Annotated in this window: 45 protein-coding genes and 5 pseudogenes (1 of these 50 running past the window's edge); 27 read left to right on the top strand and 23 right to left on the bottom strand. The window is 59.8% G+C overall.

What is annotated here, in order from left to right; genetic code table 11:
• The 9 genes from ACAX43_RS13480 to ACAX43_RS13440 form a co-directional block, all read left to right on the top strand.
• On the top strand, nt 1-124 hold the final stretch of the coding sequence (locus ACAX43_RS13480; RefSeq protein WP_370708899.1) for a Rieske 2Fe-2S domain-containing protein. It extends 953 nt beyond the left edge of the window; the window shows 124 of its 1077 coding nt (coding positions 954-1077); the start codon falls outside the window, past its left edge; its stop codon occupies nt 122-124.
• Between the two features lie 4 nt (nt 125-128).
• Nucleotides 129-1082, top strand: coding sequence for a 2Fe-2S iron-sulfur cluster-binding protein (locus tag ACAX43_RS13475; protein ID WP_370708898.1), 954 nt, complete (start codon nt 129-131; stop codon nt 1080-1082).
• 87 nt (nt 1083-1169) lie between these two features.
• Nucleotides 1170-2486 (top strand): MFS transporter, encoded by a 1317-nt coding sequence (locus ACAX43_RS13470; protein WP_370708897.1) that lies wholly within the window; start codon nt 1170-1172, stop codon nt 2484-2486.
• Between the two features lie 84 nt (nt 2487-2570).
• On the top strand, nt 2571-3701 hold the full coding sequence (locus tag ACAX43_RS13465) for a porin (RefSeq protein ID WP_370708896.1): 1131 nt from the start codon (nt 2571-2573) through the stop codon (nt 3699-3701).
• Nucleotides 3702-3792: 91 nt separating this feature from the next.
• Nucleotides 3793-4458 (top strand): 3-isopropylmalate dehydratase small subunit, encoded by a 666-nt coding sequence (leuD, locus tag ACAX43_RS13460; protein WP_370709324.1) that lies wholly within the window; start codon nt 3793-3795, stop codon nt 4456-4458.
• Between the two features lie 124 nt (nt 4459-4582).
• Complete coding sequence (locus ACAX43_RS13455) at nt 4583-5407, top strand: methyl-accepting chemotaxis protein (RefSeq protein ID WP_370708895.1); 825 nt, start codon at nt 4583-4585, stop codon at nt 5405-5407.
• Between the two features lie 41 nt (nt 5408-5448).
• Nucleotides 5449-5724, top strand: coding sequence for a hypothetical protein (locus ACAX43_RS13450; protein ID WP_370708894.1), 276 nt, complete (start codon nt 5449-5451; stop codon nt 5722-5724).
• A gap of 211 nt (nt 5725-5935) precedes the next feature.
• Nucleotides 5936-7417 carry an aldehyde dehydrogenase gene (locus tag ACAX43_RS13445; protein ID WP_370708893.1) on the top strand — a complete coding sequence of 494 codons (1482 nt, stop codon included), beginning with the start codon at nt 5936-5938 and terminating at the stop codon, nt 7415-7417.
• A 152-nt stretch (nt 7418-7569) separates the two neighbouring features.
• Nucleotides 7570-9033 carry a carotenoid oxygenase family protein gene (locus tag ACAX43_RS13440; RefSeq protein WP_370708892.1) on the top strand — a complete coding sequence of 488 codons (1464 nt, stop codon included), beginning with the start codon at nt 7570-7572 and terminating at the stop codon, nt 9031-9033.
• 51 nt (nt 9034-9084) lie between these two features.
• Here the strand turns inward: ACAX43_RS13440 and ACAX43_RS13435 are convergent, their stop codons facing one another.
• Nucleotides 9085-9948, bottom strand: a complete 864-nt coding sequence (locus ACAX43_RS13435; protein WP_370709323.1) for a helix-turn-helix domain-containing protein — start codon at nt 9946-9948, stop codon at nt 9085-9087.
• Nucleotides 9949-10759: 811 nt separating this feature from the next.
• On the opposite strand from ACAX43_RS13435, the gene ACAX43_RS13430 reads away from it, so the two are divergent.
• Nucleotides 10760-11764: a hypothetical protein gene (locus ACAX43_RS13430; protein ID WP_042975236.1), complete on the top strand. Its 1005-nt coding sequence runs from the start codon at nt 10760-10762 to the stop codon at nt 11762-11764.
• An 866-nt stretch (nt 11765-12630) separates the two neighbouring features.
• On the opposite strand, the gene ACAX43_RS13425 is transcribed toward ACAX43_RS13430, so the two are convergent.
• A complete protein-coding gene (locus tag ACAX43_RS13425) occupies nt 12631-13638 on the bottom strand; it encodes a transporter (RefSeq protein WP_370708891.1) in 1008 nt (335 codons plus the stop codon).
• 614 nt (nt 13639-14252) lie between these two features.
• On the opposite strand from ACAX43_RS13425, the gene ACAX43_RS13420 reads away from it, so the two are divergent.
• On the top strand, nt 14253-15725 hold the full coding sequence (locus tag ACAX43_RS13420; protein ID WP_370708890.1) for a benzaldehyde dehydrogenase: 1473 nt from the start codon (nt 14253-14255) through the stop codon (nt 15723-15725).
• A 149-nt stretch (nt 15726-15874) separates the two neighbouring features.
• The gene (locus ACAX43_RS13415) at nt 15875-16099 is read left to right on the top strand and encodes a hypothetical protein (RefSeq protein WP_370708889.1); all 225 of its coding nucleotides are present in this window, start codon (nt 15875-15877) and stop codon (nt 16097-16099) included.
• A 726-nt stretch (nt 16100-16825) separates the two neighbouring features.
• Here the strand turns inward: ACAX43_RS13415 and ACAX43_RS13410 are convergent.
• Nucleotides 16826-17128, bottom strand: coding sequence for a TfoX/Sxy family protein (locus ACAX43_RS13410; protein WP_370709322.1), 303 nt, complete (start codon nt 17126-17128; stop codon nt 16826-16828).
• Between the two features lie 388 nt (nt 17129-17516).
• Nucleotides 17517-18473, bottom strand: coding sequence for a LysR family transcriptional regulator (locus tag ACAX43_RS13405; RefSeq protein ID WP_370708888.1), 957 nt, complete (start codon nt 18471-18473; stop codon nt 17517-17519).
• A gap of 139 nt (nt 18474-18612) precedes the next feature.
• On the opposite strand from ACAX43_RS13405, the gene ACAX43_RS13400 reads away from it, so the two are divergent.
• The 3 genes from ACAX43_RS13400 to mmsB all read left to right on the top strand — a co-directional run bounded on the left by ACAX43_RS13400 (nt 18613) and on the right by mmsB (nt 22518).
• Nucleotides 18613-19929 (top strand): MFS transporter, encoded by a 1317-nt coding sequence (locus ACAX43_RS13400; protein ID WP_370708887.1) that lies wholly within the window; start codon nt 18613-18615, stop codon nt 19927-19929.
• A gap of 129 nt (nt 19930-20058) precedes the next feature.
• Nucleotides 20059-21585 carry a CoA-acylating methylmalonate-semialdehyde dehydrogenase gene (locus ACAX43_RS13395; RefSeq protein WP_370708886.1) on the top strand — a complete coding sequence of 509 codons (1527 nt, stop codon included), beginning with the start codon at nt 20059-20061 and terminating at the stop codon, nt 21583-21585.
• 36 nt (nt 21586-21621) lie between these two features.
• Entirely contained in the window at nt 21622-22518 is an 897-nt protein-coding gene (gene mmsB / locus ACAX43_RS13390; RefSeq protein ID WP_370708885.1) for a 3-hydroxyisobutyrate dehydrogenase, read from the top strand.
• Between the two features lie 125 nt (nt 22519-22643).
• Here mmsB and ACAX43_RS13385 read toward each other — a convergent pair whose 3' ends face one another.
• The gene (locus ACAX43_RS13385) at nt 22644-23654 is read right to left on the bottom strand and encodes an AraC family transcriptional regulator (protein WP_370708884.1); all 1011 of its coding nucleotides are present in this window, start codon (nt 23652-23654) and stop codon (nt 22644-22646) included.
• 208 nt (nt 23655-23862) lie between these two features.
• Here ACAX43_RS13385 and ACAX43_RS13380 point away from each other — a divergent pair, with 208 nt between their 5' ends.
• The 5 genes from ACAX43_RS13380 (at nt 23863) to ACAX43_RS13360 (ending at nt 28922) form a co-directional block, all read left to right on the top strand.
• On the top strand, nt 23863-24999 hold the full coding sequence (locus ACAX43_RS13380) for an acyl-CoA dehydrogenase (RefSeq protein ID WP_370708883.1): 1137 nt from the start codon (nt 23863-23865) through the stop codon (nt 24997-24999).
• A 121-nt stretch (nt 25000-25120) separates the two neighbouring features.
• The gene (locus tag ACAX43_RS13375) at nt 25121-25897 is read left to right on the top strand and encodes an enoyl-CoA hydratase (protein ID WP_370709321.1); all 777 of its coding nucleotides are present in this window, start codon (nt 25121-25123) and stop codon (nt 25895-25897) included.
• Nucleotides 25898-25916: 19 nt separating this feature from the next.
• Nucleotides 25917-27029 (top strand): enoyl-CoA hydratase/isomerase family protein, encoded by a 1113-nt coding sequence (locus ACAX43_RS13370; protein WP_370708882.1) that lies wholly within the window; start codon nt 25917-25919, stop codon nt 27027-27029.
• A 185-nt stretch (nt 27030-27214) separates the two neighbouring features.
• Nucleotides 27215-27964: an electron transfer flavoprotein subunit beta/FixA family protein gene (locus tag ACAX43_RS13365; RefSeq protein WP_370708881.1), complete on the top strand. Its 750-nt coding sequence runs from the start codon at nt 27215-27217 to the stop codon at nt 27962-27964.
• Nucleotides 27965-27977: 13 nt separating this feature from the next.
• Nucleotides 27978-28922, top strand: a complete 945-nt coding sequence (locus ACAX43_RS13360; RefSeq protein ID WP_370708880.1) for an electron transfer flavoprotein subunit alpha/FixB family protein — start codon at nt 27978-27980, stop codon at nt 28920-28922.
• Nucleotides 28923-29524: 602 nt separating this feature from the next.
• On the opposite strand, the pseudogene ACAX43_RS13355 reads toward ACAX43_RS13360, so the two are convergent.
• Nucleotides 29525-29623, bottom strand: a pseudogene (locus ACAX43_RS13355) (IS6 family transposase); the annotation flags it as partial.
• A gap of 175 nt (nt 29624-29798) precedes the next feature.
• On the opposite strand from ACAX43_RS13355, the gene ACAX43_RS13350 reads away from it, so the two are divergent.
• Nucleotides 29799-30896 (top strand): MBL fold metallo-hydrolase, encoded by a 1098-nt coding sequence (locus ACAX43_RS13350; protein ID WP_370708879.1) that lies wholly within the window; start codon nt 29799-29801, stop codon nt 30894-30896.
• A 1180-nt stretch (nt 30897-32076) separates the two neighbouring features.
• Here ACAX43_RS13350 and ACAX43_RS13345 read toward each other — a convergent pair.
• The 13 genes from ACAX43_RS13345 to ACAX43_RS13285 form a co-directional block, all read right to left on the bottom strand.
• On the bottom strand, nt 32077-33129 hold the full coding sequence (locus ACAX43_RS13345) for a porin (RefSeq protein ID WP_171916295.1): 1053 nt from the start codon (nt 33127-33129) through the stop codon (nt 32077-32079).
• A gap of 299 nt (nt 33130-33428) precedes the next feature.
• Nucleotides 33429-35036, bottom strand: a complete 1608-nt coding sequence (locus tag ACAX43_RS13340) for a hypothetical protein (RefSeq protein ID WP_370708878.1) — start codon at nt 35034-35036, stop codon at nt 33429-33431.
• A 156-nt stretch (nt 35037-35192) separates the two neighbouring features.
• Nucleotides 35193-36848 carry a flavin-containing monooxygenase gene (locus ACAX43_RS13335; RefSeq protein WP_370708877.1) on the bottom strand — a complete coding sequence of 552 codons (1656 nt, stop codon included), beginning with the start codon at nt 36846-36848 and terminating at the stop codon, nt 35193-35195.
• Nucleotides 36849-37055: 207 nt separating this feature from the next.
• Complete coding sequence (locus ACAX43_RS13330) at nt 37056-37907, bottom strand: 3-hydroxybutyryl-CoA dehydrogenase (RefSeq protein WP_370708876.1); 852 nt, start codon at nt 37905-37907, stop codon at nt 37056-37058.
• An 80-nt stretch (nt 37908-37987) separates the two neighbouring features.
• A complete protein-coding gene (locus ACAX43_RS13325; protein ID WP_370708875.1) occupies nt 37988-38776 on the bottom strand; it encodes an enoyl-CoA hydratase/isomerase family protein in 789 nt (262 codons plus the stop codon).
• A 14-nt stretch (nt 38777-38790) separates the two neighbouring features.
• Nucleotides 38791-39933, bottom strand: a complete 1143-nt coding sequence (locus ACAX43_RS13320) for an acyl-CoA dehydrogenase family protein (RefSeq protein WP_370708874.1) — start codon at nt 39931-39933, stop codon at nt 38791-38793.
• Nucleotides 39934-39964: 31 nt separating this feature from the next.
• Nucleotides 39965-42109, bottom strand: coding sequence for a 3-hydroxyacyl-CoA dehydrogenase NAD-binding domain-containing protein (locus tag ACAX43_RS13315; RefSeq protein ID WP_370708873.1), 2145 nt, complete (start codon nt 42107-42109; stop codon nt 39965-39967).
• A gap of 32 nt (nt 42110-42141) precedes the next feature.
• A complete protein-coding gene (locus ACAX43_RS13310) occupies nt 42142-43350 on the bottom strand; it encodes an acetyl-CoA C-acetyltransferase (protein ID WP_370708872.1) in 1209 nt (402 codons plus the stop codon).
• A gap of 70 nt (nt 43351-43420) precedes the next feature.
• Nucleotides 43421-44575 carry a CaiB/BaiF CoA transferase family protein gene (locus ACAX43_RS13305; protein WP_370708871.1) on the bottom strand — a complete coding sequence of 385 codons (1155 nt, stop codon included), beginning with the start codon at nt 44573-44575 and terminating at the stop codon, nt 43421-43423.
• Nucleotides 44576-44592: 17 nt separating this feature from the next.
• On the bottom strand, nt 44593-45108 hold the full coding sequence (locus tag ACAX43_RS13300; protein WP_370708870.1) for a hypothetical protein: 516 nt from the start codon (nt 45106-45108) through the stop codon (nt 44593-44595).
• Entirely contained in the window at nt 45101-46156 is a 1056-nt protein-coding gene (locus ACAX43_RS13295) for a phosphotransferase family protein (protein WP_370708869.1), read from the bottom strand. The genes ACAX43_RS13300 and ACAX43_RS13295 overlap by 8 nt, the downstream gene beginning before the upstream one ends.
• A gap of 30 nt (nt 46157-46186) precedes the next feature.
• Nucleotides 46187-47410: a hypothetical protein gene (locus tag ACAX43_RS13290; protein WP_370708868.1), complete on the bottom strand. Its 1224-nt coding sequence runs from the start codon at nt 47408-47410 to the stop codon at nt 46187-46189.
• An 82-nt stretch (nt 47411-47492) separates the two neighbouring features.
• Nucleotides 47493-49085, bottom strand: coding sequence for a class I adenylate-forming enzyme family protein (locus tag ACAX43_RS13285; protein WP_370708867.1), 1593 nt, complete (start codon nt 49083-49085; stop codon nt 47493-47495).
• Between the two features lie 370 nt (nt 49086-49455).
• Here ACAX43_RS13285 and ACAX43_RS13280 point away from each other — a divergent pair, with 370 nt between their 5' ends.
• From ACAX43_RS13280 to ACAX43_RS13255, 6 genes and pseudogenes are all read left to right on the top strand, one after another.
• Nucleotides 49456-50268 carry an enoyl-CoA hydratase/isomerase family protein gene (locus tag ACAX43_RS13280; protein WP_370709320.1) on the top strand — a complete coding sequence of 271 codons (813 nt, stop codon included), beginning with the start codon at nt 49456-49458 and terminating at the stop codon, nt 50266-50268.
• Between the two features lie 35 nt (nt 50269-50303).
• Complete coding sequence (locus ACAX43_RS13275) at nt 50304-51071, top strand: SDR family NAD(P)-dependent oxidoreductase (RefSeq protein WP_370708866.1); 768 nt, start codon at nt 50304-50306, stop codon at nt 51069-51071.
• Nucleotides 51072-51126: 55 nt separating this feature from the next.
• Entirely contained in the window at nt 51127-52077 is a 951-nt protein-coding gene (locus tag ACAX43_RS13270; RefSeq protein ID WP_370708865.1) for a 2Fe-2S iron-sulfur cluster-binding protein, read from the top strand.
• A gap of 61 nt (nt 52078-52138) precedes the next feature.
• Entirely contained in the window at nt 52139-53356 is a 1218-nt protein-coding gene (locus ACAX43_RS13265; protein WP_370708864.1) for a cytochrome P450, read from the top strand.
• A gap of 776 nt (nt 53357-54132) precedes the next feature.
• Nucleotides 54133-54663 carry a TetR/AcrR family transcriptional regulator gene (locus ACAX43_RS13260; protein WP_171916304.1) on the top strand — a complete coding sequence of 177 codons (531 nt, stop codon included), beginning with the start codon at nt 54133-54135 and terminating at the stop codon, nt 54661-54663.
• Nucleotides 54664-55487: 824 nt separating this feature from the next.
• Nucleotides 55488-55766 (top strand): annotated as a pseudogene (locus ACAX43_RS13255) (nitroreductase family protein); the annotation flags it as partial.
• A 437-nt stretch (nt 55767-56203) separates the two neighbouring features.
• On the opposite strand, the pseudogene ACAX43_RS13250 reads toward ACAX43_RS13255, so the two are convergent.
• The 4 genes and pseudogenes from ACAX43_RS13250 to ACAX43_RS13235 all read right to left on the bottom strand — a co-directional run.
• A pseudogene (locus ACAX43_RS13250) lies at nt 56204-56431 on the bottom strand (branched-chain amino acid ABC transporter permease); the annotation flags it as partial.
• A gap of 4 nt (nt 56432-56435) precedes the next feature.
• Nucleotides 56436-56774 (bottom strand): annotated as a pseudogene (locus ACAX43_RS13245) (alpha/beta fold hydrolase); the annotation flags it as partial.
• An 8-nt stretch (nt 56775-56782) separates the two neighbouring features.
• Nucleotides 56783-57196 (bottom strand): annotated as a pseudogene (locus ACAX43_RS13240) (benzoate-CoA ligase family protein); the annotation flags it as partial.
• Nucleotides 57197-57247: 51 nt separating this feature from the next.
• The coding region (locus ACAX43_RS13235) for a transposase (RefSeq protein WP_370708863.1) at nt 57248-57671 on the bottom strand (424 nt) is incomplete at its 5' end.

Below are 57671 nucleotides of genomic sequence, written 5' to 3'. Positions count from 1 at the left end.
CGATGGGGGAGCCTTACTGGCGCGCCGTTACATCGACCGGCTTGTGGAACGTGAGCGGCAGGGAAGTACCGGCAAAAATCCGGTCGTTCCCATTGTCTCCCTCGGTTCGCAAGCAGCGGAGTAGCGACATGAAATACGTACAGGCTGTGTATGTCACTCGCGTCGAGCAGGTATGCGACGACGTCCGTCTTATCGAGCTCGACTTCAGGGCGCCTCTTGCATTCCAGCCGGGAAGCCACGTTGATGTTCTTTGTCAACTGGAATCGGGTACCCAGTCGAGGTCCTATTCGCTGATCGGCACGCAGAATGGTGAATCGAAGGGGCTCATCGCAGTGCGACGCGTGGAAACGTCGCGGGGAGGTTCGGCTTTCATGTGGTGCCTGCGCGAAGGCGATGCGCTCCGGATTGACGGTCCGCACAACGCGTTTCCGCTGTCGACGCACGCGGTACCCCGGATTCTCGTGGCGGGTGGTATCGGCATTACGCCTATCGTAGGGATGGTCGAGCAGTTGCTGGCTGCCGGCGCGGAGTTTCGTCTCGTTTATGCTGGACGCAATCGCAAATCCATGCCGTTCCTCAACCAGTTAGAGGCGCGTCTGGGTCGTGCAATGGAGATTTATGACGCCAGCCTGGACGAGGTCGTCTCCTTCGAAAATCTGCTGGAGGGATTGGATCGCGACGCAGAGATGTACGTCTGCGGCCCTGTCGGCATGTTGACCGCGGCGAGGAACGCATGGGTTGCTGATGGTCGACGAAGCGCCGATCTGCGATTCGAGTCATTTGCCAATGGCGGCGCATATCCAAATCGCCCGTTCACGCTAAAGGTGCCCCGGCTCGGAATAGAGGTCGGCGTCGGCGCAGACGAGACCGTGCTTGATGCGCTGGAAGCTGCCGGCGCCGACCCGCTTTTCAATTGCAGAAAGGGCGAGTGCGGACTGTGTGCTGTACAGGTTGTCCAATCCACGGGTGAAATCGATCACCGTGACGTGTTCCTGTCCGATGAGCAAAAGCGGGAAGGAATAAAGATGTGCGCCTGTGTGTCGCGGGTCAATGGGGGAAGCCTCACCGTAGACCTTCCTTAGGCCGTTTGACGTGTCTCTCGACTGACGCGTCAGCCGGTTCGAAGCTGATTAACAAAAAGAGCGGCTCGCAGCCGCACGGAGACAAATATGAGTACATCATCGGCCTCAATACAGGTGCACGAGGTTATAGACGCCCGACCGCTGAGTCGCCTGCAGTTTTACGCTATATCGCTTTGTATATTAACGGCGGTTCTGGACGGCTTCGATACACAGATCATTGGTATGTTGGCCCCGGTCATTTCGCGGGGGATCGGAGTGCCCGTTACCCATTTTGGACCAGTATTCAGTGCCGGGTTACTTGGCATGCTTCTCGGGGCAGTCTCGCTGGGTCCCCTTGCCGATCGATTCGGCCGCAAGACGATGATCGTTCTTTCGACCGTGCTTTTTGGAGCACTTTCGATCGCAACCGCGTATGTCGAAACGTATGATCAGCTCCTGATATTGCGCTTCCTCACTGGAGTCGGATTGGGTGGGGCACTTCCTAATGCGATTTCGCTGGCGTCGGAATATGCCCCGCGGCGGCATAGCCGCACCATTGTCGCCACCCTGATGTGCGGTATGCCGTTAGGTGCGGTGCTGGGTGGCATGATCAGCGCGACACTGATCCCCATTCACGGCTGGCAGTCTGTATTCATCGTCGGTGGTTCATTACCTCTTGCGGTCGCTTTACTATCCCTCACCCTAATGCCAGAGTCGCCTCGCTTTCTCGTGTTACGCGGGGGCAAACAGCGACAACTGGGCGCAATTGTTCAGCGGATTGCACCGGACCTGGACCCGTCTCTGGTGCGCTACGCCCCGGAGGATGCCGCGGCCCGCGTGCCGCTGCGCGACCTGTTCGCACGCGAGCACGCTGTCCAGACGTTGCTGCTCTGGATACCCTATTTTATGAACCTTGTCGTACTGTATTTCATCGTAAGCTGGATGCCGGCCGTACTGTCCTCGGCCCAGCACTCCGTTTCTGCAGGAATCCGGTCCGTGGCGCTGTTCAGTCTGGGCGGTGTCGTGGGTTGTCTGCTGCAGGGTCCGTTGATGAACCGGTTCGGTACGCGAAGGGTACTCATCTCGGAGCTCGTTGCATATATGCTGCTTGCCGTGACGCTGGCAAGCTCGGCAGGCAATGCTCACACGGTCGTCGTCGTGAGCGTCCTGATGGGCGTGGCTGTACAGGGTGTCCAGGCGGGACTGAACGCGCTAGCCGCCGAAATATATCCGATCCACATGAGGGCTACGGGCGTCGGATGCGCCGTCGGCATTGGGCGCATCGGTTCTATCTGTGGTCCGCTGATCGGCGGAATTCTTCTTGAACTGCATTGGAGCGTCAGCGAAGTGTTCCTTGCAGGCATCGTCCCGGCGGTCATAGCGGCAGTTGCTGTTGCGCTGCGTAGAAACGCCCGGCGCGAATAGAGTCTGAGTTCAGCAAGCGAACTGAACGGCACTCGAGTAGCCCAAATATAGGGCTTTTAAGTTATTAAAAAATTCGGAGATCTAATGAAAAAATACATCATCGCAGGTTTGGCAGTCTGCGCGGCGACGCCGGCATTGGCGCAAAGTAGCGTCACCCTGTATGGGATTATTGATACGGGGGTCGAATATGTTACGCACGCAAATTCCAACGGAGATTCAATTGTTCGAATGCCTGGTGTTACGGGTTCACTCCCATCGCGCTGGGGTTTGCGTGGAGCGGAAGATCTTGGGGGAGGTCTTCAGGCCCTTTTCGTGCTGGAAAACGGATTCAACCCGCGTGGAGGGGATCTGGGACAAGGTGGGCGCCTGTTCGGAAGACAGGCCTGGGTTGGAATCAAATCATCTACGTGGGGGACGCTCTCCTTCGGCCGGCAATATTCGATGGCGTACTGGGGAATCCAGGAATCTGACATTCTCGGCCCAAACATTTATGCGATCGCATCGTTTGATGCATACCTGCCCAATGCGCGTAGCGACAACGCAGTTGTCTATCAGAGTGCTACCTATTACGGGCTGAGCTTTGGCGCGACCTATTCTTTTGGCAGGGACTCCGCCGGAACCGGGAACGCTCCAGGGCAGGGTACTTGCGCGGGTAGTGTTGCGGGCCAGTTTACTGCGTGCAGGCAGTGGAGCGCCCGTTTGAAATACGACGGAGGTAATTTCGGCGCATCGGCCGTGTACGATGAACAGAGAGGTGGCGCGAAGGCGACTGCGAGCTTTTTCGATGGTGTGGCGGCGGTACCGATCACGGCAAGCGGTGATAAGGACGCGCGCATCGAAGCCAACGGCTGGGCGAAGATCGGACCAGCGAGACTGGGTGCGGGATGGATCGCCCGGACGGTAACGGGACCCGGCGTTGAGGGCGTCCGTGCGAACCTCTTTTATGCCGGGGCAAGTATTCAAGCCACACCGGCGGTTATCGTTGATGGCGAGATGTACCGCATGATTGTGTCCCAGCACGATACCCGCGGCACCCTGGGGACGCTGCGCCTTACCTATCTGCTATCAAAAAGCACTGCCGTATACGCGCAAGGCTCTTACCTCGATAACAGCGCCAGGGCGCAGTTTACCGTTAGCTCGGGCGGCGGAGGCACGACGCCGGCGGCGGGCGACGGTCAGTTCGGGGCCATGGTAGGGATCAGACACAGCTTCTAAGGCAGGCAACGCTCCGTGACCGGGACGCGCGGGAATACTGCGCCCCGGTTCGCTTACGTCCTATCGACTGAAATCTGGGAAGCACCGCATGATGAACAAATTCACCGTACATACGGGTCTGGTTGTACCTCTCGACCGGGAGAACGTGGACACCGACGCGATCATTCCGAAGCAATTTATGAAGTCGATCAGGCGGACGGGATATGGCCCACACGCGTTCGATCAATGGCGCTATCTCGACCACGGCGAGCCGGGGATGGACAATTCAACGCGACCCCTCAATCAGGAATTCATACTCAACCATCCCCGTTATCAGGGCGCATCGATCCTGTTGACGCGGCGCAACTTCGGCTGCGGGAGCTCCCGTGAGCATGCGCCGTGGGCGTTGGAGCAGTTCGGCTTCCGGGCATTAATCGGACCGGGCTTCGCAGAGATCTTTTACAACAATTGCTTTAAGAACGGGTTATTGCCGATCGTGCTGCCGGAAGAGCAGGTAACACATCTGTTCGAGCAGACGCGCTCAAACTGCGGGTTTCAGTTGACCGTTGATCTGGAGCGGCAGCGCATAACGACATCGAGCGGTGAAGAGCACTCGTTCGAGGTCGAAGCATTCAGGAAATATTGCCTGCTCAACGGCTACGACGACATCGCGCTCACCTTGCGTCACGCCGACCTGATTCGAAGTTTCGAGAAAAAGCGGATAGAGAGCCAGCCGTGGCTCGCCAGACACCTGACATCTCCAAAGATCGGAAAATGACCTGCGGCTGGACAGTCGGGGATGCGTCTCCGATCCTGAAGCACTTCTACTGAATGGATTTCATCACGCCGCGTTGAGCTGATAACGGAAGACGTGTCATCCAGTGTTCGCCGGGGATAGGGCTATGAATAAAGTAATAACAATCCGGCTTCGGCTGCTCTTCGCGTTCGGATCATGCGCGATCCTGACGGTGACGTCGGCATCGCTGGCCGCGATCGAGTTGTTCGGTCGAAATATTTCGGGAACTCGATCGGATTTTCTCCTGAGCGGTGTGATCTTCGCATGCACCGTCGGAACCGCCATGTCGTTGTGGGCGACCGTTCATCTTCAACGCGTTGTCTGTGGCGGACTGATCCGCATGCGGAGGAATTTTGAGGAAATTACGAGGACACTGGATCTGTCGCAGCGATCAGCCAGTCCGCGCATGGACGAGTTCGGTAGGGGCGCGTTGGCCTTCGACAAGCTGATGCAAAGATTTGAAGGAACGGTGTCTTCAGTGCGATTGTCAGCGGATGCCGTGGCCAGGGCAGTCGGCGAAATAGCGGCAGGCAACCTTGAACTTTCTGCACGTACGGAGGAACAGGCCGCGTCTCTGCAAGAGACGGCATCAAGCATGACACAGCTAGCTCAGACGGTAAGACAGAATGCGGAGAGCACGCACGAGGCTACCATGTTAGTCGGACAGGCCACCGAGGTCTCGGCCGCCGGAAGCAATATGGTTGTCGCGATGGAAGACACGATGAGGTGTATCAGCGAAAGCTCAAACAGAATCTCGCAAATTACCGGCCTTATCGAAGAACTGGCTTTCCAGACCAACATCCTTGCACTTAACGCTGCGGTTGAGGCTGCTCGCGCTGGTGAACAGGGAAAGGGCTTTGCCGTAGTGGCCGGCGAGGTCCGTAGCCTCGCTCAACGTTCGGCGCGGCTGCCAAAGAAATCAAGGAAGTAATCTCTGCCTCCGTGGCCGGCATCGCACTCGGCTCACAACATATGGCAGACGTGAGCCAGGTCATGGATGGTATCAGGACGGCGGTTGGGCGCGTTTCCGAGATCATGGAGGAAATCGCAGGTGCGTCGGCAGAGCAGAGTCATGGCATTGACCAGGTAAGCCGGGCGATCGTTCAGATGGACTCGGTAACGCAGCAGAATGCGGCGCTGGTTGAGCAGGCGACAGCAGCAGCCGAATCGCTTGACGACCAGGCACATAGGTTGAAGGCTGAGGTCGCCTTGTTTACCTTTGCCCCAGATCAGGCGTCCGTCGGGTGACGGCACCCGTTATAGATGTGCGCTCCGGATAGCTTTGGCCTGTGCCTGGTCGCTGCTCGATAGTGGTCCGGAGTCGCCGGAATGCCAACGCTATCGCGTACGGGGTCGCAGGACGTCATGCACAGATATCGCGGTGTCATGCTCAGGCAAGACGCCAGAGCGCTGCCTCCGTAATCTCCAGTTCGATACCGGGAAACGCTTGAGGAGACAAATGATGGCAGCGACAGATCAATTCAATTTCGAGGGCGAACTGTCCGACAACGTTCGGACGCGCTTTTTCATCAACGGAGAGTGGTGCGCGCCGAAGGGCTCAGAGGAGTTCGAGCTGGTTTCGCCCATTACCGAAGAGGTGATCTTCCGGTTGCCCGCTGCATCGATAGAAGACGCTGGTGCTGCCGTTAAGTCGGCTCGGGATGCATTCGATACAGGCTCCTGGGCGTACAGCCCGTCTGTGGAAAGGGCTGCAGCGCTTCGGAGGATTGCGTCGGAGATGCGGGATCGTCTCGCCCTTTTTGGCAGGCTTTGGACGGCGCAGGTCGGGGCGCCGAGCTGGTTTGCGAGCCAGTTTACCGGGATCGCACCGGCATACTTCGACTTTTATGCGGATCTGATTTCGCAATCTTCGTTCGACGACGAGCGCATGGTGCCCACGGGACGAGTAAAAGTCGTTCGGGAGCCGGTAGGCGTATGTGCGCTGATCGTACCGTGGAATGCCCCGCTTGTTCTGCTGACGCAAAAGCTGGCCGCCGCACTCGCAGCAGGTTGCACCGTTGTTGCGAAGCCCAGCCCGGAAACGCCGTTGGACGCATTGGTACTTGCGGAATGTTTCGCCGCCGCTGGACTTCCTCCAGGAGTATTCAACGTCGTGCCGGCTGGTCGTGAGGTCGGTGACTGGTTGATTCGCCAACCGATGATCGACAAGGTTAGCTTTACTGGCTCGACCGTGGCAGGAAAGCACATTGCACAGGTCTGTGCAGACAGACTCGCGCGAGTCAGCCTGGAACTTGGTGGAAAATCGGCCTCAGTCATCTGTGACGATGCGGACATTGGAGCCTGGATTGCGAACGTAGCGCCGTTCACAATGCCGTTCAGTGGTCAGATCTGTTTTTCGCAAACACGTGTTCTGGTGCCGCGCAAGCGGCACGACGAATTCATGAACGCATACATCCGCGCGATTGATGGGATGAAGGTTGGAAGCCCGTGGGACCCGGACACGATGATCGGACCCGTGGCAACCTCCAATCAATACCGGCGCGTGCTGGACTTCATTGACGTGGCAAAACGTGAGGGGGCCAACCCCGTCATCGGCGGGGGCCGCGCCCCTGGGCACGAGCATGGTTACTTTGTCGCTCCCACTGTGTTCGACAACGTCCATAGCGATATGACGATCGCTCGTGAGGAGGTTTTCGGTCCAGTGGTCTCGATCATATGCCACGACGGAGACGAAGACGCTATCCGCATTGCAAACGACAGTCTGTACGGTCTCAGCGGCACTATATTCTCGGCTGATATCGGCCGAGCCGAGCGCATTGCACGACGAATCCGCACGGGAAACCTCACGGTCAACGGGCTTCAGCTCGATCCTTCCATTCCCTTTGGAGGATTCAAACAGTCCGGCATCGGACGGGAAGGTGGTCCCGAGGGCCTGGAAACGTTCACGGAGACGAAGGCGATCTACTTTCCCGCCGTTTGATCAGCAAGGTGGGCGTCGCGATGACCGGGAAGACACCCTGAAAACGATCAGGTTTGGTGAACCTCCGACGCCTATCTTTCGAAACCAAGGGATAGCCAAATGACAGCGCTTGGCCCCTGAAACACAAAATGACGTTTTGCAGGAGTTGGCACATGTGGAGTGAGGTAAATCCGTTTCTTAACGGCCCGTTCGAGCCGCTTACGCGGGAATACGAGGAGGACGCGCCGATAGTCGAGGGCAAGATCCCACGCGAGTTAAGCGGAGTACTGTATCGAACCGGAAACTCGCAATTTTTCCAGCCGCTCAACGCCGACCGCGCTCACTGGTTTGATGGTGATGGCATGACGCACGCGTTCTTCCTGGACGAAGGCAGCGTACGGTATGCGTGCAAATGGGTGAAGACGGAAGGTCTTATGGTGGAACAAAAGGCCGGACGGGCGCTCTATAACGGGCTTTATGGGGCCTCGAATGTTTCTCAAGGTGAATTGCCGTCCGGCGCTCCCCCGATCAAGACCGTCGCAGGGATTAACGTCATTTCGCTCGCGGGCAAGGTATTGGCCCTTCATGAGCTCGGAAATCACTACTGGGAGCTTGATCCCGACACGCTGGAAACGAAGGGAACCTTCGATTTTGGGGGGCGCTTTGGAGACAGACTTCTCACCGGTCACCCGCACGTCGATCCGTCGACCGGAGAGACGCTTTTCATTGCGCAGGACGTTAAGGCCGGGACGTTGACGTGCTTTGCAGTAGATCGGGCCGGAGCAGTGCAGAGCGAACACTCCGTAAAAATGGATAGTCGCGCGTGGATCCACGATTTTATCTTCAGCGACGATTGGTTCATTTTCTTTTTGAGCCCGCTTATCAATAACGTTGCGGAAGAGGGCGTGGTAGCGCAGGGTAAGGGCGTCCTGTCTCTCGATACATCGGCTGGCACCCGGATATTTCTGGTTAATCGTCGCGATGGTTCGACGATCACCATCAGGCAGGAAAAAGACTTTCAGATTACGCACTTCCTGAATGCCTACCAGGAGGGCGATGAAATCGTCGTCGATGCATGCATTTCGGACCTCCTTGAGACAGCCTGTGTGCCTCCGATCGGAGAGGTATTTCCGTTTTCCTTTCCGCATGTGACAGCCCCGGTGTTTGGTTTTCCTCGAATGGTGCGTACGATTATCGATGCCCGTAACCGGCGTTCGGCCCAGATGGCATTCGAGGGGGTGGAGGGCGAGTTCCTCAGGTTGAATGAGGCGGTCTCGGGCAAGAAGCATCGATTTGGATATCTCGCGGCTGTCGATCCTGAAAGGAGCGGGCAAGGATTCAATTGCCTCGCGAAGTTCGACTTTGCAACAGGCAATATGCAACTGCAGGGAATTGAAGAGAGTTATAGCATGATCCCCGGGGAGCCGATTTTTGTACCGCATCCTTCGCCGGATAGCGAAGACCACGGATGGCTGCTCTCGGTCTGGTGGAATCCTATGCGAAATTCTTCGGAACTGCTTATTCTCGATGCGAGGGAGTTCGACGGGGAACCCGTCGCAAGGATTCGGATCAACAATCGCATTCCGCTCGCATTCCATGGCAACTGGATTCCCCGTTCGCGGATCGGGGCCGCCTAGCGCATTAGCCGTCGTGTCCGCGCCGTTGCCCAGCAGCGGTGCGGGGTGCCGTTAGCGGAGCTGGATTGCGTTGCCCGGATCAGTCAGGAAGTTACGGCGATACTCGGATGCCGTCAGCCCCATTTCCTCCTTGAACGCGCGTGAAAAGTGAGGCGAGCTGCTAAAGCCCCAGCGGAAGGCTATCGTAGTCACGCTGAGCGCTGCGTTCGCCCCGGAACGAAGCTCTTCCGAACACCTTTGAATACGGCGCTTCCAGATATACTCGCCCACGGTCTGGCTACCCGCCCGCTTGAACAGGCGATGAACCTGACGAATTGACATTCCAAGAGCGCTCGCGATGGAAGGCGGACTGAGTTCCGGGTCTGAGAGATGTTCTTCGATGAATTGCATGACCGCACGACGTTGTGTCTCCAGTGGTCGTGCGGGCCACGGGCATTGGATACGAAAAGCGTCAGAAAACAGGCTTCTGAGAAGGTCGACCGATGATATCGCGATATTCGAATCGACGTTCTCCAACTCCCTGAAGAGCGAGACTACAAGGTCGGAAAACATCCGTGCCGAACCCGATGTTCCAGGAGGCTCAAAGGTCGGATAGATGAGTGGCTGCCTCGGTGGCTGCGCCGGGATCAAACCCGGGACGTTCACGAAGATCAGCTCCATACAGTGCTGGCTGCTGATAGTGAACGGGCACCGGGCATCAAAGACCGTCCATTCTCCCGGCAATAGACGAATTTGCCTGACGCCGTCTCCGAGAAGACTGTCGCCGTTCGTCTGCAATGCGACGAAGATCGGAGCTATATCTGACCCTAATCTGGGTCGTCCCCTGTATACGGAGGGTGTCGCCGCGACGCGCGCAAACCGTGCTGCTCCCACGGCGCCGCAGGTGATCGATCCGCCGAACGGTGTCGTGCCGATGGTTTCGAATTCGCACGACTGACGATTTTCTTCGGGCGGGCTGCCTGCGACCAGATCGCTGATTAAATCTGGCCACGCGCGCCTTTCGCTGGAAGATGTGACGTGCAGAACCTGATGTCTCAGTTGCGTACCGATTTTGCTCTCCTACTAATTCATTAGTCGCATCAATTCACGGAACATTGTTGTGAACTTCCTCGGATTCTCGATAAATTTGCGCGGCCATGGCAGACGTGTTTTCCCTTATGCCCGTTGTATCTGCAGTATTCGCGCGTGAGCTGGCAGCGGGCCGGCTGGTTCCCCCGTGGGCTAGGGAATCCAAATCGGGCCACTGCCGTCTGAGTGCTTTCTCTCGTCAGACTCACTGGAAGTCGATGTGGTGAAACGTTCAGTTAAAACGCTCGCCCGACTACGTGCAGCTATACATTTCAGAGCCGATCCAGGAGCCATCAGATAATGCCGGCCCCCTACACGCCGGATAGTGAATCCGCACAGATTCAATTGTCGTTATCAGATATCGGTAAGTCACGGGCAGGCAAGATTCGCTGCTCAGGGGCTTCTAGACTAACGGTGTTGAAAAGCCTCGCGTCGCAAATGCGTCGGAGATACAGACATAACGTAGCGGAATTTGCGTGCGTGCCACCGGATAGTTTTGCGCGGGAGCAAGGCCCTGCGTTCACAGGAGAGCGATGTTGCCGATGCAGCGATGGCAAGTCGTCCCTGACGCAGAGTGTCGGAGCATTGTCTCCCCGGGCGCCGCGATGAACAGGTCTGTGCACTTACCACAAGAAAGAATCAAATAACGGAGGCAAAGATGGCCTATAAGTGGATTGCCAAGCGAATCGAGTCCCTCGACGAAGAGCGGGACTGTGACGAAATCTGGAAGTTGATGACCGCGTACCGGGCCAACGATTTCGTGATGAACCTCATCTACGCGGTTACGTTTCCGCACTTCATCATCAGTGAGTTTGGGGCGAAGGTGCTTCTCGACGGCGGCAAGGGAAAAATCGTCCGCGCGCCGGATCGACGCGCGGATGACACGTCATGGAAAATGCAGACGTGGTGGCATTATGGCTCGGCGCACGACGAGACGAAGCGAAACGTCGACTCGATCAATCGTATCCACGCGTTCTATGCGAAGAAGTACCCGGACGAGGGCCCGGACACATTCGCGGACGACGACATCTACATGTATACGTTGTGTTACGAGGCTGCAGGCATGCACCGCTTGATGAGGCGGGTCGGGTTACGTGGCTTCTCGGAAAAGGAAAAGCGCGTTGCAGTCAGGTTCTGGACAAAGATGACTGGCCTCTTTCTCAATGTAAAGAGCGGCAGGCCGATTGGTGGCTTCCCTGAGACGTTCGAAGGCGTAATGGCTTTCATGGACCAATATGAGGGGCGCGACGTCGATGGTGAGCATCCTCTCGGCGTCGAAGCGACTGCGCACATAATCGAGCAGTTTGCGAATCGCTATTTCCCGCGGTCCTTGCGATGGTTCGGGCGTCTGTGGGTCATCAGTCTGCTTCCGGCATGGATGCTCGGTCCATACAAGATCAGGCAGCCTCATCCGTTCGTATTGAAAGCATTTCGCCTGGGAACTGCGGCTTTCTTCTGGATAGGCGATCGACTCGCCCCAGATCCCGCCAATACGTTCATTGAGCGGCGAGACGCCCGGCTGGCTATCTGCGTGGCAGCGGCTACGCCACCGATAAAGCCCAGGCATGAGCAGTCTTCTGGGAGCGGATGCCCGTTTCATGGCCGTGCGGCGCATAAGGAAGAATATATCGGCACAGACAGTGAGGGCGAGGACAGACACTAGAGATCTTTGTACCCGTGCGGCGGCCATTATCGGGGCCACCCGGACTTACTTCCTGACGCAGCGCGGGCCGTACCAACAGTCGGAGCATTCGTATTAGGCTCCTTCTTTTTTTGCGCCGCATTTGCCGCTATTGTGTGAAAACCAGTCCTATGGGTAGAGGAAGGCAAGGGGATCCGGGATAAACCGCAGGCGGCGTGGGCGGCGGAAGGATGAACGTTGAAAACTAAACGCAGCCGCCGCGGACCTTGGTATTTGGACAGGCGACATTTTGTTGCGACCACGCGGGATACGCAGAACATGGCGTTGTGCATCCCAGCGAGTCTCTGTTCCCGACGTATCGGTATGCGGTTCGGTCGGAGGACAGTGAATAGATTCAGATCGGCCTACGCCACCAACGGTGGGTATCATTTTGCCAGCCCCGGGGGCACCCTGGGAGTTATTCGCCTGTATGCAATCTTCGAGACTGGCTTGCCAAAGCGGTGTTCATGCATGCGCTTTCAAATATCGCCGGACTTATATATATCCGCCTCCAGCAAGCGCCTGGAGTAAATCGATCCGTCTGAACAGTGACGAATCGGAGCTGAAACATTTCTGCATGCGCGTCATATCCGTCATTCGCTTGCCGCAATTCACGCTTACACGCATAGACCCGTATAGCGTATCGATTGGTTGGGCGCGTGGGGACGTTGCTGCGCAACCGTGTGATGTGGGTGGTCTGGGGCAGATACGCCGGGGTAGAGTCTTACGCGGACTCTCGTCGCGCTTTGGGCAAAAAATGGCATATTCATCAGGCATGGTAGAACCTTCGAGAGGTAATGTCGCTCGCAGCAATGCCGCGAGCGACCCGACCGCACCCTACGTTTTTTCTAGAAGATGTGAATCCAGCGCAAATTCACGACCGCGCCGTTTCTAAACCGATTTCTAACGAGCGTTTCCGTGTAGGTGTTGAGCCAGAATTTATCTCCCTTCGACAGGTCGTAGTAGACCCCTGGCCCGATACCAAGCACCTGCTCCCGCGAGCCCGCGATCGCGGAACCATTGACGCGGTTGTCTGTGATCTGGCGCAGATAGTATCCGTTAATACCCATGCGCAGCTTGTCCGTCACTTTGTAGGAGGCGGCAAAGTTCGTATAGAAAACCTGGCCAGCCTGGGTGTCTTCGATACCTGGGTCAAGCGGCGCGCTGCTGGCTGGTGAACCGTTCTTGAAACTGTACTGGTAGTGCGGACGCAAGCTGATCTCAAAGTCTGGACCCAGGAGAAATGTGAACGATCCAGTGATACCGATGCCCCAGAAGTGATTTCCCGGATTTATGTCTGTTGTCCGGTCATACTTGCCCGTCGGCAACATCCCATACACTTCGGCGCGACTAACAAAGACTGGATGCCCGTCAACTGTCACTGGATCCCATTGAAGGAGCGCGCCCAGGTTCATGTCACCGAGGCCTGCATGTCCACTTGTTGGCATGACTCCGGGATACGGAGGCGGTGGACTGAACGACGAATTCAGATTCACCAACGGCACGATCACGTCAATCCCGGGATGACCACCAAGAATTGTTGTTGAAGTGGGTAACTCGTAGAGAACCTGTTCCACCAACGTGGTGACGTTCAACTGCGGATCGTTGAAGAGCGGCGAATTGGAGCCGTTGTTGGTTTTATAGGCGTTGGCATGCGCGAACGTCAGATAGCTCTGTACAGCGAGATCACCAGGGTTCCCACCGAATCCGTCCAGGAATGACGTATTGCCGAGATCGAGGCCGTTCGGTAGCGTCACCGTCGGTGGTACGGCCCGGGCGTTAAGCGCGGCGTAGGCCGCGAGGCCAATAGTTATCTTCGACGCTGCGCTCTTCCAACGTCCGCGTGTGCATTTCATTGCCGTCTCCTTGTCTTTTATGATGGTTTTGTTCGAGTCGCTCCTTCACTTGAGGAGCTGTTCTGGCACGCAGTTTAGGAAGTTGGATTGGATGCGTCTTGTCTGCCAGTGACGCGTTGATGTCTGACAGTGCCTGCTGGCAACTTCGGTTTCTTGACCGCACGGTAGAGCCGCGCCACCGAGCGATTGGCCAAACTCGAATCGTCAAGCCTAGGTTGAAGTTTCTATGATTAATTCGATAAGCACTGCGATAGGTCAATGTCGTATGAGACCTCTCGCATGGAACGCTTGAGAGGTATGAGCGGGCTCGCGGCGTCGGCGCTCGGGATATCTCGTGAGATGGATGGACGAAGCACTGGATATGCAGTGTGTACAGGAGCGGGCCAGTCTGAATCCATCTATTGAAGACGGTTCCGAATCTGGTGTTCAGCATCTGGACGCTTTTTGTCGCACTGTCCCGCGATTACGCGGTTTCCGGACACTGGAACAATTCCCGGTTGTGACCCAAGGCCTTCGCCGCTAGGTTAAGACGCAATTCGGGGACACAGTTGAACGGCGTGCGCCGCTGTGGTAATCGCGTTTCTGGTTTTCGAATCAATTGAACAGGAGTCTGCATGAGCGTTACCCCTTCCTCCCGCCTTCTGGGCGACGACGTCTGGCACGGTCGTATTTTCAACGGTTCATGGTGCAATGGCGCTTCAGAGGCTGAAGTGAGCGAACCCGCCACGGGCAAGCGTCTCGCGTGCATCGGCATGGCCGATGGTGCCCTTGTCGCTGCGTCGGCGAAGACGGCGTTCGAAGCGCAGCAGCGGTGGGCCGCGCTACCCTACGACGAGCGCGCTGCCGTGTTGTGTCGTGCTGCGCGTCTTGCGGAGGAGTCGGTCGAGGAGATCCTGGGATGGATCGTGCGCGAGAGCGGTTCGACGCGCGCAAAGGCTGCCTTCGAGGCACAGGTGACGGTGAAGGCACTGCACGAAGCAAGTGCATTACCGTCGCGATCGGCGGGCGAGGTGCTGCCATCGGTTCCGGGGCGTCTGTCAGTCGCGCGCCGCCGTCCGCTTGGCGTCGTGGGCATAATTTCTCCGTTTAACTTCCCGCTGTATCTGGCCATGCGCGCCGTTGCGCCCGCGCTCGCCCTCGGCAACGCAGTGGTCCTCAAGCCGGACCCGCATACCGCGGTATGCGGCGGCATCGTTATTGCGCGTCTGTTTGAGTTGGCCGGCTTGCCAAAAGGAGTTCTGCACGTGCTGCCCGGTGACGGTGCCACGGGCGCCGGACTCACGAGCGATCCGCACGTCGCGATGATCCAGTTCGCAGGTTCGACGAACGCGGGTCGGAAGGTTGGCGAGGCGGCGGGCCGCCATCTTAAAAAGGTCTCGCTCGAGCTTGGTGGCAAACACTCGCTTATGGTTCTCGACGACGCCGATCTCGATCTCGCTGTCGCCAATACGGCGTGGGGTGCATATTTGCATCAAGGGCAGATCTGCATGGCGACGGGCCGTGTGCTCGTGCAACGCGTCGTATATGAGCGCTTCGTCCAGAAGCTTGTGGCGAAGGCATCGAGTCTGACGGTTGGCGATCCCGCCGCGGACGATGTGTCGCTTGGGCCACTTATTAATGCGACCCAACGCGATCACGTCGCGCGCGTGCTCGACGCCGCGCAGCAGGCGGGCGCACGCGTCGAAGCGGGCGGCAGTTTCCGTGGCCTTTTCTTCGAGCCGACGGTGCTCACCGGCGTGACTAAAGAAAATCCGGCCTTCAACGAGGAAATCTTCGGTCCAGTTGCGGTGGTAGTTCCGTTCGACACGGACGAGGAGGCGATAGCGCTCGCCAACGACACGGAGTACGGACTCGCGATGGCCATCGTCACATCAAACGTAGGCCGTGCGCTGCGCATGGGCGAACGTCTGCGGACCGGCCTTCTGCACATCAACGATCAGACGGTCAACGACGAAGTGATCAACCCATTCGGTGGTGTGGGTGCATCGGGAAACGGAACGAGCGTCGGCGGTCCAGCGAACTGGGAGGAATTCACGCAGTGGCAATGGCTCACGGTCAAGGGCGAAGCGCCGCTTTATCCGCTCTAAGGTGCCGGGGGATAAAGATGGCGTTGGTTCGTGTTGCGCGACAGTCCCGAGCCACATCGATCTGATCGTCGTCGAACCGCGTTACCCGGTGCAACTGCAGCGAGCCCAGGCCTGAAGGTGCCGGCGCAAGAGAGGACGTTGGCCCGGATATGGAGAAGGCCGCTGCACGACGCGCCGCGAGCGCCGTTGACGATTTGCTCCTGGTGGCGCTGGGCGACAGGGCGGCGAGTTTCAGCGGGGACATAGTCGTTCTGCAAGCTCATGAAGTCCAGCATGCACAGTTCGATGAAGCGGTCGAGGACGGCAAGCGCGGCAGCACGCTCGAAGCAATCCAGTGTCACGTAAGAATGACGCGCGGGTTTCAGTATCCTTGATACGTGTGGGCAGGACCGCCTCGAGCAAGCGGCACGCGGTCGAGAGAATTTGCATCACCCGGCCACATCTGTCTGTAGGGTCATTATCGTTGCTCTCTACAAGTTGGCTCCAAATCATCATCTGAACGGGAACGGGGTATGAAGAGTACGTCCGTGCCGTTGTCTGTGAGCTCAGGCGCTCTCGGACAACTACGCGTGGCCTGCAAGTGCTTCGCCAACGGCGAACAATTGCCGGATGCGCTCATGTCCGGACTGCTGCCCGGGGCGATAGCACGCTCATGGGCGCGCTCGCGCGATGCGGGTCTGATGCCGCGTCAGCCGCCGGAATATGAGCTTCCCGGTAGCGAGGGTGGAACGCCAGATGACCGGCGTCTGCGCAGTTGCGTCATCGATGAAATTGAGCAGCTAACGCGATCTGCCGTGCTGTTGTGGTCCGCATCACTACCTCCGCTCATGAACTTGCATCCGACGATTCGAGCCGGTACGTTTCCCACTTTCCTTACTTGTGTGCCCAGCATGCATGGGTGAGAATGTCGCCGATATCATTTGTATTCTTGCCTGCTCACGTGACATCTTTATATGATGGGCGCGAGTGATCAAACACCCTAGCTCGTTTGCTGCTACTGATCCATGCCTCAAAAAAATAGGCGGCCACTCCTCAAGCGTCCATGTCTGTGAGCTGCACACCTAGGAATTCCACACATAGCTCGAATTCGATGCGAAAGATTATTCGAGTCGGTCCGTACGGGATCCTGGCCTTGGTGCGAATCTGATTTTTGCTGCTGCGGCTGCGTGACTTGCTCGCATTGCCCAGTGGATCAACTGGTCCGGAGCATCCACGATCTCATCTGGCAGTTGACAGTAGCTGGCGACCTTGACCGGTTTTGATTGACCCTTGTAGGTGAAAGCCTGCGCGCCCAATGCATCAAAATCGGTGCGGGTCAGCTTATCCACGCGCAGATATAGCGTGTCTTTCATGAAAAGGGCGAACTGGACGCCGTTCCTCAGAAGTCCTACGCCCCCGAAAATCCGATCACTGAAATCGGGCCGATTGCACGCAGGCGATCGGCCAGCTCAAGTGCCATCTCGCGTGCGGCAGCAAGACTCATTTCGATCAGCCGCGATCTGCCGGATAGAAAGAACCGGTGATGCTTCGCAGTCTTTTCATGGATCGGGCGGCAGCGAACCCGATATCGAGCTATTCATCTCAACCGCTGCAGTGGGCAGGGTGACAGCTTGAGTCTCCTGATCGAGCGCTAGGTGCGCCCCTATTACGACGTGTTTGTCCCGCTTCTTGTGGCTGCGATCTAGTCAGGTAAGCTGACGCGCAACGATCCGGAGGTGCTGTGCTGAATGCCGATCAATGCGATCAGCAACCGCCGTGAAACCACAGTCGCCTTGACTTGAACCTATCCGTCTATCGGGCATCAACATAGCGCACTTCGCCGGATTCCCCCATCAGGAATGACAGGTTTGCATCCGCAGCAGCACGTAGATAATCCCATAGTGCCGTGATGCGGCGAAGCTTGCGCAGATCTTCGCGGCTGCTCAGCCAGAAATGGCGCGTGACTACTATCTCGTCAGGGAGAATCGGCACCAGCAGTGGATTCGACGCGGCCATGAAGCAGGGCAGAATGGCGAGCGCGTTGCCTTGCAGCGTCGCGTAATACTGGGCGATTACGCTGGTACTGCACAGACTGGCCGCGACGTTGGGAATGGTCCGGTTCAGGTAAAGCAGTTCGTGGCTGAACGCGAGGTCTGCGACGTAGTCGATGAACGCGTGATGCCGTAGATCCGTCACCGCGCCGATCGGCGCGTGGCGCTCCAGATATTCACGCGTGCCATACAGCCTGAGCCGGTAGTCGCACAGCTTGGTGAAGACGTACTGGCCGCGTTCGGGGCGCTCAAGCGTGATGGCCATATCCGCCTCACGTTTGGACAGGCTCACGAAGTGGGGTACGGGCAGCAGGTCGATCGCGATATCGGGGTGCCTGGCGGTAAAGCGCGCGAGTTGTGGTGACAGGAAGAAACAGCCGAACCCTTCCGTCGACCCGATCCGCACGTGACCGGACAATGATTGTGCAGCTCCAGCGAACTGTTCGCTTGCCGAATGCACCGAGGTTTCGACAGCGTCTGCATAGATGAGAAGGCGCTGCCCCTCCGCCGTCAGCACGAAGCCGCCCGCGCGCGATTTGTCAAACAGCACAGTGCCGAGCGCCGCCTCCAGCTCCCTCACACGACGCGCGACGGTGGTGTGGTCAACCCCCAGACGTTTCGCCGCACCGCTCGCGCGTTGGGTGCGGGCCACCTCGAGAAAATAGCGAAGATCATCCCAGTTCAGGCGCGCCTGCAGGTTGCTTGTGTTTTTTTGCATGACGGATGGGCTTTTTAGTCTATATACCATGGATATTCGAATAACTATACTCGTTCGCACATCGCTGTAACCACAGCGGTGAGTGCCGCCGTGCCACCTGCATGACGGCCGTCGAAGAAAAATATACGGAGACAACCGGATGGAAATGCAATCGACCCCCGACGGGGCAGCCATTGCCGCATCTGTTCCAAAGCGCGCCAGAGACCACCTGCTCGCGGGGTGGGCGAGCATGGCCGGCACCACGATCGAGTGGTATGACTTCTTCCTGTATGGCACGGCCGCTGCGCTCGTGTTCAACAAGATTTTCTTTCCGACGCTCGATCCGATTCTCGGCACGATGGCTGCGTTTGCGACCTACGGCGTGGGATTTATCGGACGCCCCATGGGCGGCATCATATTCGGTCACTTCGGCGACCGGATCGGCCGCAAGTCGATGCTGCTGGTCACGCTGCTGCTGATGGGCATTCCCAGCATGGTGATCGGCCTGATTCCGTCCTATCAGAGCATTGGCTACTGGGCCGCGGGCCTGCTCGTGGCGATGCGTTTCCTACAGGGCATGGCGGTCGGCGGCGAATGGGGTGGCGCGGTGCTGATGGCGGTGGAGCACGCGCCGCCTGGGCGCAAGGGATTCTTCGGCAGCCTGCCGCAAACCGGTGTGGGCTTCGGGCTGATCCTGTCCTCACTGGCGATGGCCGCCGTGACCGCGTTGCCGGAAGCCGATCTGCTGGCCTGGGGGTGGCGTGTGCCGTTTCTCGCCAGCATCCTGCTGGTGATCATCGGCTGGGTGATCCGGGTGCGCGTGCCGGAATCGCCGGACTTCGAACGCGTGAAGGCACTCGGCCAGCCCGTGAAGGCCCCGATTCTCGCTGCCATGCGGCGCCATCCGCGCGAGCTTTTGATTATTCTCGGCGCGCGGACCGCCGAAAACACCTGGTTCTACCTGGTCGTCGCATTCGCGCTGGCCTACGCAGCCAATCAGTTGAAGATTCCTAAGACCGCCATCCTGCATGCGATTACTGCAGGTGCCGTGCTGTCGCTGTTCACGATGCCGTTTTGCGGTTATCTGAGCGATCGGATCGGGCAGAAGCGGCTCTTCCTGATCGGCCTTGTCATCATGTGCATGTTTGCGGCTCCGTTCTTCGCGATGCTCGGCACGCGTCATCCGGCGACTGTGTGGTGGGCAATGGTGCTCGGGGTGGGCGTTGTGTTCCCGATTCTCTACGCGCCGGAGTCGCAGTTGTTCGCCTCCCAGTTCCCTGCCGAGATCCGTTATAGCGGAATTTCGTTATCCGTACAGATTGCCGGGGTGCTCGGCGGCGGCGTCGCGCCGATGATTGCGACCGCGTTGCTCGCGCTCGGCAGCGGCAATCCGCATTACGTGGTGGCCTATATGGTCGCGCTCGGTATCCTCGCGCTGTTCTGCACGCTGTTGATGCGTGTGCGTGACGAGCAGTGACCGGTCTTTCGCGTTGAACGATTTAAGCGTTGCCGTGAGCAGACTGCAACGTGTGACGGGTTCGCCGTCTGTCTTCCTGTTTTCCGGCGTTCGTCCGGATCTGTTTCAATCAAACGAAGAGAGTGACTTATGAATGCTGTGACCCGGGAATCCAGTGGGAATATTGGCACGGCGAGGCTGCTGATTGACGGCGAGTTCGTCGAATCGAAGACGACCGAGTGGCGCGATATCGTCAATCCGGCGACCCAGAAAGTGCTGGCACTGGTGCCGTTTGCGACAATCGACGAGGTCGATGCCGCCATCCGCTCTGCGCACGCCGCCTTCGCTACCTGGAGGAACACGCCGATCGGCGCGCGCATGCGCATCATGCTGAAGTACCAGGCGCTGGTTCGGGAACACATGCCGCATATCGCGAAGACGCTCTCCGCCGAGCAGGGCAAGACGATTCCCGATGCGGAAGGCGACATTTTCCGCGGTCTCGAAGTGGTCGAACACGCAGCCTCGATCGGCACGCTACAGCAGGGTGAGTTTGCGGAGAACGTCGCAGGCGGTGTTGATACGTATACGCTGCGCCAGCCGATCGGCGTGTGCGTCGGCATCACGCCATTCAACTTTCCGGCGATGATTCCGCTGTGGATGTTTCCGATGGCCATCGTCTGCGGCAATACCTTTGTGCTGAAGCCGTCCGAGCAGGACCCGCTGTCGACGATGCAGCTGGTCGAACTCGCACTTGAAGCGGGCGTACCGAAGGGTGTGCTGAACGTCGTGCATGGCGGCAAGGAAGTGGTCGAGGCGCTCTGCACGCACGAGCTCGTGAAAGCGATCTCGTTCGTCGGCTCGACGGCGGTGGGCACGCATGTGTATCGCCTCGGCAGTGAACACGGTAAGCGCGTGCAATCGATGATGGGCGCGAAGAACCATGCAGTGGTGCTGCCGGATGCCAACCGCGAGCAGACGCTCAATGCGCTCGCAGGTGCCGGGTTCGGCGCAGCGGGCCAGCGCTGCATGGCGACTTCGGTGGTCGTGCTGGTGGGCGCGTCGCAACAGTGGTTGCCGGATCTGGTCGAGAAGGCGAAGACGCTCAAGGTCAACGCCGGCAACGAACCGGGCACGGATATCGGCCCGGTCGTCTCGCGCGCGGCGAAGCAGCGTGTTCTCGGCCTGATCGATGCCGGTGTGAAAGAGGGCGCAATGCTCGCGCTTGACGGGCGCGATATCAAGGTACCGGGTTACGAGGACGGCAACTTTATCGGCCCGACGATCTTCACCGACGTCACGACCGAAATGGAAATCTACCGCACCGAAATTTTCGGACCGGTGCTGCTGGTGCTGAGCGTGCCGACGCTCGATGACGCGATTGCGCTCGTCAACCGCAACCCGTTCGGCAACGGTGTGGGCCTGTTCACGCAAAGCGGCGCCGCAGCGCGCAAATTCCAGAGCGAGATCGACGTGGGCCAGGTGGGCATCAATATTCCCATTCCGGTACCGGTGCCGTTCTTCAGCTTCACCGGTTCGCGCGGCTCGAAGCTGGGTGATCTCGGCCCGTATGGCAAGCAGGTCGTACAGTTCTACACGCAGACCAAAACGGTCACGGCCCGCTGGTTCGACGACGTGACGGTCAACGACGGCGTCAACACCACGATCAGCTTGCGTTGAGCGATGGGCCTTTGAAAACGAAGTGGAGACGCAACCATGAAAATCGGCTTTGTCGGACTTGGCAATATGGGTGCGCCGATGGCGCACAATCTGCTGAGGGCCGGCCATGTTGTGAACGTATTCGACCTGAACGCGCAGGCCGTGCAGGCGCTGGTCGAGGCAGGCGCGAAAGCGGCGGGTTCGCCGAAGGCGGCCGTGACGGACGTCGAATGCGTGATCACGATGTTGCCTGCGGCGGCTCATGTGCGCAACGTACTGACCGCCAACGACGGGGTGCTCGCCGGTATCGCCAGGGGCGTGACGATCATCGATTCGAGCACGATCGACCCAGCGAGCGTAAAGGCCTTCGCTGAACTTGCCGCGCAGCACGGCAACGCGTTCGTCGATGCGCCCGTTTCGGGGGGCACGGGCGGCGCAGCAGCGGGCACGCTGACGTTCATGGTGGGTGGCAGCGCGGCGGTGTACGAGCAGGTCAAGCCGGTGCTGTCGGCCATGGGCAAGAACATCGTCCATTGCGGTGATACCGGCACGGGGCAGGTCGCAAAGATCTGCAATAACCTCGTGCTGGGTGTCACGATGGCGGGCGTTGCCGAAGCGATGTCGTTGGGTGCCGCGCTCGGCATCGATCCGAAGGTGCTGGGCGGGATCATCAACACTTCCACCGGCCGTTGCTGGAGTTCAGATACCTATAACCCGTTCCCGGGTGTGATCGAAACGGCACCGTCGTCGCGCGGCTATACCGGTGGCTTTGGTACAGATCTGATGCTCAAGGACCTGGGCCTTGCCGCCGACGCCGCGAAAACCGCGCGACAACCCGTCTATCTCGGTACGCTTGCCCAGCAGCTTTATCAAACCATGAGCACGAGGGGCGCGGGACGGCTGGATTTTTCCGCGGTGATCAAGTTGTACAGCTTTGAAGAAAAACCCCGCTAAACCAGGTTCAGGGTGCAGCGGTGCTGCTATCAACGGCGCAGCTGCATTTTCGATGCTTCTCCCAGTCCGCGAGAGCACCGACTCAATTTGGCGGAACCGGGTTGTTGTTGCCGGGCGGGTTGTCATTAACTTCTGAGTCGATAGGCGCCGGGACGGGCGCCGGTCCATCTTCTGAACGCGCGATGGAACGCACTCGGTTCAGCGAATCCAAGCTCAATTGCGATCTCGTCGACGTTCTTCTCCGTATCGCAGAGAAAACTGATAGCCATGTCTCTACGCAATTCATCCTTGATGATCTGATAGGTCTGCCCTTCGTCCTTCAGTCGCCGGCGAAGGGTGGAAGCGCCCAAACCTAACCCGGTTGCCAATCCGTCAAACGTTGGCCACCTGTCGAGCGGTTGGGTCTTCAGTTTCTCCCGGATTCTTGCTGCCAGTCCATGCTGGTTCTTGTACTTCAGGACCACGTTTTCGGGAGCCGTGCGCAGAAAGCTCTTGAGAGTTTGTTCTGTCTGGATAACTGGTAGATCAAGATATGACCCGTCGAAAACAATATCGGTGCAGGGACAGCAGAATTCAAGCACGGGCGAATACATCAGGTGGTATTCCGTACTGTAGGCGGGTTCCGGATAAGCAAAATGCGCGACGCGGATTCGGATGCGCCGTCCGACGAGCCAGCACATCAGTCCGTGCAACATGACGAGCAACGTTCCGTGCGCGAATATCCGCACGGGTGTGCCTGCGCGAACATGCAGCGTTACCCGCGCGTCCGCGCGCTCAACGCTCAACGTGCAGCTCAGATCGTCAAGCAAGAGGTCAAAGTATCGCAAAGCCCGGCGCAGCGCGTGCCCGAGTGTCTGGCAATGAATCACGATATGACACAGCATCGCAAAACTGCCGACCTTCATGCGGCGCGAATCCTGGCCGAAAAATTCATCGTCGAGCGCATGGTTGATCTGGCGCCAAAGCGTGCTGTAGCTTGCTGCTGATACGCGGGTTTGAGGTAGTGCGAGCAGACGCGCCGGAACGCCTGCGGCGGCAAGAAGAGCATCAATGTCGAGGCCTCGCTCACGCACTGGCTGAAGCGCCTTCTCCACGAAGCAGATAGCGATGGTACCTTTCGGCGCGGCCAATTGCATTTCCCTTATACCCGACGAGCGATTCTATCCAATATGGCAAATTCATCCAATCACTTTGAATGGTTCGGACATGGTCATTTTCCGCTCCAGTTCACATACTCGCAATAGCGAATGATGTTCCTCTCTGACGGAAACAGGTGCGTGATTCGCCGAGCGTCTGCCACTGTTAGGCGCGGCTTTCCCACCCTTTAATTCTTGCTGATAACAGATGCCAGACTTCTTCACTGACGAGCAGCGAATGATCCGCGACGCGGCCCGCGACTTCGCTACCCGATGCCTGGCGCCGCACGCGGCGAAGTGGGATCGTGATGGCGACATCCCACAAAACATCGTTTCGCAGCTCGGTGAGCTGGGCCTGATGGGGATGATTGTTCCAGCAGAGTGGGGTGGTACCTACACGGATTACGTTGCCTATGCGCTTGCAATGGAAGAAATCGCGGCCGGTTGTGCGTCGTGCGCAACGATGATGAGCGTGCACAATTCCGTCGGATGCGGCCCTATCCTGAACTTTGGAACCCACGAGCAGAAGTCACTCTATCTGGGGGATCTCGCCAGTGGGCGCGCGATCGGTGCGTTTTGTCTGACGGAGCCTCAAGCCGGCTCGGAGGCGCACAATCTGCGCACCCGTGCGGTGTTGCGCGACGGAATGTGGGTCCTCAATGGGAGCAAACAGTTCGTGACCAATGGTAGGCGGGCCGCAGTGGCCATTGTGTTTGCGGTCACGGATCTGGACGCTGGCAAGCGCGGTATTTCCGCGTTTATCGTGCCGACCCACACGCCAGGTTTCAAGGTCGGCAAGCCAGAGAAAAAATTGGGGATACGCGCATCGGATACGTGCCCAGTCACGCTGGAAGACTGCACCGTGCCTGAGAGCAGCGTGCTTGGTCGTCGTGGAGAAGGGTTGAAGATCGCGTTGTCGAATCTCGAGGGCGGCCGGATCGGCATTGCAGCCCAGGCGATTGGTATCGCGCGTGCGGCGTTTGACGCCGCACGCTCTTATGCAGCGCAGCGGATTCAGTTCGGAAAACCGATACGGGAACACCAGTCTGTGGGCAACATGCTGGCTGACATGATCACCCGTCTAAACGCCGCACGCCTGCTCGTTCATCATGCGGCGCGTCTGCGCAGCGCCGGGCTACCCTGTCTGTCGGAAGCGTCCCAGGCCAAACTATATGCATCGGAAGTTGCCGAGGAGGTTTGCTCGCGGGCGATCGAGATCCATGGCGGATATGGGTATCTTGAAGACTATCCTGTCGAACGGCATTACCGGGACGCCCGGATTACGCAGATCTACGAAGGCACCAGCGAAGTACAACGCATGGTCATCGCAAGGCAGCTCGATTGACGTCGCATGAATGCCGTGCGCCATGCGGGTGATTTGCCACTCAACAAACAGCCGGCGTGAAATTCATTTCGTGCCGTACGTCACTACCAGGTCGACAGGAGGAGTTCCAATGAGTGCTGAAATGATCGGTGTGGACCATTTGAACGACGGCACGGTCGCCGTACTCACGCTCAGGCGTCCCCCTGCTAACGCGTTTACGCCCGAGGGATTGAGCCAGCTGCAACGCGCGATAGAGTCGCTGGATGAAGACGAACGGGTGCGCGCCGTTGTCGTCACAGGGGACGGCCCGAAGTTTTTCAGTGCCGGGGCTGATCTCAATGCCTTCGCCGACGGGAATCACGACGTCGCGCGGGTGGCGGCCCAGCGTTTCGGCGCAGCCTTCGAGGCGCTGCAGAACGCAAGTCCGGTCGTGATTGCCGCAATCAATGGTTATGCAATGGGTGGCGGGCTTGAATGTGCACTTGCGTGCGACATCCGCATTGCCGAGGACCAGTCGCAACTGGCGTTGCCCGAAACTGCAGTCGGTCTGCTGCCGTGTGGATGCGGGACCCAGACGCTGCCCTGGCTGGTAGGGGAGGGATGGGCCAAGCGGATGATTCTGACGGGCGAACGGGTCGACGCGGCGACGGCGCTTCGCATCGGTCTGGTGGAAGAGGTCGTCGGCCGGGGTGCTGCGCGCGATGCGGCTGTCGCAATGGCGCAGCGCGTTATCACGCTGAGTCCGCAGGCTGTGACGTTCAGCAAGGGATTGATCCATCACGCACGCAACGGTGTCCCCCGGGCGGCCGCTCTGGCACTCGAGCGCGAACGGTTTGTTGATCTGTTCGACGGAGCCGATCAGCAGGAGGGCGTCCGTGCGTTCCTTGAAAAGCGTGCGCCTAAGTGGCGCAACGCCTGATGCGCCAGTGAGGAACAACATGAACGTCGACCCGCAGCCGGAAACAGCGGCGCAAGAACTAGTGATTCAGGAAATCAATCACGTGGGCGTTGTCACGCTAAGGCGCCCCAATGCTCACAATGCCCTCACCCACGCGATGGTATTGGGCTTGACCGAGCGTCTTTCACAATGGAAGAACGATCCAGCGATCCGCGCGGTGGTCATTCGTGGTGCTGGGGATAGGGCCTTTTGTGCGGGTGGGGACATCCGGGCGCTGTATCAGAGCTATCACGACCGCACCCCGTTATATCGGGACTTTTTCGTCGACGAGTACCTCCTAGACTACATGCTTCATCAGTATCCCAAACCCTGTGTCGCGGTGATGGATGGCCTGGTGATGGGCGGTGGAATGGGCATCGCCCAGGGTGCGGCTCTGCGAGTCGTGACCTCGCGCAGCCAGATTGCGATGCCCGAAACAGCGATCGGGCTTTTTCCCGACGTCGGTGCGAGTTACTTTCTGGCGAAAATGCCGTTCGAACTTGGCCTGTATCTGGGGATAACCGGCGTGACGTTGAATGCCGCGGACGCATTGTTCGCGGGTCTGGCGGATACGTTCGCGGAGGGCGAGCGCCTGTATGATCTCGACGGCCTGCTATCCGCTATCACATGGACCCAGGAACCGTTGGCAGATCTGCGCAGTGCGATACGGACAGGGCACCGCGCCGATTCCGGTCGGCCTTCACTTGAGGGGCTGATGCCAGCCATCCAGCGTCATTTCGATCCGGCGCGGAGCGTCGGCGAGGTTATCGACTCGCTGGATGAGGAACGTGATCCGCGTTACGTCGAATGGGCGAGTACCACCGCGGAGATCTTGCGCCAGCGTTCACCGCTGATGATGTGTGTAACCATAGAACAACTGTTGCGGGGCCGGCAGGCGGAACTTGCCGATTGCTTTCGCATGGAACTGGGGATGGTCTATCGGGCGTTCGATGACGGAGATGTCATCGAGGGAATTCGTGCACTACTCATCGACAAGGACAAGAGGCCGCGATGGCGTGCTGCAACTCTTGACGAAGTCACGCAGCCAATGGTCAGCAGATTTTTTGATTCCCCGTGGAGTCGCGAGGAGCATCCACTGCGGGATCTCGCCTAGACCGGCTGAATGCGCGATTCGCTCGCCTACTTATCACGGCGGTTTCGGCTGCGTGGAGCACTCCTGGTCAGAAGGCAGAAGAAGCGGAACCATCGGATATGTGTCGGGGACAGACGCGTTTCCCGGTTTCGCGATTTGGTGGTCCGCGCGGACAATTTCGTTAAACATTTGGAAGATATTCTCGAATGAAGATTCTGGTGCCAGTGAAGAGAGTGGTCGATTACAACGTGAAAGCCCGTGTGAAGTCGGACGGCACGGGCGTCGACATCGTGAATGTAAAGATGTCGATGAACCCGTTCGACGAAATTGCGATGGAAGAAGCGGTGCGCCTGAAGGAGGCGGGTGTCGCGACAGAAGTCATCGCGGTGTCGGCCGGTGTGACGCAGGCGCAGGAAACGCTGCGCACGGCGCTGGCGATTGGCGCGGACCGCGCGATCCTGATAGAGTCGAACGAAGAGCTGCAGCCGCTGGCGGTGGCCAAACTGCTGAAGGCGCTGGTCGATAAGGAACAGCCTTCGCTCGTCATTCTCGGCAAGCAGGCCATCGACGACGACTCGAACCAGACCGGCCAGATGCTCGCCGCGCTGGCGAACCTGCCGCAGGCGACGTTTGCCTCGAAAGTGGTGGTTGCGGACGGCAAGGCGGCAGTGTCGCGTGAAGTGGATGGCGGCGCCGAAACGCTGTCGCTGACGCTGCCGGCGGTGATCACCACCGACCTGCGCCTCAATGAGCCGCGCTACGTGACGCTGCCGAACATCATGAAGGCGAAGAAAAAGCCGCTGGAGACGCTCAAGCCCGAGGACCTCGGTGTCGATGTGGCACCGCGTCTGAAGACGCTGAAGGTGGTGGAGCCGCCGAAGCGCAGCGCCGGCGTGAAGGTGCCGGATGTGAAGACGCTGGTCGAGAAGCTGAAGACCGAAGCCAAGGTGCTGTAAGGAGACGGACGAAATGACGAATCTGGTAATTGCTGAACACGACAACGCGTCGATCAAGGCCGCGACGCTGAACACGATTGCCGCCGCGCAGAAGGTTGGTGGCGATATCCACGTGCTGGTCGCAGGTCATAACGCGCAGGCCGCAGCCGATGCAGCAGCGAAGATTGCAGGCGTTAGCAAGGTGCTACTGGCCGACGCCCCGCAGCTCGAAGCAGGCCTCGCAGAAAACGTCGAAGCGACAGTGCTGAACATCGCGAAGGACTACTCGCACATCTTCGCGCCAGCGACGGCCTACGGCAAGAACATCGCCCCGCGTATCGCCGCGAAGCTGGATGTCGCACAGATCAGCGACATCACCGCCGTGGACAGCGCCGACACGTTCGAGCGTCCGATCTACGCGGGTAACGCAATCGCGACGGTCCAATCGGCTGACCCGATCAAGGTCATCACGGTCCGTACGACCGGCTTCGACCCGGTTGCAGCAGAAGGTGGCGGCGCTCCGGTCGAGAAGATCGAAGCGGCAGCGGATACCGGCCTCTCGCAATTCGTGAGCCGTGAAGTGACGAAGCTGGATCGTCCGGAACTGACCTCGGCGAAGATCATCGTCTCGGGCGGCCGGGGTCTCGGCAACGGCGAGAACTACACCAAAGTTCTCGAGCCGCTGGCCGACAAGCTGAACGCAGCGCTGGGCGCATCGCGCGCAGCGGTCGATGCGGGCTTCGTGCCGAACGACTATCAGGTCGGCCAGACCGGCAAGATCGTCGCGCCGCAACTGTACGTGGCGGTCGGCATCTCGGGTGCGATCCAGCATCTGGCCGGGATGAAGGATTCGAAGGTCATCGTGGCGATCAACAAGGACCCGGAAGCGCCGATCTTCAGCGTCGCCGATTATGGTCTGGTGGGCGATCTGTTCACGGTCGTGCCGGAACTTGCCAGTCAACTAGCTCACCTGGATTGAACATCCGCCCGCGACGGACCAGTTACGGTTCTGTCGCGTTAAGGCGGGAGAAGTTGTAGTCGGGACTGGTCAGGATGCTTTAGCTGCCGATGAAGAGGACCTGAACACCGCGAAAGGTGTTTGCCGCGGGTGTCCGCCTGAGGGCTGAAGCGCCTTCACTATCTGTTGATGTGATGCCGCTGTGCGTGCGATGGTAGGTCGCCTTCTCACGAGAAGTGATGAGCGCCGAGCGCGATAACTGACGGCGAAAACCGCTTTCCGCGGGTGTTTCAGTCGATCGACGAGCAATATTGCAATACGTGGTACCGGGTACTGCCGGACCAGCAACAACAGTTGTGCCGGACGCTCAAGGAACACTGCGCGTGCTTTGGTACTACTGGCAATAGTCGTCGTCCGGGCTGTCCGGTATTCTGGCTCCCGCGAGGGCATGTGTGGTTGGCGCAGCGCTCGCAAGAGCGTTCGCTCACCTCGGCCGCTTTCGATCAGGCCTGATGCTCTTCCCGCTGACGAGACCTCGCATCAGGCATCGCTGCGCCATGCGGTGAGCAAATACTTGATGTGAAGAACTGGATGCCTTAATTGGGGTCGTCGGGGTCTGCGCGGGCTACATGCGAGCGTGTGCGCGTCAGGCTCACATCGAGCGGGTAATGATGCAGGCGTTTGCGCACTCGGGCCACCGCCGCATTGAGCGTCTTCGTCAGGCTTTCAGTCGTTCACATGGTGCCGCACGTCATAGCTCATGGCCTTCTTGCAACAAAACCCCGAAAAGAGTATTCACGACCCCGCCGGAAATGCGTGTCCGGCCATAGCGGATGGAAATCGCTCCGGAAATGGACAGGTCGCCTTATCCTTGGAAAGCTGAAAAGGAGTTTAGTCATGGCAGAAGCACAACACACCGCGTCCGGCACCGTCGCTGAGCTGACCTATCCCTTCGCGGGGCCGCCAGCACCTGGGCAGACGCTGGAAGTAGCGCCGGGCGTGCTATGGATCCGGATGCCGATGCCTTTGGCGCTTGATCACATCAATTTGTGGGCGATTGCGGATGGCGCGGGCTGGACGGTCGTCGATACAGGTTTGCGCAATGCGGGCACGGCAGAAGTCTGGGAGGATTTATTCGAAGGGGCTTTAGGGGGCCGCCCGGTCACCCGCGTCATCGTGACGCACATGCATCCGGATCACATTGGCATGGCAGGATGGCTTACGCGCAGATTTAACTGCCGGCTATGGATGACGCGTCTCGAGTACCTGCACTGCAGGGTGCTGGTCGCGGACAATGGCCGCGAAGCTCCACCTGACGCGATCAGGTTCCTGCTCGGTGCGGGATGGGATGACACGGCAATCGAGGGTTATCGTGCACGCTTCGGCAACTTCGGGAAGGGCACCTATGCGTTGCCAGACAGCTATCGCCGGTTGCGCGACAAGGAAGTGGTGCGCATTGGGCAACACGACTGGGTCGTGGTGGTGGGTAATGGCCACTCGCCCGAACACGCGTGTCTGTGGTCGCCGGAACTGAAGCTGCTCATTTCGGGCGACCAGGTGTTACCACGCATTTCTTCGAATGTCTCTGTTCATCCGATGGAGCCGGATGCTGATCCTATGAGCGACTGGTTGACGTCGCTGAAAAAGATTGCCAGTAACGTACCGGACGATGTGCTCGTATTGCCAGGACACAACGAATGCTTTCACGGCTTGCATGCGCGCCTGGCAAGCCTCGCTGCGGGACAGGAGGCGGCTTTGGAGCGTCTGAAAATAGCGCTGGCCAAGGAGCCTCGCCGTGTGGTGGACGTATTTCCGGCGCTGTTTCGACGACCGGTCACTGGAAGTGATGCGCAATTGTTGGGTCTCGCGACTGGCGAAAGCCAGGCTTGCCTGAATTACCTGCTATATCGAGGAGACATTTCGGTGGACGTTGATGCCGGTGGAGTGCGCTGGTATAGCCTTTGCGGGGCGCGGAGTGAAGCGGTTGGCAGCTGATGTCCTGGTGGGCTGGTTTGCCACGAGAACTTCCGGTTCAAACCGGCATTGCCAGTGCGGCACGCAGTACGGCAGACTGAAATCGTCGGTGCACATTGATCCCGAAGCAGCGCCCGCGTCGCATCAGGTGGGTGTCGGCCCCCGCCTGGACATCGCGCTTGGCGGGCGATCGGGCATCGCCGGCGATGCGCTGTTGCGGCCGTTCCTGTTTCCGTGCTATGAAGCGGGCCATTGCCCGACGAAATGGTTCAGGACGTGCAATAGGTCGACCTTATCCGGCTGGGTCCCCCAGTGACTGTCGCCCGAGCAAGAGGCTACCACGAACCAGGAATGCGGCGGAGAGAGGTCGTGTGAGACCACCCCGTCAGCAAAGATCCGGAGCCGACCGGTGCCCGCATGAAACTCCGCTTTGAACGAGGCATTTCCGACTTTCTTCCTCACACGGGTTGGTTTGAACATAACTCGCTCCTGCACATCGAATATAGACGTCGCGATCGTGCGGTGTTGGTGGGTTGCCGCCTGATCTTTGCGCTGGCGGCTCTCGTGATATCGGGCCGATCCACGATGTCAGGTGTGCCGACCTGCATGCGATGACGAACCATGGAGAGCAAAGCTGTGGGTTCTTGCATCTAACGAAAACCGTGCAGATCGGATACGTTATTCCGCGCACTGTTCCGGAGCCATCGACGGTCGCTCGGTGCGGGGAGGACACACGTTCCAGATGCCGCCTTTGTGCCGGAAGAAGAGCACGGACAGACGCCCGCACCTGATTTCGACGCAGGTATAGCGCGCCGTCGTCCTGCCACCGCGAATTGTCCGCACTACCCGGGCTGGCATAGCCGGACCAGGTCTCAACCACTTTTCAACCAGGTCACGCAGGGTTCTGCCTTGGTTGTCCATTTCGTACTCTCGGTCCTATGTCGGGTCGTCAAGGGAGGGTTCCGGCCATACGTCCGGTAGAAAATTGGCCCGCCAGTCATGGCGCAACCGGCCACACCTCCATGCGGTGGCGGGTTGTTGCATAACGGTACGCATCGACAGGTCTTTCTGATTGTCGATGTGAACATCGCTCCAGTGATCGGTGCGGTTTGCCGTAAGTGTGTAAATTTGTTCTTGCAGACGTCCTGGTGAGCTGTCTGGTACAGATCCCTTTGCCTTCCAGGACGAATTCGCCGCATCGTTAGAACATATGCCTGATGCCAACGTTCACGCCCACAGTCGTTCCTCTCGGCGGCGCGAAGGTAGTCGGGGCGTTCAGCGCCAGGGACGTGTTCATGTCCGCGTCGTTATGGACTACGCCGACCTGCCCGTATAGGGTTGTGCGTTTCGACAGGAAATACTGTGCTCCCACCCGATACAGCATGGACTTGTTTGCCCGGACATTGGTGTCCTGCGAGGCATAGGCGATCGCGGTCAGCGCCACAGCGGGGGTTACAAGCCATTCCGCCCCTGCCCCATACACGTTCACGTTAGTCAACGGAGCATCTGTCGACATGTTGCGAAACTTGCTGAACGACAATCTGGCCGTCACGGGACCTACCGCATAGCCTGCATTCGCCGTAACGCCGCGATATGTCGAAGCACCGCTTGCCGGATCGTTCTCCGTAAAGTATGCGGCGGTGGCACTGAACGGCCCGTTGTCGTAGTTCGCCGAAGCGCCCGTATGGCTGCCTGCCCTGAAATCGCCCGCAACGTTTCCGAATCCGCGGTCGATCCGGATCTGCAGACCTGCAATAGTGGGTGACGTGTAACTGAGGCCGTTACTTACGATCGCGCCGGCGAGGCCCAACGTATCGATCTCAGTGGTCACCGCACTTGCGAAGAATGAAGATCCTACCGGGTCGTTAAGGGCAACGGCATTGAAGAAGCTGGATATTTCCAATCCCGCGTGCAAGGTACCGTATGGCGTCTCGACCCCGACGTAAGCATTGCGCCCCCAAAAATTTCCGTTTGAATTTCCTAATCCTCCGTTCACGGTGGAGAAGCCGCTTTCGAGCTTGAAAACAGCTTTATATCCTGCGCCCAGATCTTCAGCGCCAGTCATGCCCCATAAAGTTGGCCAACCACCTGCGTCGAGCGCGGCGAATCCCTTACCTGCGTCGTTAGCGGTTCGCGACTGGTACAGGATCCCGGTATCGAGAATGCCGTATATGGTGACGCTACTTTGCGCATGAACGTCGTTGGCAATAACACCTAATACGGCAGATAGAGCAAGAAGCTGCGACAGTTTCATTGAATCGTCTCCTTAAATCGAATATTTATTACTATTAATTTAGTATTGCTAAATAGAATAATTCTGGACCATGAGCCGATATGTGCGTGGCGATCCTCGTGCTGCGACGAAACCACCTTCACCTGTTAGCAATCAACGGCGACCCTCCTGTCGCCGAAGAACCTTCTTTCCGGTCAGTACAGCATCATTTTCGGCTAGGCGTCTTTCCGGAAAGCCCGTACCAGGATTTCGGCTCGTTCGGATAAACGCCACAGGTGGCCTGATTTCCAGACGCCAGTGACCACAACCAAATCGTTTGGCTACACCGCCGCATCACGGCGCAGACGGCGAACGCTGCCGTCACCATCGCATGAGATGTAGATCGCTCCAGTCCTGTCGGCAGCGAGTCCTGCAAACGCGTGCAAGGGCCCCGGCATCAGGTTCTCGATACCAGGAAGCTGTCGCGGGACGATGTTCGGAGCGGGGCCAACCGGCAAGGAACTTGCAAGTCGTTGCGCGGAGCCGTCCTCGAGCGAGACAGCGTATAGCGTCTTGGCACCCCGATCGAGGACGTTCAATGCAGCGTCTGCGATGGCCAGTCCGTGTGGTTCAACAAGCCCATCCAGTACCGTCGCAACATCGCCGTGGAGCAGTTCGACCACCCGGCCGCCGGCACCCTCAGAGACGAAACTGCGGCCATCCGCCGTGCAGGCGATGCCAGTCGGAAAACGCAAGCCGGTCGCGAGCGCGCGCGTGCTTCCATCCGGTGCGTGCTCGATGACGCGTCCACGGCCCGCCTCGCACATTCGGATAGCTCCATTCGGGAGCACGGCGAGACCCATGGGCTGGTCGAGGTCGGATAGCAGGAACGTGGCTTCCTCGCCCGCACGATAACGCGCAAGCCCGCCCGCGCTATTGGTCACGAAAACCGTGCCGTCGTCGGTCACAGCGATGCCGCGAATGTAGCCGGGAAAGCCATGATTCAGGAGGTTTGCAGGCTGCTGCAACTGTCCGGAAGTATCGACAACTGCCAGAGTCATGCCGTCGGCGATGTGGACTGATCCATTCCTGTCGACCGCGATCCCGAATGGTCCGACGAGACCGGGAGCGACCAGGGTTTGGACATTGCCGTCCGCACCGATTTCGGTGATGCCGCCATCAGTGAAATGCGAGACGAACAGACGGCCGTCTCCATCGAAGACAAGATTGTCAGTGCCCGGTCGCAACTTTGCGAGCGTTTTGCGCATGCCGCTGACGACGTCAATCCAGGTGATCTCGCCTGAACCTGCTTCAGTTACGACCAGCCCCCCGTTCTGCAGATCGAATTTCACTGCGGTGGGAGTCGACAGGCCGCTTGCTACGCATTCTGGAGAACCATTCTCGACCGCGACACGCCAGATCTCGCCGGTGGCAACAAGCGGAAAATAGAGCTTCCCGTCGGGGCCCATCGACAGTGCGTTCGGTAGCGTGAGGTTCTCCGCGATTACGCGAGGCGAGCGACCATCTGTGTAGAGTTCGAGTACCCGACCGCCGACACGGAATTCATCAACGAAGATCCGATCGCCGTGAACCGTGATGCCGTTGGCGGTCGGCAGACCATCATTGAGCACGCGCACGGTGCCATCGGCGGATCGCATGCTCACGCGATCTGTCATGACTTCCGTGGCGAACAGATTGCCCTGCGAGTCGAAGGCGAGGTCATCAGGCGCGACGATATCGCTACCGACCGGCGTGACTGTTGTGGCCACGCCATTACGTGTATCGATCGCGCTGATCTGACTGCCGAAGCACTGCGCGACATAGAGTTTGCCATCCGGGCCAAAGCGCATGCCATTGGCACCGTACAGAAGGCTCGGGGGAACAATCTCATCGTAGGCCCACCCCTTGGCTACATCGGTGTTGTGTGACGCGTAACGGCTTGGATTCAAGACGACCTCCTGTAAGGCGTGTAATGTCTCCCTGATCCTTGGGGATCAAGGATGTCTTTGCTGTTGCACGGTTTCGCTCCCATCGGGTTGCGTTCTGGCGCGCTAACGACGATGGGTGGTTGGGCGATCGGCAAGTTTATGTTGACGTGGGGATACTCACGCAGGCTCGACGGTTTCCCCGATACGGGATAAATTGAAACCTTCGAAGCCGTTAGCCGCTACGCGCTCGATATCGTTGAAGTACGCTTCTGCGCCTCCAAAGTAGAAGAGCACTGTTTGGGGCTTGCCAGGGATGTTGGCGCCCATGTACCAGGAGCGCTGCGAGCCTGCGTGACGCAACAGCGTAGCGTTCACCATTGTCTGCATCAGTTGCGCCCAGGATTCAACCGCTTCAGGGCTGGCTTCCATACGGTCATAGCCCTTCTCGCGCATGTGGGTGATTGCTTGGCCGATCCATGTCACCGCGCCCTCGACGATCGGCGGTACATTGGCAAATGGTGCCTGGGGGCCGGTGACGATGAACAGATTCGGAAAGCCGTCAATGCCGATGCCGAGGCTCGTGCGCGGACCGGCCTGCCATTTGTGCTTGATCGTCTCTCCGCCCCGTCCGCGAACATCAAGATTGCTCAGCGGTCCTGTCACCGCATCGAAGCCCATGGCAAAGATAATGATGTCCAGCTCGTGGTACTCGGAGCCGACCCGGATGCCGCCGGGAACAATCTCCTCTATCGGCGACTCGCTGATGTCGACCAGCGAAACGTTTGGCCGATTGAAGGTCTCGTAATAGAAGTTGCACGTCGGCGGCCGCTTTAGCGCGATCGGATATTTGGGGCAGAGCTTTTCGGCGACGACGGGGTCCTTGACGATTGCACGGATCTTGTTGCGAACGAATTCGGAGGCTGCGGCATTCGAGCGCTCGTCGACGAAGATGTCGCAAAACGTTTCAAAAAGAAAGCGGAATCCACCAGCTTCCCAGCCGGCATCGAGGATAGCCTGACGCTGCTCATCAGTCACGTCATCGTATCTGAGGGTGGAGTCCTCCATTGGAAATGCAAAGACCTGCTTACGGATCTGGGCAACAATGGCATCGTAGTCGCGTTTGATCGATTGCCGGTCGGCATCGTCCAGCGGATAGTTCCGTGATGGCATCACATAGTTGGGTGTCCGCTGGAACAGGGACACATGTTTCGCGGTCTTGGCAACGGTCGTGAATATCTGTACCGCAGTTGAGCCGGCCCCGACAATGCCGACGCGCTTGCCGGTAAAGTCCACCGGCTTCTCTGGCCACCGGCAGGACAGGTACCATTGACCGGCAAAGCTGTCCAGTCCCTTGAATTCCGGCTTCGTAGGCACCTCGAACCAGCCGATGGCGCTGATAAAATAGGTGCAGGTATAGCTTTCGCCCTGTTCCGTCGTAACGGTCCAGTGGTTTTCCTCTTCGTTGTAATGCGCTGAACGGATGCGCGTGCCGAACTGCATATCCTTGCGCATATCGAAGCGATCGACCGTATAGCGCATATAGTTCTGTACATGTTCCCAGCTTGGCATGCGCTCAGGCCAGTCCCATTCCTCCATCAACTCCCGCGAAAAATAGAAACAGTACGACCACGACTCGGAGTCGGTGCGCGCACCGGGATAGCGGTTCCAGTACCACGTGCCACCGACATCCGAACCCGCTTCGAAAAGCCGGACCGACAGTCCGAGTTTGCGCATTTCATGCAGTGCCCGAATACCGCCGAAGCCCGCGCCGACAATAATTGCTTCAAAATCGACTGCTTTGGCAGGATTCTTACCGTTGCCCTTCGTTGTCATTTCGTCTCCTTCATTTCCATGGATTGGACAGGACTACTATTTGTACGACATGTTTACGGCCTTCATCTGACGACTGTTGCCACTTGCTGAGCCTGTAAGGGACAAGGTCCGGACCAGAAGGATCCTGCGGTGACTTCTACGCAAACTTCATATATCGTCTTCCATCTGGCCCATCTCACGAAGTGTTCGTGCTGTTAGCGGCGCCCGTCACGCATAGCTGTAGAACCCCCGGCCACTCTTGCGACCGATGCGGCCTGCGGCAACCATTTCGCGCAGCAGTGGGGCAGGACGGTACTTCGGATCATTGAACCCTTCGTAGAACACCTGCATGACCGCGAGCAGGGTATCCAGACCGATGAGGTCGGCCAGCGCCAGAGGTCCGATAGGGTGATTGCAGCCAAGTCTCATGCCGGCGTCGATGTCGTCGGCCGTGGCCAATCCCTCCTGCAGCGTGAAGATGGCCTCGTTGATCATCGGAACCAGGATGCGGTTCACAGCGAAGCCCGGACTGTTTCTGGCGGTGATCGCGGTTTTGCCGATCGTCTGCGCGAAAGCCAGCGTCTTCACGTGCGTTTCGTCCGATGTCTGCAATCCGCGGATGACCTCGAGGAGCGCCATCACGGGCACCGGATTAAAGAAATGCATGCCGATGAAGCGCGCAGGCTGCTTCAGCACGGCCGCGAGCAGCGTGATCGAGATCGATGAGGTATTGGTGGCGATGATCGCACCATCGTCCGCTGCTTCCTCGATTTGCCTCAGGATGCGCAGTTTGATCTCGGGGTTCTCCGTGGCCGCTTCGATGATCAGGCCAGCACCCTTCAGGGCCGCGTGGTCGGTGCTACCGCTTACCCGGGCGAGTGCCGCGGCCTGGTCCGCGACGGACAGCTTGTCCTTGCGGACCAGACGTTCCAGGCTGCTTTCGATGGTTGCACGACCGTGCGTGACGGCGGCTTCGGAAATGTCGATCATCGCCACCTGCAGTCCGGCGACAGCACAAACCTGTGCGATGCCATTGCCCATGGTTCCCGCGCCGATGACGCCTACTTTCTGGATACTCATGCTTGCCTCAGATGATTGAATGGTGGTGTCGCTGGAAGCACTCCGCGACAGCGTGACGGTGCCGGTTGGCGTGCGTCATGTCATTGTCCGTTGAAGCTGACACTGTGCTTGCGAAGAAAGCCCTGTACGCCAGCGCGGAAGTCTCTGGTCCTGGTGGCGGCCTTGAAGGACGCACGTTCCCGTTCGAGCTGATCGGTCAGTGAGGAGGCCCAGGTCTGTTGCACCAGCCGGCGGTAGTTACCGTAGGCGCGGGTAGGACCGGCCGCGATTCGCGTCGCCCACTCGTGCGTCATGGCGGCCAGCGCGTCGGCGGCAACGACCTGGTTGACGAGACCAATGGCGAGGGCCTCTTCGGAACTCAAGGTTTCCCCGAACAGATAGAATTGTGCTGCCCGGCGCCCGCCTAGCAGCCGGGGCAGATCGTAAGTGCCACCACAATCGGGCGAAGCGCCGACACGGTCATAGGCCATCACGAAGCGCGTGCCCTGGGCCGCCAGGACCAGGTCGCAACCTGCCATCAGCGACAGGCCCGCGCCGGCCACCGCGCCGTGTACCGAGGCCAGTACCGGCGCGTCAAGTTGGCGCAACGTCAGGATGGCCGGATGGAGGGCATCGAGCAGTTCGTCGACGACGACGTCGGCGTGATCGAAATCATCGGCGAAGCGCGCGAGGTCGCCCCCCGCCATGAAGGCGCGGCCGTTGCCGCTGAGTACGACACAGCGCACCCCGGCCTGCTGTGCAAGACCCTGCACCCGTTCGTTCAACGCGCGCGCGAGCGGCACATCGAGCGCATTGAGCACCTCCGGCCGGTCGAAGGCGAGGCGGGCGATGCCGGTTGTGGCGTCGAAGTTTAGTTGCACTAGACTCACAATTGATCCTTTCTTCAGATGTCGAGAATGGAGCGGGCGACGATCTCTTTCATGATTTCGGAGGTGCCGGCGAGGATGCGGTGAATCCGCTCATCCTGATAGAGGCGGCAAATCTCGTATTCGTCCATATAGCCCGCCCCGCCGTGCTGCTGCACGCCCTCGTCGACCGTGCGGCCGTTGACCTCGCTGGTGAAGAGTTTGGCGCGAGCGGCATCCACTGCGTCGAGCTGCCCCGCGTTGTGTTCGGCCACGAGCCGGTCGACCCAGCTTTGCGCCACTTCGATTTCCGTGTCGAGTGCCGCAAGCTTGAAGCGCGTGTTCTGGAAGCTGCTCAACGGCTTGCCAAACACCTGGCGTTGACGCACGAAATCGCAGGTGAGCTGCATCGCAAGGCGCGCCGACGCGACGTTGAAGATCGCGGCGAGCAGCCGCTCTTCCGCCAGGCCACACATCAGATGTTGGAAGCCCGCGTGGACCTGGCCGAGCACATGGCTCTTCGGAATCTTTACATCGTGGAAGAAGAGTTCGGCCGTGTCCTGCGACTTGAGGCCCATCTTTTTCAGGTTGCGGCCGCGCTCAAAACCCTCCATGCCGCGCTCCACGAGAAAGAGCGTCAGTCCGTGCGCCTTGGTGGGATGCGTGCGGGCCGCCACCAGGACGACGTCGGCGTTCAGGCCGTTGGAGATATAGGTTTTCGAGCCGTTGAGTACCCAGTAGTCACCCGCTTCCTCGGCCCGCGTCTTCATCCCGGCGAGGTCGGAACCCGCGTCCGGCTCCGTCATCGCGATGGCGAGTATCTGCTCGCCGCTGCGGATGCCGGGGAAATAGCGCTGTTTCTGCTCCTCAGTGCCGAAGTGCTCCAGATACGGCGCGACCAGGCGGCTATGCAGCCAGAAGAAGAAGCCCCGGTCGCCGTGAAAGATGTTCTCCTCGATCAGGATCTGCTCATAGCGCAGGTCCTTCAGGCCGAGGCCGTCGTGGCTCTCGTCGATCCACATGCACAGATAGCCCATCTCGCCGGCCTTGCGGAATGCTTCGCGGTCCACCAGGCTGGCCTCGCGCCAGCGTTCCCGGTGAGGCGCGATCTCCCCGGCAAAAAACTTGCGGGCCGAGTCGCGGAACTGTTCCATCTCGGCGTCGAAACATGTGCGTTTCATGGCTGTCTGATCTCGATGAGGGTTCCGGACATCAGGCGACTAACGCATGGAAGCGCTGGCCCCCGGCCGCCGCCTCGCGCAGGCGTACGGGTACCTCGAAGCGCGGGCCGTAGCGGACCACCAGTTCGTCGCTGCGCTGCACGAAGGTAGCAATGCCGACGGTGTCGATGAAGGCCAGCGGGCCGCCAAGCCATGAAGGAAAGGCCCAGCCCAGATAGGCGCCAAGGTCGGCCTCCCGGGCATCGTCGATTACACCATCAGCCCAGCAGCGCGCAGCTTCGAGCACCTGGGCATAGAGCAACCGCTCCTTGACCTCGCCGAATTCTGGCTGTTCTGTTGCCACGGGTAGATCCAGGTCGCCCAGGTCGAGATGCCTGGGCTCGCCGGCCGGGTAGGCGAAGAAGCCGCGCCCGGCCTTGCGACCGAAGCGCCCCGCCAGTTTGAGCCGGCCGAGGATCACGTTGCCAGCGCCGTGCTTGTCGTCGGCCCAGCGACCGTGCTCGCGGTCGCGAAACAGACTGACAATGTGGTGCAGTACATCGATGCCGACTTCGTCGGCCAGCGTCAGCGGACCCACCGGCATGCCCAGTGCCGTGCCGGCGTTCTCAATCACGACCGGGCTTACTCCGTCGGCGAGCAGACGTACACCTTCGCGGATGTACGCTTCAACGCAGCGGGTCGTATAGAAGCCGTATCCATCGCGCACAACGATCGGCGTCTTGTGAATCTGCTGGATGTAATCCAGCGAGCGGGCGAGTGTCTCGTCAGATGTGGCCGAGCCGACGATGACCTCCACCAGAGTCATGCGGCTGACGGGCGAGAAGAAATGCAGGCCAATGAAGTTCTGCGGACGCACGCTGGCGTTGGCCAGTTCGCTGATAGGCAGCGCGGACGTATTGCTCGCGAAGATGGCGTGCGCAGGCAATGCCGCTTCAGTGGCACGGGTGACCGATGCCTTGACTCCGAAGTCCTCGAGCACCGCTTCGATGACCAGATCACAGTTCCCGAAAGCGGAATGGTCCGCCGCTACCTCGATGCGGCTGAGGATCTGATCGCGCACGGCTTCGCGAACCCGGCCCTTGTCCACGTCGGCCTGCAGGGCTTTGGCAATGCTGTCGCGGCCGCGCCCGGCGGTTGCGAGGTCGCGGTCAAGCAGGACGACGTCGATGCCGGCCGCGGCTGAAACCTGGGCGATGCCCGCGCCCATGAAGCCGGCACCCACGATGCCAAGGCGACGCACGGACTGCTTGGCGATGCCGGCGGGACGGCGGGACAGCTTGTCGGCGGCCTGCTTCGCGAAGAACAGGGTGCGGACCATGTTCTGTGCCACCGGGCCCTGGACGAGGGTCACGAACAGTTGCTGTTCCAGTTTGAGGCCCTTGTCGATCGGCAGTCTGGTGCCTTCGTAGACGGCCCGCAGAATGGCCTGGGGAGCCGGATAGTTGCCTTTCGTGGCGGCGTGCACCGACGCATTCGCGGCGATTAACGCATCGCTGTTCACGCGGCTGTATGCATCGCCGCCGGGCAGCCTGAAACCTTTTTCGTCCCAGGGCGCGATGGCCTTGACGCGGCCTTCGAGCAGCGCGCGGCTGGCTGCCTGCATGAGCTCGCCAGCCGGCACGACCTCGTTCAGGATGCCGAGCTTGAGCGCCGTGTTGGCATCCAGTGAGGTGCCTTGGGTCAATAGTGGAAGGCTGGCGGCAATACCGATCAGGCGAGGCAGGCGTTGAGTGCCGCCAGCGCCGGGCAGCAGGCCCAATCCCACCTCTGGCAGGCCGAAGCGGGCCTTGGGATCGTCCGTGGCGATGCGGTAGTGGGTACACAGCATCAGCTCCAGGCCTCCGCCCAGCGCTGTGCCGCTGGCCGCGGCGACCACCGGTTTGCCGCACGTCTCGATGCGGCGCAGCAGCCGGTTGTAGAGGCCGATCAGGCCCAACGCGTCCGCCTGGCCGACGCCGGGTTTGACGAAGTCGCTCATGCGCGCGAGGTCGGCGCCAGCGACGAAGCTGGCCTTGCCGGAACTGATGACAATGCCCTGCACGGCTTCGTCGTCAACCAGCCTCGTCAGTGCCTGATCGAGCGCGTGTGCCAGTTCGGGGTCGAGGACGTTCATCGAACGCCCGGGGACGTCGATGACGAGATGGCCGATCGGGCCTTCGGTATGGGTGTTGACCATGGTCAGAGGATTCCTGTGTTGTGTCGCGCGCGTCAGATGCGCTCAATGATGGTTGCCACGCCCATGCCGGCGCCGATGCACAGCGTGACCAGGGCCGTGCCCTTGCCGGTGCGCTCCAGTTCGTCCAGTGCGGTACCGAGGATCATCGCGCCGGTAGCGCCGAGCGGATGGCCCATCGCGATGGCGCCGCCGTTGACGTTGACTTTGCCTTCATCCAGACCCAGTGCATCGATGAAGCGCAGGGCGACGGCGGCGAAGGCCTCGTTGATTTCGTAAAGGTCGATGTCGGACGCGGACATACCTGCTCGCCTGAGCGCGCGTTCGGCGGCGAAAGAAGGCGCGGTGAGCATGATGGTCGGCTCCGAGCCGATTTCGGCGAAGGACCGGATGCGGGCGCGCGGCGTCAGGCCAGCGGCGCGGCCCGCAGCTTCAGAGCCGATGAGCACGGCGCAGGCGCCGTCGACGATGCCCGACGAGTTGCCGGCATGATGGACGTGGCGGATAGTCTCGATGGTGGGATAGCGCTGGATGGCCAATGCGTCGAAGCCGCCCTTGCGCCCCAGTTCGGCGAAGGAGGGCTTGAGCCCGGCGAGGTCGGCAGGCGTGCAATTGGGGCGCACAGTTTCGTCTTTCGCCAGCAGTACCTCGTTCAGGACGCCTCTGACCGGCACGACCGAGCGGTCGAAGCGTCCTTCGGCCCACGCCTGTGCAGCCAGCCGGTGGCTGCGCACGGCGAAACCGTCCACGTCGTCGCGGCTGTAATTCCACATCGTCGCGAGCAGATCTGCGCTGATCCCCTGGGGAATGAAGTTGGAGGCAAAAGCGGTGACAGGATCGACACTCCAGGCGCCACCGTCGGAAAACATGGGCACGCGGGACATCGATTCCGCGCCGCCGCCGATGACGAAACCTTCTGCGCCGGCATGTACCTTGGACGCGGCCATGTTGCAGGCTTCCAGTCCCGAGCCGCAGAACCGGTTGATCTGCACGCCCGCCGCCTCCTGCGTATAGCCAGCCTGTAGCGCCGCGACGCGTGGCAGGCATTGGCCCTGCTCCCCAACCGGGGCCACCACGCCGAAGACGATATCCTCGACCTGGCGGGTATCAAGGCCGTTGCGCTCGCGCAGCGCAGACAGCACCGTGGCTGCCAGATGGACGGAGGTCGCTTCATGCAGTGCTCCGTCGGGTTTGCCGCGGCCGCGAGGCGTGCGCACATGGTCGTAGATGAATGGTGAAGACATGGGAAGGAACCTCTCTGGTTCGGTGCTCTGGATGATGGTTTGACGGTTAAGGCGGCCGGGGCGCGATGGGCTAGCAGACCGAGCCGCTGTTAAAGAGCGCATCGACGGCATCGGCACCGAAGCCCCAGTCGCGCAGGATTTCACGGCTGTGCTCACCCACCGAGGGCGGTCGGGTGGGCGCGGATGAAGGCGTGCGACTGAAACGCGGTGCTGGCGCTGGCTGGATCACGCCGTCGACTTCAATGAACGTCCTGCGCGCAACGTTGTGGGGGTGATGCGGGGCTTCCTCCATCTGGAGCACCGGGGCAAAGCAGGCGTCGGTGCCCTCAAGCAGCCTGCACCACTCGTCGCGCGTACGCGTCCTGAAGACCTCGGCCAGCGTCGCGCGCAGTTGCGGCCATTGGATCGGATCCATCTGCATCTGGAGCGCCGGATCGCTCAGGCCGCACAAGTCCAGCAGTTGCGTGTAGAACGGTGGCTCGAGGGGGCCGATGGCGACATGCCGTCCGTCCGCGCAGGTGAAGGTCCCATAAAAATGTGCGCCGCCGTCGAGCAGATTGACCCCACGCTGGTCCTGCCACTGTCCTGCGGCTCGCAGACCGTAGAACATGCTCATCAGCAACGCACTGCCGTCTGTCATCGCTGCATCGACCACTTGGCCTTTGCCTGAGCGCCGTGCTTCCAGCAGTGCGCACACAAGGCCGAAGGCGAGCAACATGCCGCCACCCCCCAGGTCGCCTACAAGGTTCAGAGGTGGTGCGGGCGGGCAGCGCGGATCGCCGAGCGCCGCAAGGACACCGGTGAGCGCGATGTAATTGATATCGTGGCCCGCGACCTGGGCGAGCGGACCGTCCTGTCCCCAGCCTGTCATGCGGCCATAGACAAGACGTGGGTTCTGTTCAAGGCAGGCCTCGGGGCCCAGACCCAGGCGTTCCATCACGCCCGGGCGGAAACCTTCAATCAGGGCATCCGCGTGTGCGATGAGGCTTAGCACCGTTGCGACGCCTTCGGGTCGCTTGAGATTCACCGCTATCGAGCGGCGATTGCGGGCCTGCACGTCGAAGCGCGTGTTCAGCGCGCTGTACGGATCGGGCAGGGGCCCGCGACGGGGCTGATCGACCCGGATCACCTCTGCGCCCATGTCGGCCAGCATCATGGCGCAGAAGGGCCCGGGGCCGATGCCCACCATCTCGACGACTTTCACTCCAGCCAATGGTCCGGCCATCTCATATTCTCCTGCGCTTAATCTTCTTCGGATTGCACGGCCCAGGCCTGCAATTCGCGTTCGGCCATGCGGCCATACAATTCCCTCAGCATTTGCAACGCGTGCTCGCGCTCTGCCAGTGCGTTCTGTCCGGGGGGGCGCAGCCATTCTTCGAGCGCAGCAAGATTGGCGTGTAGCGCTTCGTTCAGTACGCACGCAGCGGCCAGTCCGGGGTCGTTGACGCCGGGCACCTGAACCCCCGGATCCGGTGCCGGGGCTTCGAGCCGCCGGGCGATCGCCTGAAGCGAAGCCACGGAACCCGGCGCAGCGGCCTGCAGATCGGGCAGTACCGACTCGAGGGTCCGGCGCACATCCGCGTTATCTTCGGCGAGGTATGCAGGCCAGCGGTCCCAGGAGCGCTGCAGGCGCCCCAGCGCGTGCAGCGTCGCCTTTAACTGCCGCTGTGCTGCCCCGCCCGTTACGGCAGGCAGTACAGACTGCCGCAGCCCGTCGGCCATCCCGGCCAGCAACTCCCCTACGGTGGGCTTAAACACGGCTGGTCTCCTTGCTATGTAGTTCAACCCAGGCGAGGCAGCGTTTCAGGCCGGGCGGCACGGTTGCGGCCCGATCCGCATGGCGCATGTTTGGCGTACCCGAAGTAATGAAGGCACGAGCCGCCGTAAGAGAAATGACGGCGAACTTCAATTCGTTGAACACCCTGTAGTAGAGAATGTCGGACCACGCGATCTCACGTCCGCCCAACTCCGCATAACGCTGTACGAACTCACGTAGCGGTACGAAGCGCTCTGGACTCCAAAGCGGCCGGTAGATCCAGGCAAGGTCCTCGACCGGGTCGCCAAGATGTGCCATTTCCCAGTCGAGCAGGCCGCTCACGCGATCCCCTTCGTAGAGGAAATTGCCGGGCCGCAGGTCGCCATGGACGAGGCAGATGCGCTGTGGCTCGGGCAGGTGGCGATACAACCAGCCGAACAGGCCTGACATGACGGGCATCGGCTCCAGGCGCTGGGCCAGGAAGGTGTCATGCCAGTGCACAATCTGACGGAGCGCTACTTCGCGTGGCGACAGCCCTTCGAGAACGGGATCGAAAGCGGCCGGCGTCCAGTCGACCGCATGCAGGTCCGCCACGACGCTTGCCAGGTCTTCGGTCAGGCGCCGGGCTACAGCGGGGTCCGGCGAATTGAGGAAGTCGACAGCGCTGGCCTTGCCCGGTAGACGTTCAAGCACGATCGTGGGTGCGCCGACAATCTCGCCACGCGCATCCATGGCCACGGCCGCAGGCGCGCGGGTGCCCTTGCCGTTGAGGCCGTGCAGCACCCTGAATTCCTGCGCCACGTCGGTCTCGATCTGCCGGTCCGCTCCCTGGCTCAGCATCACGCAGGCTAGTCGCTGAGGCGATCCGTCGAGCTGAAAGACCAGGTCCAGGGACCATGCCTTGCGTGCGTTTCCACCGAACATCGGTGCGATACTCTCGACCGAGACATCGCGGGCATCGGGCAGACTTTGCCCGATTAGTTGTACCAGGCGAGCGGCCAGGCTGCTATCCGGCGAAACGGATGTATTGACAATAGTGGTATCACTCATGGGGCAGGTTCCGGTATATCGGCGCGCGACTCATAGCAGGCTCCAGCCAGGCTTGCCTTCGGCGCAGGCCTGGTAGGCATCAGGCTCAAGCGGTTGGAGTATTCCGGTGGTGATATGGCCGTCGCATTCAATCTCGCAATGATGTTCGTTCAGGCCAGACAGGAGAGTCCGTACCGCCGGGTCAGTGAGGTCGTAGCAGTCACCTTCCACGGTGCCGTCGGGCACCTCCATGCCGTGGTGTATCTGCTTGTCTGGCGTGCCGCCATACATCCCGCAGCGCATGTAAGCCGTCTGCTGACCGAGGTGCCGGAAGCGAACGTGTTTCACTTCCCCTGTGTCGAGCGTGTAATCGGATTCGCCCTCGAGGAAGATGTGTGTCTCAGGCTCGAAGCGCCAGCGCCGCTGCACATGGCGTACCTTGCCCATACCGGCGCGTGCGTCACCGTAGTCGTAGAGTACGGTGTTGCCCCAGATGCTCAGGTGGGGGAATGAAATCCAGTTGCCGCCAATCCAGCCAGCCTTCTTCGGACCGCCAAATTGCAGGGCCGGTCCGCCGACGCCGCGCCCGATGCCCCAGTGGCGATCGCGCGTACCGCGAAGTTCGCCCGGTTCAAAGCGCAGCGTCTGACCGGCTACCCGTACCTCGCCCCCGGCAATGCCGAAGCCTTCGAAGCCAGCGGTGACGTCGCGTTGCCGGCCCTGCGGTGCAGAACGGGCGCCCAGCGACGCGTAGGCCGCGCTGTAGATCTGACGCTTGGTGTCAAGCCATTGCAGGTCGAAGGCGATGTCCCATTCGTTCCCGGCGAGCACGAACCGCCATTCGCGCATGCCGCGTACAATCTCATGCCGTAGCGGCCCGGTATGCAGGTTGGTCCGGTCGGCGCCCAGGTGGCGCCAGGCACGTACCGAGCGTTGCTTGCCGCGGTGGGTGACGATTGCGTAGGCTTCGGCGCGGTCCAGGTTGGGGTAAAAGCTGCCGCCCAGCGCGATCATCAGCTCGCCAGTGTTGTCGTGCAGTACGCACCAGTAGCGCTCGAAGAAGCGCGGATCGGTGGACCAGACCACGCGCACCGGATCCGGTGTCTGGTGGACCATGAAGTCGTCCATTGCCGACAGCGGAAACTGCTCGTCGAAATGTGCGTCGTTGGGGAGGGGAGGACTCATCGGGTTTGAGCTCAGATGAAACAACGGGTTTGAACGGCCGGCGCTACCGGCGCAGCGGCGGTGCACCTCGCGAGCAGTGCCTTGGTCCATACGTCCTGCTGATGGGCTTGCGGCGCGGAGATGAGCGCGCCGGCGAGGCGCTGCATTGCCCGACTGACTGACGCTGGACGGATCATTGCGGTTCCACCTTCTCCGACGTGCCAGATCCCAGCAGGACCAGCACCTGTTCCCGAAGGACCTGCTTCTGTACCTTTCCGTAGATAGCGCGGGGCAGCTCGTCGCGGATCAGGACCCGGCTGAGTCGCTGGTACTTCGAGAGCCGCTCGTTCACCCAGCGCATCAGCGCTTCGGGCTCCGCGCTCGCACCTGTCTTGAGCAACACCACGGCGACGGGTGTCTCACTCCACTTCTCGTGAGGTACACCGATTACCGCGACTTCATGCACGGCCGGATGCTCTATCACGACCTGTTCCAGGTCGGCTGCATAGACGTTGATACCGCCCGACTTGATCATGTCCTTGAGCCGGCCGTTGACATACAGGAAGCCGTCCTCGTCCAATTGGCCCAGATCGCCGCTGCGCATGTAGGTGCGGCCGGCAGGGCTGATCCAGGTCGCCGCCTCGGTCATGTCCGGGCGGTTGTAGTACCCCTTCATCATCCCGGGCCCATATGCAACGATCTCGCCGGTCTCTCCAGGCGGCAACTCGCGGCCCTGTTCGTCGATGATGCGTACGTCGTCGAGAAAAGATGGCTTGCCGACCGAGCCGACCTTGCCGCGCGCTACGTCCTCCGGGATGGCAAGTGTCGAGAAGCCCTCGGTCATCCCGTAGACCTCGTAGATGCCAGCATGGGGGAAGGCTCTGAGGAGGGCCGCATAAGTCGCGGGCAGCAGCGATTGACCGGCAGTTACCAGTGCCTTGAGCGAGCTGAGGTCATAGTTCTGCAACGGTTGCTGCAACAATCCTATGTACTGCGTGGGGACCAGGAAACTATGCGTGCCGCGTTCCCGCTGGACTGCATCGATGAAGGCCTCTGGCGAGTATTGCGGCAGCAGAACGACGGTACCGCCTCGATACATGGTCGGAAACATGGTGATCCATGTACCCGACGCGTAGATCGGCGTCGCACAGATGGCCACCGAGTAACGGTTGATCGCGAGGCCCATGGCGAATCCGTGCGGGTAATTCAGCCGTCCGAAGTGTGTGTGCTCGATGCCCTTGGGAACCCCGGTAGTTCCAGAGGAATAGATGATGGTCATTGAATCGGAAGGCAGGATCGAGACCTGCGGGGGCGTGGAAGGCGCCGCACAGAACAGCGTCTGCGCACTGGTCCATCCTTCGCCTGGCGAATCGACGCTGTAGAAATGTTCTGGCGCGATGCCTTCGAGCCTGTCGCGCACCTCATCGACAAGCGTCCGGGCGCTGCCGCCAGCAAACATTGCCTGGGCGTCCGATGAGTTCGTGATGCGCGCGAGGGCCGAGCCTTCGAGCATCGTATTCAGGCACACGACCACGCAGCCGGCTTTCACCACGCCCCAGAAAAGCTCGAATAGGGCCAGTGAATTGGGCATGAAGAGCGCGATCTTGTCGCCCTTGTCGAAACCCAGCGCCCGGATGGCATTGGCAACCTGATTGGTGCGGGTATCGAGTTCGCGCCAGGTCAGGCGCTCCTCCCCGCACACGACAGCAATGGAATTGGCAAATACTCGCGCATTGTGGGAAATCGCATCACTGCAGAGGTAGTCGAACTCGTATCTGAGGCTCATCTGATGTTCCAGGGTTGACAGGACGATCGTTGGCGATACCCAAGTGCCCGAGGCCATGGGCGTGACCCTATTGTTCACGATCCACGTTTTTCCCGATCTGTACCAGAGGCTCGATACCGGGAAAATGAGAGCGAGCGCTCGCAAGCGATGGATGAAGAATATCCAAATCCAGAGCACTGTGCATGGGGGAATACCCGCAAAAAAGACGACTTTACTTTTAGCCTTTACCCGCCGACAATGGATTTATGCGAGCGACCGCTCGCTCGCATAAATGGGCGGGATTCCACATGTATTTACGGGGTCCCTGATCTTGCGGCAGCACTTCAGGAGGAGTGGCAATGTGCCTTTCGATGATATCCGGGGCTCGGCGATGAGCGCACAGCCCGTGTACCCAGCTTATGCCAGTCTTAAACTCGACTGGCCTCTTGAGCGCGTTTTGCGCGTCACGATTTCGCGCGGCGCCATGAACTCGATGGATTACGAGTTGCACCACGATCTCGGCGGAATCTGGCGCCTGATCGATGCTGACCCGCGTGTGAGTGTTGTGGTGCTCACAGGAGAAGGGCGGGCGTTTTCCGCCGGTGGTGATTTCGACATGGTCGAACGCATCGTCAACGATCACTCCTTTCGCATGCAGATGTGGAAGGACGGCCGCCAGCTGGTGGAGAACATCCTCGCGTGCGGCAAACCGATAATTTCGGCAATCAATGGCGCCGCGGCTGGAGGCGGACTGGCTGCAGCCCTGCTGGCGGACATTTCGATCGCCGGCCGCACGGCGAAGCTGGTCGACGGCCACACAACCCTTGGTGTGGCGGCCGACGACCATGCCGTGGCCATCTGGCCGCTGCTGGTTGGCATGGCGAAGTCCAAGTACTACCTGATGACCAACGAGCCTTTGACCGGTGAGGAAGCCGAGCGCCTTGGACTCGTCAGCCTGTGTGTCGATAACGACAAGGTGATGGACAAGGCGCTGGAAGTCGCCGGTCGCCTTGCGGCCGGTGCGCCCGAGGCGATCCGTTTCACGAAGCACGCGCTGAACAACTGGATCCGCTCGGCCTGGCCTGCCTTCGATGCATCTCTGGCGTTCGGCATTCTGGGCTTCACCGGCCCTGAAGCGCGGGAAGGCCTCGCAGCCCTGAGGGAAAAGCGCCGGCCCGTATTCCCGCAAACGACGCACGTGTGAATTCCGTCTGAACCCTGAATGGAGAACTTTCTGCAATGAGCCAAGCTTCACGTTCCTACATCGTCACCGGTGGTGGTGGCGGAATCGGCGGGGCCACCGTGCTGCGCCTGCTGCGCACCGGTGCGAACGTCCTCGCGATAGACATCAGTTCGAGGCGTCTGAACGGTGTGAAAGAAGAGGCGGCCGGGCTACCTGGCCGCATGGAGGTGCTCAAGGCGGATATCACCGCCGAGCAGCCAGTGGAACAGGCTGTGCAGCTCGCGCTGGAACTATTCGGCGATCTGCACGGTGTGGCTAACGTGGCCGGAGGCATGCCCGACTACACGGGCACGGACATGGACCGCCCGCTGGAGTCGATCAGCCTCGACTACTTCCATCGGATGTTCGCGCTCAACGTCGACAGTGCCTTCCTGATGAGCAAGGCAGCCACGCCGCACTTCAGGAAGAAGCAGTACGGCAAGATCGTCAATGTTGCGTCTCTGGCGGCGTTTGCGAACCGGCCAGAGCTCGGGAATGCCGCCTACAACCCGGCGAAGAAGGCGGTGATCGGGTTGGCGGAGACGCTGAGTCTCCTGCTGGGGCCGGATGGCATCCGGGTGAACACCATTGCGCCTGGGCTGGTGATGAGCGATAAGGCCAAGGGTGCGTTGGGTGACGAATACACGCAGCGACATCTCAAGCAGGTGCCGCTGGGTCGGCTTGCGACTACCAGCGATCTGGCCGAGGGCATTGCCTTCTTCCTCGAGCCGGCGTCCGACGGCATCACAGGTGAAACGCTTCGGGTGGCCGCTGGCGTGCGTTGAACGGGTGCTCGATGCAGCCATCGAGACCGGATGAAGCACCAATTTGTGAATGATCATGAATAAAGCGCAGGAAATTAACCTCGTCGTGCAGGCGATCACCCAGGAAGCAGATGGGGTGATCGGACTGACACTTGCTGACGCAGATGGGCAGGACCTGCCGGTGTGGACGCCTGGCGCCCATATCGGCCTGCTGTTTGACGGCAGGCTGGAGCGCCAATACTCGTTGTGCAGCGAGCCCGAAGACCGCCGGCAATGGCGCATCGCGGTACTACGCGAGCCCGAAAGCCGCGGGGGCTCTGAGTGGGTGCATTCCCGTCTCCAGCTTGGCGACATACTGCCTTCGACAGGGCCGGGCAACCAGTTTGAACTCGTGGATGCTGATCGATATGTCTTCGTGGCCGGCGGAATCGGCATTACCCCACTGCTGCCGATGATCCGTGCTGTTGAAGCCCGGGGCGCGGAGTGGGGTCTGCTGTACGGCGGACGCCATCGCAGTTCGATGGCCTTTGTCGCCGCGCTGGAAGCTTACGGCGATCGGGTGCGGATCCAGCCCGAGGATCAGTGCGGGCTGCTCGACCTTAAGGCGGTACTCGGCACTCCTCAGGCTGGAGTCGCCATATACAGTTGCGGTCCTGAACGCCTGCTCGAAGCGGTTGAGGTCACGTGCTCGGGCTGGCCGGATGGCGCCCTGCACGTGGAGCGTTTCCGGGCCCGTCCTGGAGCGCTGGAGGGCCAGAGCGGCTCCTTCGAGGTTGTGCTCGCCAAAAGTAACCTGTCCTGCCACGTGCGGGAAAGCCAGACTATCATTGACGCACTCGATACGGCCGGGTTCCATGTTCCCCGCTCGTGCGGTGAGGGCACGTGTGGAACATGCCTGACGAAGGTGCTCGAAGGTGTGCCGGACCACCGCGACTCCTTCCTCATGGGCAAGAAGCGCGCGGCCAACCAGACCATCTGCGTGTGCTGTTCACGCTCCCTCACACCACGGCTCGTGCTGGATCTGTGAGTCCGCACGGTGCCAGCAGCGGGGCGTATAACCTCCGCGAATCCCGAAACAGGAATGAGCCATGACCTTCATCTACGACCCTAACGACCCTAATGTGCGCCGCGACCCGCATGCCGTGTTCAGGCAACTGCGGGAAACCGACCCGGTGCACTGGAGCCCGAAGCTCTCGGGCTGGGTGGTGACCAGCTACGAGCTGGCCAGCGATGTCCTGACGACTAACGGCACCTACTCTGCGGAACGGTTCACTGCCGTGCAGCAGCACCTGTCTGAAGAAAAGCGCGCGACTGCTGCGGAGGTCATGCGCTGGTTCCAGCACTGGATGGTATTCCGCGATCCGCCTGACCACACACGTTTGCGGCGGCACATGGCCAATACGCTGAACGTTCCGGTGTTCGACGCCAAGCGCGACACGGTGATTTCTGTGGTCAACGAACTGCTCGACCGCGTTCCGGTGGGCGAGGCCTTCGACTTCTTCCAGGCTTTCTCCTTGTGGATGCCTGGCATCGTCGTGGCCGATCTGCTGGGGGTAGAGCGCGACAGGCTGCTGGAGGTGAAGCAGTGGTCCGACGATATGATGACCTTCATCGGCAGCGCGCGCGGGGTATCCGACAAATACGAACGCGCCCGGCGTGGCGCGAATGGAATGGGCACGTACTTCCTCGATCTTATCGCCAAACGCCGGGCGGAGCCGCGCGACGATGCACTGTCCAAGCTGATTGCCTCAGAGGTCGATGGACAACGGCTCAGCGATGATGAACTGGTTGGCTGCATGATGATGGTGCTCAACGGAGGCCACGAAACGACGGCCAATCTGCTGAACAACTCGATGCTGGCGCTTGCGGCGCATCCGCAGACGGTGCAGCACCTGCGTCAGCACCCTGACGAGATGGCGTCCGCGGTCGAGGAATTCCTGCGCTACGACAGCCCGGTACTTTCCATCGGGCGCATCGTCACAGAAGACACCGAACTCGGTGACCAGGAAATCGCTGCGGGCGATCGCGTATTCGCGATGCTCGTTGGCGCGAACCGCGATCCGGAGGTGTTCAGCGATCCAGACGAATTGCGGACTTCGCGAAACCCTAACCCGCATATGGCCTTCGGCAAGGGGCCTCACTTCTGCCTGGGTACACCGCTCGCCCGGCTGGAAGGGCAAATTGCGTTGACGGCGATTCTCGAGCGGTTCAGTAGCATTGAACTATGCGAACCGGTAGAAGCGATCCCCTGGCTCAATTCTCTGGTAACGCACGGACCGACGCGTCTGCCGCTACGTTTGAAGTAGACGGACGGGTAACGCTGGGGCTGGCCCATGCACAACGGGAGACGGTGCATGGTTTAATTCACATGGTCGTCCTCTGTGGGAGGTGGGGATGTGTTGAACGAGCGGGACTGGGATTCCAGGTCAAGCAGGCCTGATTGATGATCGCTTGCCTGAGTGCCTGAGTGCCTGAGTGCCTGAGTGCCTGGGGCCGATGCTCAGCATAGTTATTAATGCACGTCTGCCCGCCAGTCGATTTCCTAGGGATGGATTTATAGAGGTCTCAATGACGGCGCGAGTGCGTTGGCATGCCAGGACCGGTCCTGGAGGAGTGGATCGCAGGTCGGGAAGTGGCGATCAAAGGCTGACCGGTGGCAGGAAGGCCGTCGACATGCTCCTCCCACGTTTTCGAAGGGTAAGCGCGCCTGGTTGCGATGTCTTCCGCAGCGTTGATCATGGCTCGCTCCGCCCGTTTCAGCAGCCGATCGACAGCGATACCTTCGGCACGGCAAATCACTGCGCTCGATGAGGAAGATAGCCAGTTTTCAATCGCCCGGACCGGACATGATCGACGTGCGGCCTGCAGAGGCAGGCCGTCAGTCGGGACCCTGCGGAGCATGTAGTCCCTCCGACTTGGGGTAAAGTAGCGAGCGGGTACTCGCAATTACTTATAATGTCGAGATCCTTCACCCGCGACGGCGAACAAAGCACTGATGACAACCCCGGCTATTTCTGACACTACCTCTACGCCACGTGCGCAACGCGTCAGCGCGCGACGACGTCAACTCGTCGAACTGACAATGCAGTTGTTGAAGGAAAAGGGCTTCGACCTGCTGTCCGTCAATGAACTGGCTGAGCGCGCCTCGATGAGCGTCGGTGGACTTTACCGCTACATCAAGACCAAGAGCGACCTGCTCGAGATGATCTGTGACGAGACAAACAAGGGGCTTAATGAGCAGATGATGGAGAGGACATCGACAGTGCGGGGCGTCAAGGAAAAGCTGCGGGTAGGCTTTGAGGTCTACTGGCAGGGATGCTGGGATGCGGCCGAACCGATCCTGACTGCCTATAGGGAATGGCAGTCACTGCCCGAAGCAGCCCAGCATCGATATATCGAACAGGAGAAGCGGGTTGCTGAATACTTCAGCGATCTGATCCGTGCCGGTGTGGCCAGCGACGAGTTTCGCGTGGTCGATGCGCGGTTGCTGGCTGCGGAAATGATCTTCCTTGCACAGATGCGGGCGGTCAAAGGATGGGCCTTTCACGGGTGGGATCGCACCGCCGTCTTTGCCGAGCATTGGGAACTGATCGAAAGCCGACTGCGCAAATAGGGCTGCAATTCGGATAACGCATATTCCGTGCATCGCCAGCGCATTGGCCCACGTCGCCCTAAGGGGGCATCGCACCAAGGCCGACGTCTAAACGCGCAGACCGTGTCGATGATTGTTGGGCTTTGAAGCGTAGCGTAATGGGAAACCAGGTTAAGCAATTTCATGAGTCGCCGTCGGCCGGATCACATAAGGGTCATTAGCTCGTGGGTTACCCGTTGCCAGCCCACGAGCTAATGGCAGCGCCATGGACGTTGCAGCGAACGACCGCCACGCGTCATAGATTTCGCATGAGTGCCGCAAAAGGTTGCTGTTGCAGTCATGCGAGCCGTGCATTGTGCAATGGCGTGTTCACGGGCGTCTTGTCTCTGCCTGCGATGGCGTCTTTGTCCAACCGCCGGCAACGTCCGCTGAATGATGGATGAGTTATCGCTGGCCGGTGACACTTGCATCATTTACGATGAAAATTGGTTTGTTGGAATTCGACATCGGAGTGTAGATGATCGCATCGAGAATCGACGGATCTCCATTTGAAGCACTGGAGACACCTGCTTCCCCAACACACGCAGCGTTCGGTCTTATACAGACGAACCTATTGGCCTGCGCGCCGTTCGGAGAATCCTTTCCTCAGCCTAGGGTGCCACCTCAACTCATGGGGAGCGCACCGTACCTTCTGCGCATGCGCTCCATCCTTTAGAACTCTTTCTCATTGTCCGGCGGGTCGCGGGAGTTGAACCCTGAGTCTACGCATACAGTACAAGGATCGCAGCCTGCGCAAAGAGCCGAGGTGAACTAGCACGTGGCACGTTTCAGCGTCACTTGCCGACGATAAGTGGCTGGAAGAGGCTGCGGCAGTGGTGATCGTCGGCGCATGGATCAAGGAATCGGTTCAGCATTTTGTCGAACAGCAGCCTGATGGAAAGCGAAGGGCACGTTACGTGGACTTCGATGCCGGCGCTTGCGCGCAGAACATGTATTTGACTGTGGCTGCTGAAGATTTGGAAGCAGTCGTTGTGATGGGCTTCGACGATGATCGTATGAAGGCCGCGCTATGTCTTCCTGCTGATATCGTTCCCATTGCTCTTTTCTGCATCGGCCAGTCGTAAGGATGAAACAAAAAAACTTCACTGGCTCGTAATTCGAGCGGACGGACGAAATAGGGTTCATGTTTGTTCGCTTATATGACGGTCCACTCGAATTTCCGGCGCGTGCAGCGAACATGCACGCTTAACCCGGTTTTTCGCTCCACTGGGCCTCAAATCTCCATGATGCAAATGGGCTGACATGGTCGGAAACGCTTCTGAAAACGGAATTTTGCCGCCACGCCACCGCGTCACACGCCGCTTGCGATAGACGGTTTGTTAATGCCACGGACATGGGCAACCCGATCGGCATCCCTGTAAAACGAGCCGGCGTAAAACGGCACCCCAAGGTTAGGAAACGGCATGAATTGGGGCAGCATAATCGAACCTGACGTCAACCGGCTCAAGGATAGTTATATTGAACCAAAAAACCAGGCTGGTCCGTCAGGCTGATTTTGATCTCACCCGGGTCGCCATGCCGGTATGCGTGCGACGATTTCACCAACGATCCCGCGGCGAAATAGCAGCACGCAGGCAACAAAGATGAGCCCCGTGACGATCGTAACGGACTCGCCGAGCGTATGAAACCATCCGATGCCTGTTGTGCTGGCAAGGAACGTCCCGATGTCACCGAGCCGTTCCTCAAGTGAGACGAGGATGAAGGCGCCGAGGAGTGGCCCGAACTGGGTGCGCGTCCACGCCGAGCGCGTCGAGCAGCGCGGGCAGCACCTCGTGCGCCTGCGCCGACATGAAGTCGACCGGCCATTGCGTGCCGTGCGCTCGTGGCGTCGAACGTCCATAGCCGGGCCGCGAATAGACGAGACCGCGCAGGCCGAGCCGGTCGCAGAGCGTCTGTGGCCAGTCTTTCCACATCGCGATCGAACCGAGCCCTTCGTACAGGAACACGGCGACAGGCGCGTCGCGCCGGTCGGCATTGAGCCAGCGGTACTCGATGTGCAATGGGTCATGTGACGCGGTGGCGGACAGTTCGGCGAATTCGCGGTCCGTCGTTGTCGGTGCGGGATAATGCATGGGCCACCTTAAAGCTGTTCGCGCAGTTTGAAGCGTTGAATCTTGCCGGTTGCGGTTTTGGGCAGATCGTCGACGAACACGATTTCGCGCGGATACTTGTGCGGCGCGAGCCGTTCCTTGACGAATGCCTTCAATTGGTCCGCCAGTGTGCCAGACGCGGAAAACTCCCGCTTGAGCACTACGAACGCACAGGTTTTTACGAGGCCGCCGTGCTCGACGCCGACCACGGCGGCTTCGAGCACCGCCTCGTGCTCCATCAGCACCATTTCCACTTCGATTGGCGATACGTACTGGCCGCTGACTTTCAGCATCTCTTCGCTGCGGCCCGCGTACATGTAGCAGCCGTTCGGCAAGCGGCGGTATTTGTCGCCGCTTCTGATCCATTCGCCAAGGAAAGTCGCGCCCGATTTCTCGCGGTTGCTCCGTAAGCGCGAATTAACGCACACCACAATGAGCCGGCGCGTAGGGCTAGATCATGCAGGAACCAATACGTCGCGCGGCTTGGCAACGTTGAACGGCAACAGATCGCTGATATCGGCATCCGCTGCACGCTGCGGTAGTTCGGTCAGCACGCGAAGCAGATAGGTATGCGGTTCGACGTTGCACGCGCGGCACGTGAGCATCAGGCTATAGATGATGGCGCTCGCCTTCGCCCCGGCGACGGTGTCACTGAACAACCACGCCTTTCTTCCGGTCGTAAATGGCCGGATGTCCCGTTCGAGCACGTTGTTGTCGATGGGAGCATGGCCATCCTCGACGTAGCGCCGCAAGTATACCCATTGATTGCGCGTGTAGCTGATGGCCTTGCCGGTCAGGCTTTCGGGCAGCACCTGTGCCGCCTGCTCATCGAGCCAGATTTTGAACGCCTCCAGCAGTGGCAGGCTGTGCGTCTGGCGT

The sequence above is a fragment of the Paraburkholderia sp. IW21 genome (genome assembly GCF_041321145.1).
Lineage (GTDB): Bacteria > Pseudomonadota > Gammaproteobacteria > Burkholderiales > Burkholderiaceae > Paraburkholderia.
The sequence above is the reverse complement of the archived record's forward strand: the minus strand, read 5'-3'. Positions and strand labels throughout refer to the sequence as shown.

Bases quoted from the DNA above. Each gene is read 5' to 3' on its own strand.
- ACAX43_RS13360 (WP_370708880.1), top strand. From the start codon at position 27,978: ATGACGAATCTGGTAATTGCTGAACACGACAACGCGTCGATCAAGGCC.
- ACAX43_RS13400 (WP_370708887.1), top strand. From the start codon at position 18,613: ATGGAAATGCAATCGACCCCCGACGGGGCAGCCATTGCCGCATCTGTT.
- ACAX43_RS13470 (WP_370708897.1), top strand. From the start codon at position 1,170: ATGAGTACATCATCGGCCTCAATACAGGTGCACGAGGTTATAGACGCC.
- ACAX43_RS13445 (WP_370708893.1), top strand. From the start codon at position 5,936: ATGATGGCAGCGACAGATCAATTCAATTTCGAGGGCGAACTGTCCGAC.
- ACAX43_RS13260 (WP_171916304.1), top strand. From the start codon at position 54,133: ATGCAGTTGTTGAAGGAAAAGGGCTTCGACCTGCTGTCCGTCAATGAA.
- ACAX43_RS13285 (WP_370708867.1), bottom strand. From the start codon at position 49,085: ATGAGCCTCAGATACGAGTTCGACTACCTCTGCAGTGATGCGATTTCC.
- ACAX43_RS13370 (WP_370708882.1), top strand. From the start codon at position 25,917: ATGAACGTCGACCCGCAGCCGGAAACAGCGGCGCAAGAACTAGTGATT.
- ACAX43_RS13380 (WP_370708883.1), top strand. From the start codon at position 23,863: ATGCCAGACTTCTTCACTGACGAGCAGCGAATGATCCGCGACGCGGCC.
- ACAX43_RS13440 (WP_370708892.1), top strand. From the start codon at position 7,570: ATGTGGAGTGAGGTAAATCCGTTTCTTAACGGCCCGTTCGAGCCGCTT.
- ACAX43_RS13265 (WP_370708864.1), top strand. From the start codon at position 52,139: ATGACCTTCATCTACGACCCTAACGACCCTAATGTGCGCCGCGACCCG.
- leuD (WP_370709324.1), top strand. From the start codon at position 3,793: ATGAACAAATTCACCGTACATACGGGTCTGGTTGTACCTCTCGACCGG.
- ACAX43_RS13395 (WP_370708886.1), top strand. From the start codon at position 20,059: ATGAATGCTGTGACCCGGGAATCCAGTGGGAATATTGGCACGGCGAGG.
- ACAX43_RS13310 (WP_370708872.1), bottom strand. From the start codon at position 43,350: ATGTCTTCACCATTCATCTACGACCATGTGCGCACGCCTCGCGGCCGC.
- ACAX43_RS13375 (WP_370709321.1), top strand. From the start codon at position 25,121: ATGATCGGTGTGGACCATTTGAACGACGGCACGGTCGCCGTACTCACG.
- ACAX43_RS13350 (WP_370708879.1), top strand. From the start codon at position 29,799: ATGGCAGAAGCACAACACACCGCGTCCGGCACCGTCGCTGAGCTGACC.
- ACAX43_RS13320 (WP_370708874.1), bottom strand. From the start codon at position 39,933: ATGAAACGCACATGTTTCGACGCCGAGATGGAACAGTTCCGCGACTCG.
- ACAX43_RS13270 (WP_370708865.1), top strand. From the start codon at position 51,127: ATGAATAAAGCGCAGGAAATTAACCTCGTCGTGCAGGCGATCACCCAG.
- ACAX43_RS13425 (WP_370708891.1), bottom strand. From the start codon at position 13,638: ATGAAATGCACACGCGGACGTTGGAAGAGCGCAGCGTCGAAGATAACT.
- ACAX43_RS13290 (WP_370708868.1), bottom strand. From the start codon at position 47,410: ATGGACCAAGGCACTGCTCGCGAGGTGCACCGCCGCTGCGCCGGTAGC.
- ACAX43_RS13465 (WP_370708896.1), top strand. From the start codon at position 2,571: ATGAAAAAATACATCATCGCAGGTTTGGCAGTCTGCGCGGCGACGCCG.
- ACAX43_RS13450 (WP_370708894.1), top strand. From the start codon at position 5,449: ATGGCAGACGTGAGCCAGGTCATGGATGGTATCAGGACGGCGGTTGGG.
- ACAX43_RS13475 (WP_370708898.1), top strand. From the start codon at position 129: ATGAAATACGTACAGGCTGTGTATGTCACTCGCGTCGAGCAGGTATGC.
- ACAX43_RS13295 (WP_370708869.1), bottom strand. From the start codon at position 46,156: ATGAGTGATACCACTATTGTCAATACATCCGTTTCGCCGGATAGCAGC.
- ACAX43_RS13330 (WP_370708876.1), bottom strand. From the start codon at position 37,907: ATGAGTATCCAGAAAGTAGGCGTCATCGGCGCGGGAACCATGGGCAAT.
- ACAX43_RS13335 (WP_370708877.1), bottom strand. From the start codon at position 36,848: ATGACAACGAAGGGCAACGGTAAGAATCCTGCCAAAGCAGTCGATTTT.
- ACAX43_RS13455 (WP_370708895.1), top strand. From the start codon at position 4,583: ATGAATAAAGTAATAACAATCCGGCTTCGGCTGCTCTTCGCGTTCGGA.
- ACAX43_RS13275 (WP_370708866.1), top strand. From the start codon at position 50,304: ATGAGCCAAGCTTCACGTTCCTACATCGTCACCGGTGGTGGTGGCGGA.
- ACAX43_RS13305 (WP_370708871.1), bottom strand. From the start codon at position 44,575: ATGGCCGGACCATTGGCTGGAGTGAAAGTCGTCGAGATGGTGGGCATC.
- ACAX43_RS13280 (WP_370709320.1), top strand. From the start codon at position 49,456: ATGAGCGCACAGCCCGTGTACCCAGCTTATGCCAGTCTTAAACTCGAC.
- ACAX43_RS13365 (WP_370708881.1), top strand. From the start codon at position 27,215: ATGAAGATTCTGGTGCCAGTGAAGAGAGTGGTCGATTACAACGTGAAA.
- ACAX43_RS13430 (WP_042975236.1), top strand. From the start codon at position 10,760: ATGGCCTATAAGTGGATTGCCAAGCGAATCGAGTCCCTCGACGAAGAG.
- mmsB (WP_370708885.1), top strand. From the start codon at position 21,622: ATGAAAATCGGCTTTGTCGGACTTGGCAATATGGGTGCGCCGATGGCG.
- ACAX43_RS13315 (WP_370708873.1), bottom strand. From the start codon at position 42,109: ATGGTCAACACCCATACCGAAGGCCCGATCGGCCATCTCGTCATCGAC.
- ACAX43_RS13385 (WP_370708884.1), bottom strand. From the start codon at position 23,654: ATGCAATTGGCCGCGCCGAAAGGTACCATCGCTATCTGCTTCGTGGAG.
- ACAX43_RS13420 (WP_370708890.1), top strand. From the start codon at position 14,253: ATGAGCGTTACCCCTTCCTCCCGCCTTCTGGGCGACGACGTCTGGCAC.
- ACAX43_RS13345 (WP_171916295.1), bottom strand. From the start codon at position 33,129: ATGAAACTGTCGCAGCTTCTTGCTCTATCTGCCGTATTAGGTGTTATT.
- ACAX43_RS13405 (WP_370708888.1), bottom strand. From the start codon at position 18,473: ATGCAAAAAAACACAAGCAACCTGCAGGCGCGCCTGAACTGGGATGAT.
- ACAX43_RS13415 (WP_370708889.1), top strand. From the start codon at position 15,875: ATGGAGAAGGCCGCTGCACGACGCGCCGCGAGCGCCGTTGACGATTTG.